This is a genomic window from Alteribacillus persepolensis (assembly GCF_900099605.1).
GTDB classification, from domain to species: domain Bacteria; phylum Bacillota; class Bacilli; order Bacillales; family Marinococcaceae; genus Alteribacillus; species Alteribacillus persepolensis.
Genome location: NZ_FNDK01000011.1, coordinates 57,672 through 111,623, shown reverse-complemented (window position 1 = coordinate 111,623; position 53,952 = coordinate 57,672). Strand labels below are relative to the sequence as shown.

Annotated in this window: 46 protein-coding genes, 1 pseudogene and 3 riboswitches (1 of these 50 cut by a window edge); of the genes and pseudogenes, 42 read left to right on the top strand and 5 right to left on the bottom strand. The window is 42.3% G+C overall.

Going from position 1 to position 53,952, the window contains the following annotated elements; genetic code table 11:
* The 10 genes and pseudogenes from BLT18_RS10340 to BLT18_RS10295 all read left to right on the top strand — a co-directional run.
* A pseudogene (locus tag BLT18_RS10340) lies at positions 1–225 on the top strand (hypothetical protein); the annotation flags it as partial.
* Positions 226–351: 126 nt separating this feature from the next.
* Positions 352–1,389: a TRAP transporter substrate-binding protein gene (locus BLT18_RS10335; RefSeq protein WP_091273692.1), complete on the top strand. Its 1,038-nt coding sequence runs from the start codon at positions 352–354 to the stop codon at positions 1,387–1,389.
* Positions 1,390–1,414: 25 nt separating this feature from the next.
* On the top strand, positions 1,415–1,972 hold the full coding sequence (locus BLT18_RS10330) for a TRAP transporter small permease (RefSeq protein WP_091273691.1): 558 nt from the start codon (positions 1,415–1,417) through the stop codon (positions 1,970–1,972).
* A complete protein-coding gene (locus BLT18_RS10325) occupies positions 1,972–3,261 on the top strand; it encodes a TRAP transporter large permease (protein WP_091273689.1) in 1,290 nt (429 codons plus the stop codon). The genes BLT18_RS10330 and BLT18_RS10325 overlap by 1 nt, the downstream gene beginning before the upstream one ends.
* A gap of 194 nt (positions 3,262–3,455) precedes the next feature.
* Positions 3,456–4,505 (top strand): TRAP transporter substrate-binding protein, encoded by a 1,050-nt coding sequence (gene dctP, locus BLT18_RS10320; RefSeq protein ID WP_091273687.1) that lies wholly within the window; start codon positions 3,456–3,458, stop codon positions 4,503–4,505.
* A gap of 19 nt (positions 4,506–4,524) precedes the next feature.
* Entirely contained in the window at positions 4,525–5,625 is a 1,101-nt protein-coding gene (locus tag BLT18_RS10315) for an NAD/NADP octopine/nopaline dehydrogenase family protein (RefSeq protein WP_091273686.1), read from the top strand.
* Positions 5,612–6,607 carry a 3-hydroxybutyryl-CoA dehydrogenase gene (locus tag BLT18_RS10310; RefSeq protein ID WP_091273684.1) on the top strand — a complete coding sequence of 332 codons (996 nt, stop codon included), beginning with the start codon at positions 5,612–5,614 and terminating at the stop codon, positions 6,605–6,607. Before BLT18_RS10315 ends, BLT18_RS10310 begins: the two co-directional genes overlap by 14 nt.
* A gap of 49 nt (positions 6,608–6,656) precedes the next feature.
* On the top strand, positions 6,657–7,421 hold the full coding sequence (locus tag BLT18_RS10305; protein WP_091273682.1) for a class II aldolase/adducin family protein: 765 nt from the start codon (positions 6,657–6,659) through the stop codon (positions 7,419–7,421).
* Between the two features lie 185 nt (positions 7,422–7,606).
* Complete coding sequence (locus BLT18_RS10300; protein ID WP_091273681.1) at positions 7,607–8,587, top strand: TauD/TfdA family dioxygenase; 981 nt, start codon at positions 7,607–7,609, stop codon at positions 8,585–8,587.
* 158 nt (positions 8,588–8,745) lie between these two features.
* Positions 8,746–9,771 (top strand): TRAP transporter substrate-binding protein, encoded by a 1,026-nt coding sequence (locus BLT18_RS10295; RefSeq protein WP_091273679.1) that lies wholly within the window; start codon positions 8,746–8,748, stop codon positions 9,769–9,771.
* Between the two features lie 246 nt (positions 9,772–10,017).
* On the opposite strand, the gene BLT18_RS10290 is transcribed toward BLT18_RS10295, so the two are convergent.
* The 3 genes from BLT18_RS10290 to BLT18_RS10280 form a co-directional block, all read right to left on the bottom strand.
* Positions 10,018–11,016, bottom strand: a complete 999-nt coding sequence (locus BLT18_RS10290; RefSeq protein ID WP_091273678.1) for a 3,4-dihydroxy-2-butanone-4-phosphate synthase — start codon at positions 11,014–11,016, stop codon at positions 10,018–10,020.
* An 805-nt stretch (positions 11,017–11,821) separates the two neighbouring features.
* Complete coding sequence (locus tag BLT18_RS10285) at positions 11,822–12,379, bottom strand: HD domain-containing protein (RefSeq protein WP_091273677.1); 558 nt, start codon at positions 12,377–12,379, stop codon at positions 11,822–11,824.
* A gap of 130 nt (positions 12,380–12,509) precedes the next feature.
* On the bottom strand, positions 12,510–14,453 hold the full coding sequence (locus BLT18_RS10280) for an EAL domain-containing protein (protein ID WP_175487466.1): 1,944 nt from the start codon (positions 14,451–14,453) through the stop codon (positions 12,510–12,512).
* A 125-nt stretch (positions 14,454–14,578) separates the two neighbouring features.
* Between BLT18_RS10280 and BLT18_RS10275 the strand changes: the two genes are divergently transcribed.
* The 8 genes from BLT18_RS10275 (at position 14,579) to BLT18_RS10240 (ending at position 26,096) form a co-directional block, all read left to right on the top strand.
* Positions 14,579–15,232: a hypothetical protein gene (locus BLT18_RS10275; protein WP_091273674.1), complete on the top strand. Its 654-nt coding sequence runs from the start codon at positions 14,579–14,581 to the stop codon at positions 15,230–15,232.
* A 246-nt stretch (positions 15,233–15,478) separates the two neighbouring features.
* A complete protein-coding gene (locus tag BLT18_RS10270) occupies positions 15,479–16,600 on the top strand; it encodes an NAD(P)/FAD-dependent oxidoreductase (RefSeq protein WP_091273672.1) in 1,122 nt (373 codons plus the stop codon).
* A 516-nt stretch (positions 16,601–17,116) separates the two neighbouring features.
* Positions 17,117–17,674 (top strand): thioredoxin family protein, encoded by a 558-nt coding sequence (locus tag BLT18_RS10265; RefSeq protein WP_091273671.1) that lies wholly within the window; start codon positions 17,117–17,119, stop codon positions 17,672–17,674.
* A gap of 632 nt (positions 17,675–18,306) precedes the next feature.
* Complete coding sequence (locus BLT18_RS10260; RefSeq protein WP_091273669.1) at positions 18,307–19,263, top strand: AAA family ATPase; 957 nt, start codon at positions 18,307–18,309, stop codon at positions 19,261–19,263.
* Between the two features lie 3 nt (positions 19,264–19,266).
* The gene (locus BLT18_RS10255) at positions 19,267–20,463 is read left to right on the top strand and encodes a DUF58 domain-containing protein (protein ID WP_091273668.1); all 1,197 of its coding nucleotides are present in this window, start codon (positions 19,267–19,269) and stop codon (positions 20,461–20,463) included.
* Between the two features lie 15 nt (positions 20,464–20,478).
* Positions 20,479–22,605, top strand: a complete 2,127-nt coding sequence (locus tag BLT18_RS10250) for a DUF4129 domain-containing transglutaminase family protein (RefSeq protein WP_091273666.1) — start codon at positions 20,479–20,481, stop codon at positions 22,603–22,605.
* A 35-nt stretch (positions 22,606–22,640) separates the two neighbouring features.
* Positions 22,641–22,741, top strand: a riboswitch (purine riboswitch).
* A 171-nt stretch (positions 22,742–22,912) separates the two neighbouring features.
* The gene (gene guaA, locus BLT18_RS10245) at positions 22,913–24,451 is read left to right on the top strand and encodes a glutamine-hydrolyzing GMP synthase (protein ID WP_091273664.1); all 1,539 of its coding nucleotides are present in this window, start codon (positions 22,913–22,915) and stop codon (positions 24,449–24,451) included.
* Between the two features lie 93 nt (positions 24,452–24,544).
* Positions 24,545–24,645: riboswitch (purine riboswitch) on the top strand.
* A 137-nt stretch (positions 24,646–24,782) separates the two neighbouring features.
* Positions 24,783–26,096 (top strand): NCS2 family permease, encoded by a 1,314-nt coding sequence (locus tag BLT18_RS10240; RefSeq protein ID WP_175487465.1) that lies wholly within the window; start codon positions 24,783–24,785, stop codon positions 26,094–26,096.
* A 290-nt stretch (positions 26,097–26,386) separates the two neighbouring features.
* Here the strand turns inward: BLT18_RS10240 and BLT18_RS10235 are convergent, their stop codons facing one another.
* On the bottom strand, positions 26,387–27,262 hold the full coding sequence (locus BLT18_RS10235; RefSeq protein ID WP_245705238.1) for a YitT family protein: 876 nt from the start codon (positions 27,260–27,262) through the stop codon (positions 26,387–26,389).
* A 188-nt stretch (positions 27,263–27,450) separates the two neighbouring features.
* On the opposite strand from BLT18_RS10235, the gene BLT18_RS10230 reads away from it, so the two are divergent.
* The 18 genes from BLT18_RS10230 (at position 27,451) to purD (ending at position 45,416) form a co-directional block, all read left to right on the top strand.
* Positions 27,451–28,443 carry an NADPH:quinone oxidoreductase family protein gene (locus BLT18_RS10230; RefSeq protein ID WP_091273660.1) on the top strand — a complete coding sequence of 331 codons (993 nt, stop codon included), beginning with the start codon at positions 27,451–27,453 and terminating at the stop codon, positions 28,441–28,443.
* Positions 28,444–28,526: 83 nt separating this feature from the next.
* Positions 28,527–29,819 (top strand): Zn-dependent hydrolase, encoded by a 1,293-nt coding sequence (locus tag BLT18_RS10225; protein WP_091273658.1) that lies wholly within the window; start codon positions 28,527–28,529, stop codon positions 29,817–29,819.
* A gap of 83 nt (positions 29,820–29,902) precedes the next feature.
* On the top strand, positions 29,903–30,970 hold the full coding sequence (locus BLT18_RS10220; RefSeq protein ID WP_091273703.1) for a type III polyketide synthase: 1,068 nt from the start codon (positions 29,903–29,905) through the stop codon (positions 30,968–30,970).
* Positions 30,967–31,491, top strand: coding sequence for an isoprenylcysteine carboxyl methyltransferase family protein (locus BLT18_RS10215; RefSeq protein ID WP_091273656.1), 525 nt, complete (start codon positions 30,967–30,969; stop codon positions 31,489–31,491). Before BLT18_RS10220 ends, BLT18_RS10215 begins: the two co-directional genes overlap by 4 nt.
* A gap of 84 nt (positions 31,492–31,575) precedes the next feature.
* Entirely contained in the window at positions 31,576–32,115 is a 540-nt protein-coding gene (locus BLT18_RS10210) for a DUF2179 domain-containing protein (RefSeq protein ID WP_091273654.1), read from the top strand.
* Positions 32,116–32,142: 27 nt separating this feature from the next.
* Positions 32,143–32,343 carry an NETI motif-containing protein gene (locus BLT18_RS10205; protein WP_091273653.1) on the top strand — a complete coding sequence of 67 codons (201 nt, stop codon included), beginning with the start codon at positions 32,143–32,145 and terminating at the stop codon, positions 32,341–32,343.
* 84 nt (positions 32,344–32,427) lie between these two features.
* Positions 32,428–32,530: riboswitch (purine riboswitch) on the top strand.
* 136 nt (positions 32,531–32,666) lie between these two features.
* On the top strand, positions 32,667–33,152 hold the full coding sequence (gene purE, locus BLT18_RS10200; protein ID WP_091273651.1) for a 5-(carboxyamino)imidazole ribonucleotide mutase: 486 nt from the start codon (positions 32,667–32,669) through the stop codon (positions 33,150–33,152).
* The gene (gene purK, locus BLT18_RS10195; protein WP_091273649.1) at positions 33,149–34,294 is read left to right on the top strand and encodes a 5-(carboxyamino)imidazole ribonucleotide synthase; all 1,146 of its coding nucleotides are present in this window, start codon (positions 33,149–33,151) and stop codon (positions 34,292–34,294) included. The genes purE and purK overlap by 4 nt, the downstream gene beginning before the upstream one ends.
* Positions 34,295–34,316: 22 nt before the next feature.
* Positions 34,317–35,612 carry an adenylosuccinate lyase gene (gene purB / locus BLT18_RS10190; RefSeq protein ID WP_091273647.1) on the top strand — a complete coding sequence of 432 codons (1,296 nt, stop codon included), beginning with the start codon at positions 34,317–34,319 and terminating at the stop codon, positions 35,610–35,612.
* Between the two features lie 62 nt (positions 35,613–35,674).
* The gene (purC, locus tag BLT18_RS10185; protein ID WP_091273645.1) at positions 35,675–36,394 is read left to right on the top strand and encodes a phosphoribosylaminoimidazolesuccinocarboxamide synthase; all 720 of its coding nucleotides are present in this window, start codon (positions 35,675–35,677) and stop codon (positions 36,392–36,394) included.
* Positions 36,387–36,635, top strand: a complete 249-nt coding sequence (purS, locus tag BLT18_RS10180; RefSeq protein WP_091273644.1) for a phosphoribosylformylglycinamidine synthase subunit PurS — start codon at positions 36,387–36,389, stop codon at positions 36,633–36,635. The genes purC and purS overlap by 8 nt, the downstream gene beginning before the upstream one ends.
* Positions 36,635–37,318 (top strand): phosphoribosylformylglycinamidine synthase subunit PurQ, encoded by a 684-nt coding sequence (purQ, locus tag BLT18_RS10175; protein ID WP_091273643.1) that lies wholly within the window; start codon positions 36,635–36,637, stop codon positions 37,316–37,318. The genes purS and purQ overlap by 1 nt, the downstream gene beginning before the upstream one ends.
* Entirely contained in the window at positions 37,302–39,530 is a 2,229-nt protein-coding gene (gene purL / locus BLT18_RS10170; protein ID WP_091273641.1) for a phosphoribosylformylglycinamidine synthase subunit PurL, read from the top strand. The genes purQ and purL overlap by 17 nt, the downstream gene beginning before the upstream one ends.
* A complete protein-coding gene (gene purF / locus BLT18_RS10165) occupies positions 39,506–40,927 on the top strand; it encodes an amidophosphoribosyltransferase (RefSeq protein WP_091273640.1) in 1,422 nt (473 codons plus the stop codon). The genes purL and purF overlap by 25 nt, the downstream gene beginning before the upstream one ends.
* Positions 40,928–40,953: 26 nt before the next feature.
* Positions 40,954–41,994: a phosphoribosylformylglycinamidine cyclo-ligase gene (gene purM, locus BLT18_RS10160; protein WP_091273639.1), complete on the top strand. Its 1,041-nt coding sequence runs from the start codon at positions 40,954–40,956 to the stop codon at positions 41,992–41,994.
* The gene (gene purN / locus BLT18_RS10155) at positions 41,991–42,605 is read left to right on the top strand and encodes a phosphoribosylglycinamide formyltransferase (protein ID WP_091273637.1); all 615 of its coding nucleotides are present in this window, start codon (positions 41,991–41,993) and stop codon (positions 42,603–42,605) included. Before purM ends, purN begins: the two co-directional genes overlap by 4 nt.
* On the top strand, positions 42,580–44,118 hold the full coding sequence (gene purH, locus BLT18_RS10150; protein WP_091273635.1) for a bifunctional phosphoribosylaminoimidazolecarboxamide formyltransferase/IMP cyclohydrolase: 1,539 nt from the start codon (positions 42,580–42,582) through the stop codon (positions 44,116–44,118). Before purN ends, purH begins: the two co-directional genes overlap by 26 nt.
* 38 nt (positions 44,119–44,156) lie before the next feature.
* Positions 44,157–45,416 (top strand): phosphoribosylamine--glycine ligase, encoded by a 1,260-nt coding sequence (purD, locus tag BLT18_RS10145; protein WP_091273633.1) that lies wholly within the window; start codon positions 44,157–44,159, stop codon positions 45,414–45,416.
* 148 nt (positions 45,417–45,564) lie between these two features.
* Here the strand turns inward: purD and BLT18_RS10140 are convergent, their stop codons facing one another.
* Positions 45,565–45,819 carry a YgaP family membrane protein gene (locus tag BLT18_RS10140; RefSeq protein WP_091273631.1) on the bottom strand — a complete coding sequence of 85 codons (255 nt, stop codon included), beginning with the start codon at positions 45,817–45,819 and terminating at the stop codon, positions 45,565–45,567.
* Between the two features lie 152 nt (positions 45,820–45,971).
* Here BLT18_RS10140 and BLT18_RS10135 point away from each other — a divergent pair, with 152 nt between their 5' ends.
* The 6 genes from BLT18_RS10135 to ligA form a co-directional block, all read left to right on the top strand.
* Complete coding sequence (locus tag BLT18_RS10135; RefSeq protein WP_091273629.1) at positions 45,972–47,714, top strand: adenine deaminase C-terminal domain-containing protein; 1,743 nt, start codon at positions 45,972–45,974, stop codon at positions 47,712–47,714.
* 96 nt (positions 47,715–47,810) lie between these two features.
* Complete coding sequence (locus tag BLT18_RS10130) at positions 47,811–48,872, top strand: DUF3048 domain-containing protein (RefSeq protein ID WP_091273628.1); 1,062 nt, start codon at positions 47,811–47,813, stop codon at positions 48,870–48,872.
* Between the two features lie 28 nt (positions 48,873–48,900).
* The gene (locus BLT18_RS10125) at positions 48,901–49,215 is read left to right on the top strand and encodes a YerC/YecD family TrpR-related protein (RefSeq protein ID WP_091273626.1); all 315 of its coding nucleotides are present in this window, start codon (positions 48,901–48,903) and stop codon (positions 49,213–49,215) included.
* A gap of 169 nt (positions 49,216–49,384) precedes the next feature.
* Positions 49,385–50,098 (top strand): heptaprenylglyceryl phosphate synthase, encoded by a 714-nt coding sequence (gene pcrB / locus BLT18_RS10120; protein ID WP_091273625.1) that lies wholly within the window; start codon positions 49,385–49,387, stop codon positions 50,096–50,098.
* A gap of 36 nt (positions 50,099–50,134) precedes the next feature.
* Entirely contained in the window at positions 50,135–52,369 is a 2,235-nt protein-coding gene (gene pcrA, locus BLT18_RS10115) for a DNA helicase PcrA (protein ID WP_091273623.1), read from the top strand.
* Between the two features lie 26 nt (positions 52,370–52,395).
* Positions 52,396–53,952: the 5' portion of an NAD-dependent DNA ligase LigA gene (ligA, locus tag BLT18_RS10110; protein ID WP_091273622.1), read on the top strand. The gene runs 456 nt beyond the window's last position; the window shows 1,557 of its 2,013 coding nt (coding positions 1–1,557); the start codon lies at positions 52,396–52,398; its stop codon lies beyond the right edge, outside the window.

Here is a 53,952-nt window from a genome sequence, read left to right as displayed (position 1 = left end):
GAATGGAAGGGAAACGGCTCTGAACTGCTGGCGACATTTGACAGAGACATTATGACTGCCGGTCAAGCAGGACCTCATCAATGGCATGCTTGTTTTCTTTATAACATTCCAGATTTGCAAACGGTTACAGATATGCTGCACTCTTTCCGTGCTGCAGGATTAGACCGCTATTTTCGTCTGGATGCATCAATCGGCCGTCCGTTCTTTTTATTAGAAAAACAATAACCGCATTGTATGGAAGAGCATGTAACCACAATAGTTGGTGAATTGCATCTTGAGGTAGAACAGCACCCTCCAAGGTGCAATTCCACCTGTTATGGAGGAAGAACTCAATGACAAGGAGTGAACATCATGAAGAAAATGTTAAGTTTAAGTCTGTTGACTTTAATAACCGTTTGTCTGCTGGCAGCTTGTGGAGGTAATGACACAGATGCGGGAGGTCAGGATGGGGAGACAATAAAACTGACGTATGCATTTTTTGCCCCTGCAAATACATTTCCTGCTGTACAGATGGAAGAGTGGAAGAATCGTTTGGAGGAGAGAACAGATGGAAAAGTGGAAGTGGAACTGTTTCCGGGCGGTTCTCTATTAGAGGCCAATAACATGTATGATGGCGTAGAAAGCGGGACAGCAGACATTGGACTTACCTCGACTTCTTATGAGCCGGGGCGATTCCCGCTTCTATCTATATCAGATATGCCTTCTGGGTACAACAGTGCGTTGTCAGCTAGTAAAGTAGTAGCGGATCTCGTGAGTCAATATCCTCCAGAAGCTCTCAACGATTTCAAAATTATTACGTCTTTTGCTACAGAACCTGCATATATCCAAAGCAATAAGCCAATTACGTCATTAGAAGACCTGGATGGACAACAGCTCCGTATTGCCGGAGCACTAACACCTATTATGGAAGAATTAGGAGCAGCACCGGTAGGAATGAGTCAGGCGGAAGTTCCGGAAGCGCTGCAAACTGGTATTGTGGATGGATATGTATCTTCGCGAGAAATACTAAAAGATTCTAAGTTGGCCGAGATGGTTGGATATACTACTAATTATCCATTAGCGTTGAATACATTTGTAGCTGTTATGAACAAAGACAGATGGGAAAGTCTCCCAAGCGATGTACAAGAAGTTATTGATGAATTGAATCAAGAAATGACTGAATTTACCGGAAATTATTTAGATAATCATGTTCAGGAGTCGATTGAGTGGAGTAAGGAAAATCATGAACATGAAATTGTAGAGTTAACAGATAGAGAGAAGTGGGATGAGAAGCTCGGGGAGATGCAGCAAAACTATGTAGAAGAGGTAGCCAGTGAGGGTTATCCAGCAAAAGAATATTATGAGCAAATGAAATCATTGATTGAAAAATATAACGAAAAAGGCGAATAAAGATCATAAGAAGGGAGGGAAGGTGTTGGAAGAAAAATATAATGTTTCACTAGAGTCTCAAACGCCCCTGATAAGTGAGAAAAAGCAAGAAGTAAACAGAGAAAGGAACATTTTTTTCAAATTAGTAGACAAATTTAACCAATTATTAGCTTCCATAGCTGGGACGGCTCTAATTCTTATGATGCTGCTGGTTGTTTTCAACTCAGTGAAGCGGTTGTTTTCTGATCCTGTCGCTGGAACAGTAGAAATGGTAAGCTGGCTTGCTGCAATTACTGCTATTTTTTCCTTAGGTTTTGTCCAGCTTCATAAGGGTCACGTTTTCATTGATTTGCTGTTTAGCAAATTTCCACAGCTCCTCCAACGTATTACTCATACAGCTGTAAATGTAGTAAGTATTATATTCTTTATCATTGCTGGCTGGCAGTTGACTATATATGGATTGGAGTTAATGGAAAATGGGATTGTTTCTGAAACAATGCGCATACCTTTTTATCCTATAGTGGTCTGCTGCTCCATTGGATTTCTCGGTCTGCTGTTAGCTGTCGTGAAAGAAATATGGATGATCTGGAAAGGGGAGATCTGATGGATGCTAATGTCTTAGCTTTAGTAGGAGTAGGTGTTTTGTTTGTTTTGGTGTTTCTGAGAATGCCAATTAGTTTCGCCATGTTTGTTGTCGGCTTTGCCGGGGTGTGGATATTCTCTTCTTCTAGTGCTGCCTTGAATCTTTTAAGTGCTGATTTATGGAATCAATTCTCAAGTTATTCTTTGAGTGTCATTCCACTGTATATTTTAATGGGGGAAATTATTTTTCGTACGGGAGTGACAAAAAACCTTTTTGATGCAGCATACAAATGGATTGGACACTTGCGTGGAGGCATGGCGGGTACAACTATTTTAGCCAGTGCAGGTTTTGCATCGATTAGTGGTTCGAACTCAGCAACAGCTGCAACAATGGGGACAATGTCGTTACCTGAGTTAAAGAAATATAAATATAATGAAGCATTGAGTACAGGGAGTATAGCAACAGGAGGAACTCTTGGTATAATCATCCCGCCAAGTACCGTACTTATCATTATTGCGTTACAAATGGAGTTGTCAATTCGCGATTTGTTTATAGCAAGTATTATTCCAGGTGTATTTCTAACTGCTCTGCTTATCGCAACGATTATTTATTTGTGTCAGATACATCCGGACTATGGACCTTCGGGAGAACGCTCTACTATGGCGGAAAGGCTGCGTTCATTGAAAGGTATTATTCCGATTGCATTGCTTTTTATGTTCGTTATCGGTGGATTGTATTTGGGGTGGTTCACTCCAACAGAATCAGGAGCCTTTGGAGCATTTGGAGCCTTTCTTCTATCTTTTGCCATGAGGAAATTAACATGGGAACGATTTAAACAAGCGATGGTTGGAACTCTGAAAACCTCTGGAATGGTACTCATGTTAATGGTAGGCGCTATGGTCTTTGGGCGTTTTTTAACTATTACAAGATTGCCTTTTGCTGTAGCTGAATGGGTGAGTGCTTTAGCGGTGCCGTCTATTATCATTTTAATAGCTGTATTGGCTATTTATGTTATAGGTGGTGCTATCATGGATGCACTTGGGTTTCTAATCGTTTCTATCCCTATTTTTTATCCGACAGTCCTAGCGTTAGGTTATGACCCAGTATGGTTTGCTGTCATCATTTGCGTGGTTACCAGTTTAGGAGCTATTACGCCGCCGGTTGGCATCAATGCCTATATCGTTCAAGGCCTGACTCCGAGCACACCGATAACCACTGTATTTAAAGGAACGACTTATTTCTTTGTTACTTATGTCGTGTTTGTTGGGATATTAATCTTATTCCCTTCCATCGTTTTGGTATTGGTTTAATGCATTGTAATGCTGGTACACAAGCAGCACCTTGAAGCAGGGAACAGGTTGTAATGACATTCATTTTAGGTGAGGAGGTGGAGTGGTTTTCACCCTGCTGACTATAACTTAACTTTACAAGGTGTACAGAAAGTTTGCTGGACAGATACACGACAGGGATAATCATATAACTGAAGGAAGGTCGGTGAGGATTGATGGTAGCGAAAAAAATCTGGGTTTTGACTATGATGTTAGTTGTTGGAACCATCTTAGCTGCCTGCGGTGGAAATGAAGGAAAGCAACAGGAGACATCGGCCACAGAAACGACAGAAAAAGTAAATCTGACATATGCATTTTTTGCGCCCGATACAACATTTCCAGCTGTACAAATGAAAAAGTGGGCGGAAGAACTGGAAGAGCGAACAGCTGGACAAGTTGAAGTAGAAATGTTTTTTGGCGGTTCTCTTCTTGAAGCTAATAATATGTTTGAAGGTGTCAGCAATGGAACTGCAGATATCGGACTTACAGCTACTTCCTATGAACCGGGCCGATTTCCTTTAATGGAAATATCAGACTTGCCGTCTGGCTACCCCAGCTCAAAAGTAGCAAGTCAAGTTGTTCATGACTTAATAGAGGAGTATCCTCCAAAGGAACTGGAGAATTTTAAAATTATCACATCGTTTGCTACTGAACCATCCTATATTCAGAGCATTGATCCGATTGCCAGCTTGGAAGAACTTCAAGGAAAACAGTTAAGAATTTCTGGGGGCTTAACCCCAGTCATGGAAGCACTAGGGGCAGCACCAGTAGGAATGAGTCAGGCTGAAGTGACAGAAGCGTTACAAACAGGAGTGATAGAAGGTAACGTTTCCTCGCGTGAAGTATTAAAAGATTTCAAGGTATCCGAATCAGCAAAATATGTCACCGATTATCCGTTAACTATCACGTCATTTGTTGCCGTGATGAACAAAGAAAAATGGCAGAGTCTCCCTGATAACGTGAAGGAGGTTATTGACGAGCTTAATCAGGAAATGAGTGTTTTTACTGGTCAGTATTTAGATGAGCACGTTGAAGAGGCAATGGAATGGAGTAAAAAATCAGAAAATTTGGAAGTTGTAAAATTAAATGAAAAAGAGAAGGCGCGTTGGGATACCGCACTTGAAGAAATTCAGGATAAAAAAGTAGAAGAAGTAAATAAAGAGGGGTTGCCTGGTTCAGAGTATCAAGAACGATTATATGAGTTGATTGATAAATATTCTAAATAGCGATAATGGAGGGATACAAATGGAAATAGCAGTACTTGGTGGAGGTAATGGTTCTTATGCAGCTGCAGTAGATTTGACAGAAAAGGGACACAATGTACGAATGTGGCGAAGAAATGGTGACGCTTTTGCTGCTGTAATGAATAGAGGAGCCATTAGTGTCAAGGATTCAAAAGGAACAAGAGATGTTCCATTAACATTGGCAACGGCAAATTTGAAAGAAGCGGTTCAGGGAGTACAATTGATTGTCATCCCACTTCCAGCTTTTTCGCAGCAATCGCTCGCCCAACAACTTTCAACGGTACTTGAAGACGATCAAGTAATATTCCTCCCACCTGGAACGTTCGGCAGTTATACTATGTCCAAAGAATTGGCGAATCAGGGGTGCAGTGCCAATGTTATTTTTGCTGAGACGGGAACACTTCCTTATTTAGCCAGAAAGTATGATGAAGAAACGGTGTCATTGTCAGGAAGAGCTGCACGTTTACCAACTGGGGTTTTTCCAAGTGAACGTTCGGAATTTGCTTTTAAGATTTTGCAAAAAGCTTATCCTTCCATTGAACCGGTTCAGGATGCACTTGATGGAGCTTTAATGAATGCCGGGCCTATTATCCATCCTCCACTGATCCTCATGAATGCTGGTCCTATCGAACATTTTGACAGGTGGGATATACATGATGAAGGGACACATTCATCTATTAGAAAGGTGCATGATAGTTTAGATGCAGAGAGAATTCGCGTGAGGGAAGCACTTGGATACCACGCTCCTCATTTTCCGCTTGCTGATCATTATAATGAAGGCGGAGACGAATGGATGTATGGAAACGGCGCCCATGAAGAACTGGTAGATGGAGAAGACTGGTATGAACCGTTAGATCTACAAAACCACCGATATATGACGGAAGATATTGCTTGTGGACTGGCGTTTTTAGTATCGGTCGGAGAATGGTTAAATGTCAAGGTCCCGACGGCTGCGGGGTTATTAGCCATTGCATCGAGCATTACTGGGGAAGATTTGCGCAGAAATGGGAGAACAATGGAAAACTTGGGTTTAACTAATATATCGGTCGAACAATTGAAGGAAACTTTGGAAAAAGGGATTATACAGTATGAAGCAAAATAGAAAATGTATAGCAATAGCAGGTGCAGGACGGATGGGCAGAGGAATTGCCGTAACTTTCGTCTACCAAGGATACGATGTGACTATTTTAGATATTAAAGAAAGAAACAAAGAGCAATTTAACCAACTTAAAACAGAAACTATTCGAGAAATAAAGAGGCAATTGGAAATCTTGGCAGACGGAGGAGTTGTACCCCAACATTCTATACCAGCCGTTATGAATCGAGTGAAGGTAAGTCCAATCAGTGATCCGGGCGAAAACAGATGGAAACAGGCAGACATATTATTTGAAGCCGTACCTGAATTAATAGAGGTAAAAGAAAAAGTATTAAAACAGCTAACTTCCCAGTTGTCTGAAAAGTCACTTATTGCTTCTACAACTTCTTCTTTTTCAGTAAATGAATTATCAAATTTTGTTGTTAACAAAGAAAGGTTCATGAACACTCATTGGTTAAACCCAGCTTATTTAATCCCTCTAATAGAAGTTAGTCCAGGGGATGAGACGAGCGAAGAATCAATTACTGACATGTTTCAATTGCTAGAGAAAGTGGGGAAGATGCCTGTCCAATGTCAGCCTTCACCAGGATTTATTGTTCCGCGAATTCAAGCGCTCGCCATGAACGAGGCCTCTCGCCTGGTTGAAGAAGGAGTAGCATCTGTGGAAGATATTGATAAAGCTTCCCGCATAGGCTTTGGGCTGCGATTTGCCATACTGGGTTTACTAGAATTTATTGATTGGGGAGGAGCAGATACACTATATCATGCCAGCAACTACTTGCATGATTCTTTGAATGATGACCGTTTTATCCCTCCGGAGATTATTAATCATAAAATGGCTGACGGGGAAATTGGTATGAAAACCGGAAAAGGTTTTTACTCATTTGAAGGTAAGGATATAGATGAGTATCAAATGGAAACTCTTCGAAAATTTATGGATATCCTTAAGCACCTTGGGTTCATTGGACAACCAGTTAAGCAAAAATAAAACGATGATTGCAGTACAAAATATTTTAAATAAGGAAGGGAGATTACTGATGGGAAATGAGGAACTAGTAACAGCTCCTAAATTTAAGACTGTGGAAGAAGAGCGCCTGCATAGAAAAAATAGATTAGCTGGAGCTTTTCGTCTGTTTTCGAAATTTGGGTTTGATGAAGGGTTAGCAGGGCATATAACGGTGCGAGACCCTGAATACACAGATTATTTTTGGGTAAACCCGTTTGCCGTTCATTTTAGCTTGATCCAAACATCCGACTTAGTTCTTGTGAATGAAGAAGGGGAGGTTGTAGAAGGAAAAACAACGGCTGTAAATAAAGCAGCGTTAGCTATTCATACTCCTATTCATAAAGCGAGACCGGATGTTGATGCTGCAGCGCATACGCATGGCCTGTACGGAAAGACATGGTCAACCTTGGGCAGGTTATTAGATCCGATTAATCAGGATGCATGTGCCTTTTACGAGGATCATTCGATAATAGCTGATTATAATGGTGTTGTATACGAAGGTGAGGAAGGTCAGAAGATTGTTGAAACGTTAGGGAACCGTAAAGGAGTTATTCTTGGTAACCATGGTCTGCTTACCGTTGGTCAATCGGTAGAGGAAGCTGCCTGGTGGTACATTAGCATGGAAAGGTGCTGTCAATCTCAATTGATGGCTGAGTCTGTGGGGAAACCAAAACTTATTGATCATGAAAAAGCAAAACTTACTTCACAGCAAGTGGGAGCGCCGTGGGCTGGAGAGGCTCAGTTCAATTTATTATATGACCGGATTGTTAAGGAACAGCCAGATCTTTTAAATTAAGTCTAACTTTTAAAGTGCCGCTCTGTTGAAAGAGAAGAAGATGTAACACCGCGGAAGTGGTTATTAATATGAGAGAAGTTGTACGTAGGTTCAGATTCCCTAGGTAAGTACAGTATATATTGCTTATAAATATATACATTTAGAAAATATTTATAATTATTAATATTTTTAAAGGAGAGATTTTTATGGGGGTAATTAGAAAAGAAAAAATTGAAGGACCAGCAGCATGGAAAGGAAGCGAATTAGCAGGGAGTGATAGCTGGATTTATTACTTATCAGACAAGACGATTGTTGCACTCGAGAAAGCCCTTCACCACATTAAACAAAAGGGATTGAGAGCGCCTAATTTCACTAAAGAAGACTTTCCGATTGACAAGCTTTCTGATGAAGTTTCTTATTTTGTCAACGAATTAGAAAATGGTAGAGGTTTTTTATTGCTGCGCGGGCTGCCGATAGAAAGGTATACCGATGAAGAAGCAAGTATCATCTATTATGGTCTGGGTCTACACATGGGCAGACCGGTGACACAGAATCCAAAAGGTGATCTGTTGGGAAATGTTGTTGCTGCAGGTGATGCTAATGACAAGAATACTAGAGTATATCAAACAAACTCATATCTTCCATATCACACAGATTTGTCCGACGTCGTTGGCTTGCTTTCCCTTCGAAAAGCAAAAGCTGGTGGGCTAAGCAGTTTGGTAAGTGCGGTTCATTTGTACAATGAAATTTTGGAAAATTATCCGGAATACCTAGGTATTCTTTATCGCCCAGTCTACTTTGCTCACTTAGGTGAAGAATTGCCAAGTTTATCGCCGATTTTTAGTTATTACAAGGGGAAGTTAAGTTGTCGTTATATGCGAAAATATATTGAGCTCGGCCAGGAGATAAGGGGGATTCAACTATCAAATGTAGAATTAGAAGCTTTCAATATTATTGATTCCTTGCTTCATGATGAAAGAAACCGTTTAGATATGATGTTAGAACCTGGGGATATTCAATTTGCAAACAATTATACGGTTTTGCACTCACGCACTCATTTTGAAGATTATGATGATCCAGCACTTAAACGTCACCTATTAAGACTTTGGCTTAAAATGCCAAATGCTCGAGAGCTTGCTCCTGAATTTCCAGGTCGTAACGGTATACCTACAAGGGAAACAGTATAGTAACTTGATCTGAAAAGAGGGAAGGGAATTCCTGAAATTGCTGTCAGGATATTCCCTTTAAAAAATTGACCAGCGTCACTGAATTTGTCTGATATAGAAAAGTTACGGAATGTTATCTCTTGCTGGAAACATTTATAACGAGTGTAAGGAGTGTGCAGATGAAAAAAATATTATTATTAACGTTTTTTATTCTCATATTAGCAGCCTGTAGTGAAAACACTACTGATACCGAAGCGGGTCAAGAGGAGACAATTACTTTATCCTATGCTTTCTTTGCCCCTGAATCCACATTCCCGGCCGTACAGATGAAGGAGTGGAAAGAACGTTTAGAAGAAAGAACGGAAGGAAAAGTTGAAGTGGAACTTTTTCCTGGAGGGACATTGTTAGAAGCGAACAATACATTTGAAGGAGTGGAAAATGGTACAGCGGATATTGGTCTGACGACTACAGCTTATGAACCTGGACGCTTCCCTATGCTTTCTATGTCCTATTTTTCCTCTGATTTTACAGATGCTGAGTTAGCTAGTAAGGTAATTGCGGATCTTACGCAAGAGTATCCTCCAGAAACATTGGAGGATTTTAAAATCATCACAACTTTCGCTACAGAGCCTTCCTTTATTCAAAGTACGGAGCCAATTACCTCTTTGGATGATATAAATGGCAAACAACTGCGCGTGGGAGGAGAAATGATACCGGTATTAGAGGCTCTAGGTGCGTCGCCAGTTGGAATGACACAAGCAGAGGTTCCAGAAGCCCTTCAAACTGGTGTTGTTGATGGGACAGTGTCATCCAGAGAAGTCCTAAAAGATACTAAATTAGCTGAAATGGTAGGTTACACAACCGATTACCCTCTTGGTGTGTATACTTTCTTTGCGGTGATGTCAAAAGATAAATGGGAAAACCTTCCTGAGGATGTTCAGAATGTAATTGATGAATTGAATAGTGAAATGACAGAATTTACTGGTCAATATTTGGATCAACATGTTCAGGATGCTGTAGAGTGGAGCGAAGATAATCATAATCATGAAATTGTTGAATTAACGGATAGTGAGAAAGAGGTGTGGGATAAACAATTGCAAGAAGTGCAGCAGAATCATATAGAAGAGTTGAACAGTGAAGGTTATCCTGCAGACGAGTATTATGAAAAAATGCAGAACTTGATAGAAAAATACAGTAATGAATAACTAGGAAGGATAGTTGAAAGTTTGAAACGTAATGGATAATCTAATATTGAAAAGCAAATGAATGAAAAACCAGCTGAAACGAATAATGATCACAGCTGGTTTTTCCTGTTATTCGATTAAGGACGGTGGAATCTTCGGCTGTCTAATTAAGCCGTGGACAAAAGGTACTAACCCAAATAGAGGCAGTCTTTGTCGACCCCCTCTTGTGTTGTCTTTTGGTTCTGGTAAGCAGTCGAGTTGTGAGTATTAGACAGTCATCGATTGTTCAAGAGAATGGAGCTTTCTTTCTTGTTGAATGAGATGTTTCATTTGTTGTTTGATAACAATTTCATAATGTGCAGGAATTGATGCCTTGTCGGTTGTGTGTCGTTGATAAACGACACAATCCTCTTTCTCATGAACTAAGTTGACTAAATGCTCCTTTAAATGGCAAAGACAGCTGCATTTATCTTTTATGTCCAGCACGTCCCCCCACAGGCACTCTTTATGAAAGGAGAAATGGTGAAGTTGTTTTACTGTAGAGTCAACATATACATTGAATTGGGAAGGGTAAAGAAGGTTGTCAACTTTGTATATATCTAATGTCCGGTTGTTCATTTGTATGGTGGTCGTATCGATAATTTTCAGCCACTTACGCTTTTGGAGATAAAGATTTATAATTTCGCTCACAGTGATAATCGTTAACTTGTGTTGAGATGCTAACTGTTGAACTTCTCTAGAGCTTGCGATATGACCATGGGTGTTTAATATCTCGCATAGAACAGGCGTGGTGTTTGTATTTAAGTGACTGGTTATCATTTGGGTTAATTCATACGCTGCCTCTGCTATACCGGTATTTTCCAATAAACCATCCTGCTTATATACTAAAGGGAAAACGTGACCAGGTCGTTTGAAATCATCAGGTGTTGCCTCCACACTTAGATGCTTAATCGTGGTTGCACGTTCAGCAGCAGATATGCCGGTTGTTGTTGTTTTATAATCAATAGAAATAGAGGAGTTTTTCAGCGAATCTTTTGCACCACCGAATCTGTCCATGTAAGGTAATTTTAAGATCTTTGCAGTTTTTTCCGAAATACACGCATATACGAGCCCTTTGCCATGTTTAATCATAAAATTAATGTCATCAGGAGTGATTGCACTGCCGTTCCCCATAAGATAACTTGTTTTTGTATGAACATCGTCTTCTACAATAATTAGGTGATCGGACATGACGTCGGATTGTGTCCTCTTATAGTGAAATTCCATGATGATTTTCCCTCCTATCGTTTTATCTCCTTAGGATGAGAAGAATTCTATTTTTGTTTTGTGAAGAGCAAGCCTTAGAAATGGAGCTATCTTTTGGATAGAAAAACGTCCATTCATTTAGGTTTTTACCATCAAGGCAAATAGATGAATAATTTTGAAATATCTTGATTTAATACTATACAAGATATTTAGATAAAACAACGCACGAATCGGTTTGAATGTTCAAATGAATGAGTGTGAATCAGCTAGTTATGCTATGCAACAGGTGTAAGGGTAAGATAAGAAGCCCGCTCCATCAAAATGGTAAATAGCCATAGAGTAAAAGGAGTGTTTATTCATACACCCTGCCCCGCTCTTTCCCATGAGAGGAACCAGCTGGAGAAGAAGTTCTTACCGAAAGTCATGTACCATTTACCGCTTAAATACATAGGTGGATGATCGTGGAGAGGAATTTGGATTATAAAAGTCTGAAGCATAAGGGATAAGTATTTTTGTGAGATATTAGAGTAAATACATTATGATAGATAGGAGGGCGTTGTGAAATTTAATAGTTATTGTCGGTCCGTCGCCGTACTAGAGTGGTTGGTATTTTTGTAGGGAGAAGTAGAGGGATGGTCATCATGGCTAAGCAGGAGAAACGAGAAGGAGGAGTGTCTTCGCTGATGTGATAGAAAGTCTGTATACGGCGCCTATAGTAAAACAGGGCATATCACTGCGTGTCCAATCAATCGTTTGCGAAGACATATACTTGGTGTGTTCGATAAGAAACCAGTTCTCCTCCCTCCATACTCCGTTTGGTGTTGATTTAAGACGTATGGAAGAGCTTGTCCACCTCTTCTGCGAGCAAAGGGTACAACGGAAATGTCTCGAGACGCTCACCTAAAACATCGACAAGATTTTCATAATACCATTTCTGCTTCCCTTTTCCTCTGTTAAATTGGTTCCAGATCTCTTCACCAACCTGCTCAAAATCTCTAACGGTTTCTCTGATGTTATGTAATTTGTCTGCACATATAACCATACAGACTTCAAGTGAAGCTGTACGCAAAAAATCAAGTGTGTGTTGTTTTCTCTCTTCCCACGTCAATGATTTATCCTCTGTACACCCATCGACAATAGCAGTCACATGCTTGCCAAATTCTGTTCGTAAATCACTTTTCGTAATAGGAGTATCTTCTATCGTATCGTGCAAAATGCCTGCTGCGATAACATCTTTGCTGCAGCCTGATTGACTAAGAAGTAAACCGACAGCGTATGAGTGGGTAATATATGGTAATTGATTTCCTTTTCGGACTTGGCTGCGATGAGCTTTCGCAGCCAAGTGAATAGCTGCATTTATTGTATCAACTTGTAATAAATCCATCGTGACCACAACCTATCGTTTTTATTAAAAGATAAGACAATATAAAAGTCAGCGTGTTTCATGTCTAAGTCCCATCTGTTTGAGGCTTTTTCCTTTTCGACTCAGGGGCGCAGGCTGCCCTGCGCTTTTCTTATGATGTTGACGGTATTAACTTTGAATAAAAACCTTCCAGCCATTCTTCCACAGGCACCTCATCAATCAAACAAGGACGCGAAAAATAGTAACCTTGTCCATACTGCATACCTGCGTTTACAGCTTGTTTAATGTGATCGGCGTGTTCGATTTTTTCCACAACAAACTCGAGCTGTTCAAAAGGATATGAACTGCTTTCTTTGTGTTGTTCCATGTAATGTTTTATTGCTGCTGGGCCATATGTATTAATATCGTCTATGACCACTTTAATATAATCAGGTTTCATTGTTGAAACTTCTTCCATTGAAGATTGCTTTCTTCCAAAGTCATCAATGGCGATGGAAAAACCCTCTTCATCCGCCATACCACGCCAAACGTAGGCCAGTGCTTTACGTTCATACTCGGTAACTTCAATGACCACTTGCTCTTTGCTGCTTAATAACTTTTTGATGGACTGTTCTAATACGGGTAATGTTAAATCTGCCTCTAGATTGACAAATATTCCTTTATGAATAAAAGGTTTCACAGCATCCACTTTTGTGACTAACTTCTCACACCCCAGTATGGTTAGAGAAGATAGTTTATGCTGATTTCTAGCTATTTGAAAAATCTCATCAGGCATCAGTATTTCCTTTGGATCACGGCATAAAAACTCCACCGCCTCGACTTTACCTGTTTGTAAATGAACAATAGGCTGAACGGCGAAGGTAAGGTCGCGATTGTTGATTATATCGAACAGGCGATTCACTTTTTTGCTGTATATATCTTCTTCTAAAAGATAATCACTTGCTGATAACGGTTTCGGCCAGTGCAGCGGTGTTCCCTGTTCATTCGGCAAGTCTAAGTCAACCTCTTCATGCGTAATGGCAGCTTGTAAATTATAAGCGGTATAAATAAACGCGGCGAATTTTTTCAAGGGATCAGGCGTTTTGCGAACGACATTTAAACCAGCAGCCACACCTGCTAAATAGTAAGACGGTTCACATAAAGACAAGAAGTGTTCATCGGCAAACTCATCACGAAGTGCTCGACGGATGGCGGTAAAAAATGTTCGTAGAATAAGGCTTCCTTTCATGTTTGGGATATAGGGGTCTTCATGTAGTTTTCCGGTTAATCCAGAACATAATTGGTGCCAAAACTGTCTTTCTCCTTCCGTCTGAAAGGATAAAGAATCCATTAGTACGTGCAGCTCTAAATATCTTTCATCATAAAAGATATTAGTGTCAGTCTGATATTCTGCAAAATCAATAACGGAAAACGACTGTTCATTTAAAACAATAATATTATTGCCGTGAAAGTCACCGTGACTATCAGCAATGGTGCATTCAATCCAGGTATCTTGCCATAAGGATTCGTGTGTAAAAAATTTAGCAGGATTTGGAAAGATCATACCTGACTCATGAAATGTAATGAAGTTATCATCCGTGCTGACGTTCAATTCAGAAAAGGCATTTAATAGTTTGTCGTCCATAAAACGATAACCCATTGTTTGTTTTACTAAATGAAAAGGTTTCATGCTCTTGTCATCGTGTTCCTCGTTCCAATTATAGATGAACTTTGAAAGCAGTGGCATGACGGATTCAAGATATTCATCATTCTCTTCCATTAAAGCACTATTGATTGTGTAACTTTTGCTGTTTCCCGCAAATTGATATAACACACCATGCCAATCATCTACTGTTTTATAATCAATAATTTCTGGAATGAATGATGCTAAATTATTTCTATTAGCGATCACATTTCTAGCTTTATTATGTATTTCAGCTTCTATGGCTTCATTGTTTTTTTGTTTTTCTATTTTCACAACAGCGGTACTTCTTTTCATTCGTACGATATAGACTTGAGCGGCTGATTTACCGTCCGTTAAGGGGGAAATAACTCTCCTCGGTTTCGGATCAAAATGAAAGCGGTCTAAAAATTCTTGTTCTTTTTCATACGGCATGCCATTCACCTCCACATGAATAAGTGTCATTCAAAAAAAGTTGCAGTTAAAAATGTCTGCTTCTTCCTATATAATACATGAAGAGACCGAAAAAATAATACAGAAGACGCATAGGAGGGAAGAGAATGGCAAAAACAACGACGATGTTTATCGAACATATTATTAATGGCTTTCATTTTTTTCTATCTTTACTCTTGTTTGTCCTTATCATTACAGGATTTCAACTTATTGATCTTAACACTATCCAGTCTTTTATTATGAATGGGGGGCTTATTTCTCATTTCATTTTTCTTTTGCCAACCATTTATACGTTAGGTCTTTTAATTGATAATGTAGTAGACGACAAAATTTTTGATAGGCAAGAGAAAAAGTTGAGAAATAAATATATTACCGATCAATCCCAATCAGGCAGAAAGTTAATTATGTTGACCAAAGATGATAACCAAAGGCGGCAATTAGATTATATCAGAACGAAAATTAGAATCACTAGAACAGCCAGCTTTAACTTTGGTGTGCTTACATCCCTGTCGGTTTTATTTACAATTATTCATTTGAGGGGCTTTTTAGATGGGCAAGTCTTATTAGTTGTCGTGTTAGAAGTCATCGTAGGCGGTTTACTGACATATTTAGCATATTGGTCATGGAAAAGCAATACAAAAACATATTGTAAACGGGTTGTTGATGGCTTTAAGCTGTTAGAATTGAAACATCATCAACAAGAACCTGCACAAATAGCGGCAGAAGACGAGACAGACAATTATAATTTCTTTAATGCATAATACTACATAACAAGCACGACAACACGTCATTTGTATGATGAAACAAGGAATTTAATAGGGTAGTATCAAAGTTTCTCGTGATTTTTTTACTTGTGAGAAGCTTTATTTTTTTACTTGCATGGATAGGAACGTATAGCGGCTTTGATAGAAATTCGAAGTTCTTATAATAATTATAAAATTATAGAGTTGTATAAACTTTTGTTCTGTCGTTATTTTTTAGTCATTATGGGAAAAGGGAGTGTGTTTATGAAAGTTATCGTCATTGGCAGCGGGATTGTTGGAGCTAGTGCAGCCTATCATTTAGCCAAAAGAAATATTGATGTTATCGTGATTGATAAAGAACACCAAGGTAATGCTACAGCTGCTGGTGCAGGCATTGTATGTCCATGGGCGTCTTCTAAAGCGGAAGATGAAAAGTGGTACGAAATGGCAAAAAGAGGGGCGGCGTTTTATCCGGAACTTATATCTCAGCTGCAAGAAGATGGAGAACAGAATGTTGGATATAAAAAGGTTGGTGCTTTGTGTGTCCGTTCCAACCCTGAAGAACTTGACCAAATCGAACATAAAATAAGAGATAAAAAGAAGAAGGCACCTGAAATAGGAGACATAACAAGGCTGGATTCTACCCAGTCACGTGAACGGTTTCCTCTGTTAAATGAGAGGCTGGAATCTATTTTTATTTCAGGAGGTGCACGTGTCGATGGAAAGCAGCTGAGAGATGCGATAAATCGTGCTGCACAAAAACATGGGGCAGTATTCGTCCAAGGGGAAGCAGAGTTACTCGTGAAAAAGGAGCAGCTGACAGGTGCGTCGGTTAATGGGCAGGAATTCTCTGCTGATTCTGTTCTTATTGCGGCAGGCGCATGGGCTCCTTCATTATTAAAGCCTCTTGGACTCGAATGTAAGCTCGAGCCGCAGCGCGGGCAGATTGCTCATATCAAGCTGCAAGATGAAGATACTTCTAATTGGCCGATCATCTTGCCTCCAACGAGTCATTATATGTTAGCTTTTGATGACTCAAGAGTAGTAGCTGGAGCCACAAGAGAAACAGGTTCTGGTTTTGATTATCGTTTAACAGCAGGAGGAGTTTCGGAAGTGGTGAATGAGGCATTAGAGGTTGCCCCTGGTCTTGGTGAAGGTACATTGCAGGAGGTAAGAATTGGCTTTAGACCAATGGGAGTTGATCAATCACCGCTTCTTGGAACGGTGCAGCCGTTTCGTAATATGGTTATGGCAAATGGGTTAGGTGCTTCCGGCTTAACGATGGGTCCGTATGTTGGCTGTCTAGCAGCTTCATTGATAACAGGAGAAAACATGGAGATAGATATATCTCCGTATGAACCAATGCGAGCAGTGAAAATAAAATAAAGGCATGAAAGAAGCGGGAGCTTGTTTTCATAAGCATTACTTTTCAGGGGATGTATCAAGGGGTCATAAAAAAATGCCCCTTTGACAGCCCCTCTTCATCTATAAGTCTTACACCATCTTCTATCATCCTGAATGGTTCTTCAGGTTCGCTTGCCGCGGGCAAGGATTCAGCTAACCGATACACATCAACGTGCTGCAAGATATGATTGGCTCTTTAAAAAGAGTTATCTAAATAGCTTATCCAGACGATATTTAAAAGATTTGTCTACATAAATAACTGTCACTTATTATAAGAATGAATGTTTCATACAAATAATTTGTAAGCGTTTTATATTTGTGTGAAGTGATTAGATAATGAAAAAGCTTCTCATGAGCTATTAGAACTTATGGGGAGCTGTTTTGCTTCTTTAATTCGGATATGCTGCTTGAACGACTAAAAATGAAAGAGGCAGTTAAGTTTTTGTCAAAACGGGTAAATATATAATTACTATAATTGTAAAAGAAAAGAGGGAGCAGATGAAAACCGAAGAACAATACTTTTTAGAGGGGCAGACGGTTCAGGGTTATATGGAGAACATGAGCACATTAAAAGAAGAAAGCTTCTATGTGTATCAACAGTTTGTGCTGCCAAAAGATGGATTTATGGCAGAGTTCAAACAGCATTCTTTGCATTTTTTAGCTGTGACAGAAGACTGGTGCGGCGATGCGATGATGATTATCCCAGTGATTCGCAAAATAGCGGAAGCAGCTGATATAGATATGCGTGTCGTACTGCGAGATGAAAACACGGAGCTGATTGACCGTCATTTAACAAACGGCGGGCGGGCGATACCTATCATTTTTGTATTAAATGACCAAGGGGAGTTGATTGGCAAGTGGGGACCGCGTGCACCGGAAGTGCAGCAGCTAGTAAATGATATGCGTCACTCCCTGCCGCCAAAGGATGATCCTTCTTTTGAAGAGAAACAAAAGCAGGTGTATTCGACCTTGAAAAAACGGTATGCCGAAGATGATTCGCTGTGGAATTACGTGTACAACAGCTTTAAGAAAACAGTGTTAGCGGCTCTTTCATAAGGCAGCGTTTCCTTTGTTCAGAATTGTTGAAACGGCGGCTGTAAAGAATGGAGAAATTATCGAGGTGAAATGGAAGGCAAGGCAATGGTACAAGACTTATAGAAAAGAAAGGCAAGTACTCGTAACACTAGTGGGTTGTCAGACAGAAGTGCCTTATCCTTAGCCGAATTTCCTTTTTTAGAAGAGTTCTGCTTTTTTTCATCGCTGTTTTAAAAGTGAACAGCATCAATGAAACAAGACGAAGAGAAACTATTCTTTTGCACAGACCAACCGTGCCATATGTTTCACGGTTGGTCTGTGTTTTGCTTTTTTCAGGGTGGTACACGGCCGATTGTTTTCTGGTACATACGTGAGCTGAGTCATTGCAGTGAAGGTGTTTCTGTTTGACGTTTCTATAAGCAGCACATGCATGGAATCCATCATTATTTAACAACATGTTTGTTGTTATGTTCATTGTGGTTCATTATCTTGTCGTGTTTATAAATAAAGGGGTGTTTTTGTCTGTTTTCTTTATGATGAAAACAAAATATGCCAAGCTAGCGATTGCCTTGAGCTTTACCAAAAGCGCATGCAGATATGATAATATGAAAACATGAAGACATGATGCAGCAGGTTATTGGAGGAATTCGATTGTGAGTGAAGGTCGTTCGGCATTAAAAGCGGTGATAGAGAATGTAGAACGTGTTGTGGTAGGAAAACGCGAAGAAATAGAGTTGAGTTTGACAGCCCTTTTAGCCAGGGGACATGTGCTGCTAGAAGATGTTCCAGGAGTGGGGAAAACAATGATGGTAAAAGCCATTGCCCGCTCGGTTGGCGCTGAATTTAATAGAATCCAGTTCACACCTGATTTATTGCCTTCGGATGTAACAGGTGTGTCTATTTTCAACCAGAAATCGTTAGAGTTTGAATTTCGTCCAGGGCCGATTATGGGAAATATTATTCTAGCTGATGAAATTAATCGAACATCGCCAAAGACCCAATCTGCGTTGTTAGAGGCGTTAGAAGAGAACCATGTAACCGTTGATGGAAAAACACGTGCGCTGCAAGACCTGTTTTTTGTGATGGCAACCCAAAACCCCGTTGAATACAGCGGGACGTATCCTCTTCCGGAAGCACAGCTGGATCGTTTTTTATTAAAACTGAAAATGGGCTACCCAAGCTACGAGGAAGAGTTAGAAATACTAAATCGTACAGCAAAACATCACCCTATCGATGATTTACAAGCAGTTCTTGCCTTGGAAGATATTTATTTGATGCATAAAGAAGTTCATCATGTACACGTAGAAGATACGATACAACAATATATTTTATCTGTCGTAACAGAAACGAGAACACACCGGGATATTCATTTAGGGGTAAGTCCACGCGGGACGATTGCATTAATGAAGGCAGCACAAGCGTATGCTTATGTGAAGGAACGTGATTATGTCATCCCTGATGATGTGAAATACTTAGCCCCATTTGTCCTTTCTCACCGGCTTCTTCTGCGTTCGGATATACAAATGACCGAAAAGTCTGGAGAGACGATTATTAAAGAAATTCTACAGACATTGCGTGTTCCGTTATCAAAAAAGGAAGCGGTGCGTTAATGCATGCAAAAGTGGATGCTGTTAAAAACCATCAGTAAAGTTATTTTTATTGGATTTCTTGCAGCGGTTTTGTTTGTATATGCGATGTTTCAAGGCGGGTTTGTCAGCTGGTTTCTGTTTTATGCTGTGCTTACTGTCGTGGCAGGCAACGCAGTTTTTTTATTATACCCGCTGCGTTCGATTCAAATGGAGCGGCGTATCCCTAGAACGCTGCTGACGCATAATGACACGATGACCGTAGAGATTTTTATTACAAAGAAAACGCGATTTCCATTTTTGTTTTTAACGGTCTATGATGAAGTCCCGCGCGGTTTAGAAATCCGTCGTCAGCAAGACTTGGGCCGCATGTTTTTTTTCTCTTGGCAAAAACAGCTGCGTTACACGTATGAATTAAAAGGAGCGCAGCGCGGAGCGTATGCTTTTTCTGAGCTTCACGTGCAAACAGGGGATTTATTTGGTTTTTTCGAAAAAGAACGGCTGGTCGCAGAACGTGATACCGTGACGGTGCTTCCAGTACTTCGGCCGCTTGTATGGCGGCAAATAGATAAAAAGCAGAACATGCTTGAAAATGCCTCGTCAGCAGCAAAATCAGAAGAAGAAACTTTTTCAGCGGCCGGGGTAAGAGAGTATGTTCCGGGTGATAAAATGACGAGTATTGATTGGAAAGTATCTGCACGAACGGCCGCATTAGTAACGAAAGAGTTTGAGTGGCAAGCAGGGAAAAAATATGCTGTCATGTTTGAAAATGACATGACAGCTCATCACACGCCGCCGTTTGAAGAAGCGGTTGAGTTTACGTCTGCATTTCTTCACGCGTGTTATAAGGAAGGAGTCCCCGTCGATTTTACAACCACAGCCAGACCAGATACAGTACTGGGGTCAGATGGACGGAAAAGTGATGTGCAACGGATGTACATGGAGTTGGCGCAGATGGAAAAGGCGGAAAGAGAAAGTGATCACTTATATTTGTCCAGCCGGTTTGCTCGTCACACTGTTGTTTATGTATGTCCGCAGTTGACTCTCGAGCGGGTAGAAGAGCTAAAACGCTTGGTGCCGTTTTGTCAGAGGCTTGTGGTGGCTTCGCGTTCATTGGAGGCAAACCGCGCCATCAGTGAAGAGCAGATATCGCAGTTGAAAAGAACGAGGGTGGAGTGGGCTGTATGGAAAAAGCAAGGAGAAGCGCTTTATATTACGCTTTAATACAGGGGGGATGATATGAATACAACGCATCGCACACCCCGGCTCTTTCTGTTATATATGCTTGCGTACTTATTGTTAATGGAGTGGCTCATTCCGCTTCCAGAAGTGTCTAAAACAGCGTTTGTTCCTGTTTTTATGGCTGGGGCTGCTTTTTTCTTTCTTGTTGTATTTTTAGGATTTTCTTGGTGGATGACGTTGTTTCTTATGACGGCTGGGACATTATTTAGTCTGCACCTAATCTTTTTGGACTCTGTATTTTTCAGCCCGGCATGGTGGGACGTGTTGATTGGCAATGTTACGCAAAACGTTCATTTCATTGTTAACGGACAATGGCATATGCTGACGGATTTTTTTCGCAGCATGTTGTTCTTTTGTTTGCTAGCGATTATGAGTTATCTTATCTACTTTTGGATCGTGCAGGCGCGGCGAATTTTATTCTTTTTTATTTTTACAGTTATCTACATAGCAGTGATGGATACATTTCTTCCCTATGATGGTGCGCAAGCGATAGTTCGTATTTTTGTGCTTGGATTTGTCTTAATGGCTTTGCTGCAGTGGGACAGACTGACACTGTTCTTTCCAGAAGGACGAAAAAAGGGAATGTGGCTGCGGTGGCTGCTAGCTTCTGCTGCACTCTTAATTATTGCGGCAGGGGTTGGTATTGCTGCTCCAAAATCTGCACCGCAGTGGCCGGATCCTGTTCCGTTTTTAGAGTCACAGACAGGATTAGGGAATGAAAATGGGTATGGAGCAAACAACGTGCGAAAAATTGGCTATGGTGATGATGACGAGCGTCTTGGCGGTGGATTTGAGATGGATGACTCTCCCGTTTTTGTCGCAACCGGTGATAGTGACGGTTATTTTCGCGGAGAGGCTAAAAATATCTATACAGGTCATGGCTGGGTATCAGATGTGCCAAACGATACAGCGCACGAAAGCATGCTTTATGCAGAAGAGGTAAAAACGGAAGAAAAAACAATCGAGATTGATATGGCTCAAAATAGAGCCTATGATTTTGTGTTTTATCCTGGTTCCCTCAAATCCGTGCGCATTCCCGGCCAGGAAGAAGCTGATGTTCAAGTGGGGGTTCATTCCGGCCGGGCTAACATCGTTGTGAACGAAGCGTCTTATGAGCCAGCGGTGTACACCGTGACATACGAAGAGCCGCAATTCTCAGAAGACATGCTGCAAGCGTCTGGAAGTCAAGATCCTGTCGAAATTACAAGTCATTATTTACAGCTGCCAGATGACCTTCCGACGGCTATCGGAGAACTTGCGGAAGCATTAACGAGTGACGCTGACAATCGTTATGACAAAGTGCGCGCGATTGAAGAATATTTTCATGGTCCTGATTTTGTCTATGATACAGTGAATATTGCTGTTCCATCAGAGGAAGAAGATTATGTGGAGCAATTTTTGTTTGAAACACAGCGCGGTTATTGTGATAATTTCTCCACCAGCATGGCGGTTATGTTACGGACGCTGGATATACCAACTCGCTGGGTGAAAGGTTTTACAAAAGGAGATTCTTTAGAGCAAAATGGAGATCGGCAGGTGCAAGAAGTTACGAATGCACACGCCCATTCCTGGGTGGAAGTGTATTTTCCTGACGTAGGCTGGGTTCCATTTGAACCGACGCGTGGTTTTGGTTCTCACGCTGATTATGTGAATGAAACAAATGAAGCAGAGAGTGACACACAAGAAGAAGAGGAAGAAGAGGAAACAGAAGAAAGTACCGACACAGAACAAGAAGAGGCAGCTGCAGCCAGTTCTAACTACACGGTATGGCCTTATATCGTTGGTGGCATACTGCTTATTGGCGGTTTGGTACTGTTTTATTACCGTTTTCGTTTCCTTAAAGCTTTTTTGCTTGTTCGCTTTAAACAGATGAATAATGCTGCCGCTTTCACACGTGCTTTTCATGCGTTGTTATGGTTGTTAGAGGCTGCCGGCTACAAACGAAAACAAAGTGAAACATTAAGAGAGTATGCGCATCGGCTGGATGGGGACTTTAATACAACAGATATGATAAACCTTACTATCATATATGAAAAAATTCATTATGGGAAGCAGACGAACCAAGCAGATTGGCCGGCAGTCTTCTCTGTTTGGGAAAACATGGTGAATCGTATAAACGCTTGACCGCCCATTTTGCGACTGCTAGAATGGTAGGCATGTTTTAAAGGTGAATATCTCTTCGTATATACCCGGGAATCGGCCCGGAAGTCTCTACCCGGTCACCGTAAATGACTGGACTACGAAGGCAGTTCCATGATCTTTAATACGGATGAAGTATGAAGCCGGGTCTGCCTTCGTAAGTGCCTATACATATGCGAAGCAGATGCGGATTTTTTTATGACGGTTAACTTGTCCGTTTATGACCGATTGATTTTTATGAAGGCAGTGAAATCTTTTTAAGTATCTTGATATGAACCGAGGTGGAATGAGCATGGAACAAGAACATGAAATGATTGTAGTGCTTGACTTTGGAGGTCAGTATAACCAGCTTATTACTCGAAGAATTAGGGATTTGGGGGTTTATAGTGAACTTCATCCCAATACGATTAATGCCGAGCAAATCAAAGCATTAAATCCAGCAGGTATTATTTTTTCCGGGGGGCCAAACAGTGCTTACGCGGATGGAGCGCCTGCTTGTGATCCAGAGATTTTTGACTTGGGCATTCCAATTTTAGGCATTTGCTATGGGATGCAGCTTCTTACGCATCATTTCGGTGGGAAGGTAGAAGCGGCTAACCACCGAGAGTACGGAAAAGCAATCATTACCGTAGAAAATGACTCAAAACTTTACCGTGATCTTCCTAAAGAGCAATCTGTCTGGATGAGCCACGGTGATTTAATTGTTGCCCCGCCAGAGGGCTTTGAGGTAGATGCAACAAATCCATCTTGTCCAGTGGCAGCAATGAGTGACAGCGCTCGTCGTATGTACGGTGTTCAATTTCATCCGGAAGTACGTCATACGCAGCATGGAGATGCTTTGTTGAAAAACTTTGCATTTGAGATTTGTGGATGTGCTGGAGACTGGACAATGAGTAATTTCATCGATGAACAGGTGGAAGTTATTCGGGAACAAGTAGGAGATAGAAATGTACTTTGCGCGTTAAGCGGCGGGGTAGATTCGTCGGTTGTTGCGGCGTTAATTCATAAAGCGATTGGCGATCAGCTCACGTGTATGTTTATTGATCATGGACTTCTTCGCAAAAATGAAGGCGAAACAGTGATGCAAACATTTGGTGAAGATTTTAACATGAATATTATTAAAATCGATGCGCAAGACCGTTTCCTTCGTAAACTTGATGGTATTTCAGATCCTGAAGAGAAACGCAAAATTATTGGGAATGAATTTATTTACTTATTTGAAGAAGAAGCCGGTAAATTAACAAATATGGACTTTTTAGCACAAGGCACGCTCTATACCGATATTATTGAAAGCGGCACGGACACAGCTCAGACAATTAAGTCCCACCATAACGTCGGCGGACTTCCTGAAGATATGCAGTTTGACTTAATTGAACCGCTCAACACCTTGTTTAAAGATGAAGTGCGAAAGCTTGGCACAGAACTTGGTGTTCCTGATGAAATTGTTTGGCGTCAGCCTTTTCCAGGACCTGGACTTGGCATACGAGTACTTGGCGAAATTACAGACGAGAAACTCGAAATTGTTCGGGAATCAGATGCAATATTGCGTGAAGAAATTAAAAATGCCGGATTGGAAACGGAGATTTGGCAGTATTTCACCGCTCTTCCTGACATGCGAAGCGTTGGAGTGATGGGGGATGCACGGACATATGATTACACGGTCGGCATCCGCGCAGTCACGTCTGTTGACGGTATGACATCGGACTGGGCGCGGATTCCTTATGACGTGTTAGAAAAAATTTCAACCCGTATCGTAAACGAGGTCCAGCATGTCAATCGCGTTGTCTATGATATTACCTCCAAACCGCCAGCGACTATTGAATGGGAATAAGCGAAAAACGAACAAAATTAAAATATTTTATTTCAATGTTCGGTTATTGCTTGACTTCTGTTTGTGCACTTGGTACACTGCTAAATAGTTACAAAGTAATGCATAAGCTTTTTTCGTATAATCACGGAAATACGGTCCGTGAGTCTCTACAGGCTACCGTAAATAGCTTGACTACGAAAAATCTGCAGTTTGGAATAATCATGTTGTGATATTCTAAAAGGAGATTTTTTGTATATAAAGCTCTAGGTAGTAGTTGCTGCCTAGAGCTTTTTTATTTTCTTCTGCAAGCTGCTAATCGTATTACGGAGACTACTAAGAGGAGGAGCTTATCGTGAAGGGCTATTTTCAATTTGACAGGTGGAAGACAAGTTATAAACAGGAGAGTATCGCTGGTCTCACTACGTTTTTATCGATGGCATATATATTGTTTGTTAATCCGCTCATCTTAGCTGATGCTGGTATGGATGAGGGGGCTGTATTTACAGCAACTGCGCTTTCTGCTGCGATTGGTACGCTGATTATGGGGATTATTGCAAGGTATCCGATTGCGCTTGCTCCAGGGATGGGGTTAAATGCTTTCTTTGCTTACACCGTTGTGTTAGGGATTGGTGTAGAGTGGCAGCTGGCGTTATTTGGTGTGCTTTTGTCCGGTATTATCTTTATTTTTATTACGTTGTTAGGTATTCGTGAGAAAATCATTAACGCTATCCCCGCGCAGCTGAAATATGCGGTTGCAGCCGGTATTGGACTGTTTATTGCTTTTGTCGGTCTGCTTAATGCCGGAATTGTTGTGCCAGACGAATCTACAGCAGTGACACTTGGGAATATGACTTCGCCAACGACGCTGCTGGCATGCTTTGGACTGATTGTGACAGCGGTATTAATGGTTTTAGGTTTGAAAGGCGGTATTTTCTACGGTTTGGTCATTACAGCCATTGCTGGTGTTGTGACTGGTTTGATTGGTTTGCCGGATGCTGTTGTAGGGTCTGTTCCAAGTTTAGCGCCAACGTTTGGTTCTGCATTTACTATTCTAGGCGAAGTGGAATGGACAAGCCAATTAATTGTGCAAATGATTATTGTCGTTTTAACGTTTTTGTTTGTTGACTTTTTTGACACAGCTGGTACGCTCTTTGCCGTTGCCAATCAAGCTGGTTATGTAAAAGACAACAAACTGCCGCGTGCAGGCAGAGCGTTGTTATCTGATTCGACAGCCACCTCTATTGGTGCGGTATTGGGTACGTCGACCACGACAGCATTTATCGAATCGTCTTCAGGTGTTGCAGCTGGTGGAAGAACTGGTTTTACTTCGGTAGTGACAGCTGGTTTGTTTTTGCTCTCTATGTTCTTTTCGCCGCTGTTGGTTGTTGTCACCGAACAAGTGACGGCTCCTGCTCTCATTATTGTAGGGGTGCTCATGGCTTCCTCGTTACGATTGATTGAGTGGGATAAGCTAGAGGTTGCGATTCCAGCATTTTTAACGGTTATTGCCATGCCATTAACCTACAGTATTGCTACAGGTATTGCCTTAGGTTTTATTTTCTATCCAATTACGATGATTTTAAAAGGAAAATCCAAAGAAGTACACCCGGTTATGTATGTTTTGTTTATTGTTTTCATTCTGTATTTCGGTTTTCTAGGAGAATAACAGGATGAAAAGAGACACACAGCCTCCTCTCTGCTGTGTGTCTCTTTTTTAGTTCTGTAACGATCCCGCCATCTCTTCTTTCTGGCTGGCTCTTCAGGCACGCTTGCTGGGAACAATGCTTGAAGCTCATAAGGGGGGCTTCCAGAACGTTAGCTGCTGTTTTTCTTGTCTTTGGCACCTTGTACTAAAGGGGGGAGACTCCTGCCATGCAAAATACATCTGTGCACTCCAGCATTTGTATGAGAACCTTTTTGATAAGGTCAAGGCATGCTCTTTTTTATGCCGCTGGATTACGAGGGAGGGCTGTTTTTTTCAAATGTGAAGCCTTCTCCTGCAACTTCTTTAACGTCATGAACCGTCACGAATGCATACGGGTCTACATCGTGAATGATATTTTTTAGTTGGATTAATTGGTTTTTGTTTACCACACAATACAAAACATTGCGTTCATCCCGGGTGAAGCTGCCTCTTCCTGTTAAAACCGTGGACCCTCGGTGCATCCGTTTGATGATTGCATCTGAAATGGCATCGGTGTGGTTAGAAATAATCATAGCCGACTTACCGGCATTTGCACCTTCGATAATAAAGTCAATAACGCGGCTGGCGATAAACACGGCGACCAGCGTATACATAGCTTCTGGTAATGTTAATAAAATGAGCGAAAACATAATCACAAAAGCATCGAACGAAAACATAAAAGTACCTATGGCTAATCCGAGATACTTTTCAGCGAGGCGAGCTAAAATATCAACGCCGCCTGTTGTTCCACCTGCTCGAAAAATAATTCCTAATCCAGTTCCGGCAAAGACACCGGCAAATAAAGAAACAAGAATCATGTCGTTTTCAAGATTGACATTCATGTGCCAGTAGTTTTCAAAGAAGTGAAGTGACAGCGACAGCATCAAAGTTCCAAATATACTGTAAAGAAATAGTTTGCGCCCTAAAAGCTTGTACCCGATAAAAAACAACGGAACATTAAGCAGGATGTTCGAGACAGAAGGAGGCATACCCATCAGATAATAAATAATTAAAGTAAGGCCGGTGAAACCTCCATGGGCCAAGCCATTTTGTAGGTTGAAGTGAATTAATCCAAAACCAAATATGATGGTTCCCAATGTAATAATGAGTAAGTTTATTGGCCTGATACCTTCGAAGAAATGCCTCAAGCTTGAACCACCCGCTCTCTTGTGTTGTATGATAGAAATAGATGTCATTTTCAGTATGGCCAAATATCAACAATCCACCCGTATGTTGATGGAAAAAAGGATATAAATAAATATTTGTCGAAGAATGGTTTTGTTGAAGAACAATCATGAAAAATGGACAAACTGTTTAAAGTGAAGGAGGCGCAAGAATGACAGATTTTAAAGCACTTATGGTAGAGAAAAAACAAGATCATACAGTGAACAAACAGATTCGCACGTTATCTCTGGATGACTTGCCAGATGGAGAGGTGCTTGTTAATGTTCACTATTCCAGCGTGAATTATAAGGATGGAATGGCTGTATTGGATAACAGTCCTGTAGTAGGAGAGTACCCAATGGTTCCTGGCATTGACTTGTCTGGTGTAGTCGAAGAGTCGAATGATGCGCGTTTTACTAAAGGAGATTATGTCATTGTAACAAGTTATGAACTTGGCACTTCTCATTTTGGCGGTTTTGCTGAATATGCGAGAGTGCCAGCTGACTGGGTCGTTCCGCTGCCTGAGAACTTAGGCCTTAAAGAGGCAATGATTTATGGCACGGCAGGTTTTACAGCTGCATTATCTGTGATTCGTTTAGAAGAAGAGGGGGTTATGCCTGAAAAAGGAACCGTGCTGGTTACCGGAGCAACAGGCGGGGTAGGAAGCATGGCGGTTGCAATGCTGGATCAATTAGGGTACACAGTAGCTGCGAGTACAGGAAAGCAGGCAGAACATGATTATTTAAAACGTATTGGAGCTGACCAAGTGTTGCCGCGAGAAGAATTGCAGCCAGAAAAGATTCGGCCAATCGATAAACGGCGCTGGGCTGGTGTGGTGGATCCGGTCGGTGGAGAAACGCTGGCGTATGCATTAAGTACATTAGAGTACGGCGGCACAGCTGCAGTCAGCGGCTTAACCGGTGGTACCAAAGTTCCTACAACAGTCTATCCGTTTATCATTCGGGGAGCTAATTTAGTAGGTATTGATTCTGTATATTGTCCAATGGAGCGAAGAAAGCAAGTGTGGGATCGGCTGTCAAAAGATCTGAATGTAACGGATATGCTCGAGACCATTGCGAGTGAAGTCACATTAGATGAGCTTCCGGATACCTTAGAACAAATTCTTCAGGCCAAAGTGCGTGGAAGAAAAATCGTTCGCCTGTAAAAACGGCAAAGGGGAAGGTACCGCGATATATACGGTCTTCTCCTTTCTGTCTTATAATCTTTATGAAAAAGGAGTTTGCTGGCATGAATATTTTCTCCTTAGAGGCGTTTAAACAAACATCTATACCGAAGGAGCTCAGCACATTGATTAATCCAGACGTGCTGGCAGAAAGGGTAGATCAATTGGCGAGTATCGGAAGAACGGAGGATGGCGGTGTCACTCGTTTTGTATATACAGATGAAGAAGCCGAGGCTAAAGCACTTTTTCGTTCATGGATGGAGCAAGCGGGCCTTGAGGTGAGAGAAGATGCCGTTGGTAATATGTACGGCAGATTAGAGGGGGAGAATCCGTCCAAGAGTGCCGTATTAACTGGGTCTCATTTGGATTCTGTACCAAACGGCGGTGTGTTTGATGGAGTATTAGGATGCATTAGTTCATTAATGGCGATAGAGGCAATTGTGAAGGAACAAGGGAAATTAGACCGGACACTTGAGCTGGTTGTATTTGTCGACGAAGAGGGGGCCCGGTTTGGCAGTGGTCTTTACGGAAGCCGGACAGCGATGGGCGAAGTAGACAAAGAAGAAATGTTTCAATTGCGAGATGAAAATGGCATGAGCATGGCCGAAGCAATGAAGATACAAGGCTATGCACCAAATAAAATAAAGGAATGTACATATCCAAAAGAAGATGTTTGTGCTTTTTTGGAGTTACATATTGAGCAGGGAAAACAATTAGAAAGAAATCAGCATAATATTGGAGTTGTGAATGGTATTGCCGGTCCTTGTTGGCTGGATATTATATTTACCGGAGATACAGATCATGCAGGAAATACACCTATGACGATGCGTCATGACGCAGCAGCGGGGGCGGCAGAGCTGATCGTGTCGATAGAAGGTATTCCCCGGGAAATAAGCTCGACTGCTGTCGCTACAGTGGGGAAATTGCAGCTTTATCCAAACGGAGCAAATGTGATTGCTGGAAAAGCGGAGATGACTGTTGACGTGCGTGATATTGATGAGTCTGTTCGAGATGATGTATTACATAAAGTCAAGGAGGAAGCGGAGCGCATTGCGAAAAAACGAGGCTTGCAAACGGAGTATCATACTCAGTTGCAAATTGCTCCTGTTCCTGTGCCGAAGTGGATTCAAACGAGTATTAAAAAAGGAGCAGACAAGCATCAATTATCCTATCAATCTTTGCCGAGCGGTGCGAGTCATGATGCCATGATTCTTGGGAAATATGTTCCCAGCGGTTTAATTTTTGTCCCGAGCCGTGATGGAAAAAGCCACACGCCTGAAGAGCTGACATCTTTAGCGGACTGCCTAAGAGGAGTCATTGTTTTAAAAGAGGTATTAATGGACATTGGAAACAGCTGAAGCTTTTTTCTGACTGCATGAAAGAGTAAAATTTTACAAAAACGGAAAAACTAAGGGAGATGAATAAAGGAGAAGGTGAAATGATGCCCTTTATACAACATATTGAAACAGAAAATGCTCCTTATTCTGTCTCCCAGGAGGAAACGGTTAGTGTCGTTCGTGAATTGTTTAATGACCATTTTGCTGATATTAACCGGCTTTTAAAAGTGTTTGGCAATGCTAATATTGAAAACCGCTACTTTTCAGCACCGCTGACGTGGTTTCGTCAATCTCATGATTTTGAAGAAAAGAATGACCGGTATATCCAAGAAGCAGTCCGAATGGGAAGTCAAGCTGTGGAGCGTTGTTTAGAAAAGACCGGCACACCAAAAACGGACATTGATGCTCTTTTTTTTATTTCTAGTTCGGGGATTGCTACTCCTACCATTGATGCCCGTATTATTAACGAATTGGATCTGCCGCCGCATATAAAACGAATTCCGATTTGGGGGTTAGGATGTGCTGGGGGAGCAGCTGGTTTGAGCCGGGCTCATGAATTTCTGCTTGCATATCCTTCAGCCAGGGTGCTTGTGTTGTGTCTTGAGTTGTGCAGTCTAACGTTTCAGCACAATGACACATCAAAGAGCAATTTGGTTGGAACCTCGCTGTTTGCTGACGGTGCCGCTTGTGTGCTCATGACCGGAGAAGGTAAAAGCCACGATAGTCTGCTTCCGCGAACAGTAGATACGATGTCTATGCTGATGCCTCATTCTGAAGACGTAATGGGCTGGGATGTCAAAAATGAGGGGCTGCATGTCGTGTTTTCCCGGGACATTCCAACAATTATTGAAAACTGGTTAAAGCCAAACGTCAGTACGTTTTTAGATAGGCTCGACAAAAAACTGCTTGATATTACACATTTTGTTGCGCATCCTGGCGGCAAAAAAGTGCTTGAGGCATATGAAAGAGCTCTTGGATTTACCAAAGACAAGACGCGGCCGGCTAGAGATGTGTTAGCTCAGCAAGGAAACATGTCTTCTCCGACGGTTTTATATGTGTTGAAAAAGGTGATGGAAGAGGGTCCTCAACCTGGTGAAAGCGGGCTTGTTACAGCGCTTGGTCCGGGGTTTAGTTCGGAAATGGTGTGGATTGAGTGGGAGGATCTGACATGACACTTTTTCTTTTGTTAGTAAGTGTCGTTATTGTACAGCGGATAGCTGAGGTCATTTATGCCCGCCGCAATGAAAAAATGATGAAAGCAAACGGAGCATTTGAAGCAGGGGCGGAGCATTATAAATGGATTGTGTTGCTTCACGTGTGTTTTTTTATTTCACTATTTATGGAGAACGTATGGCGGGAGATGGAACTTATTGCAATCTGGCCAGTGTTTTTGCTGTTATTTGTTATTGTTCAGATGCTTCGCGTATGGACACTTCGCTCTCTTGGTGTGTACTGGAACACAAAAATCATCGTTCTTCCAGGTGCTGAAAAAGTTCGCTCCGGCCCTTATCGGTATATTCCCCATCCCAACTATGTGATTGTAGCACTTGAAATTATTATTCTGCCGCTTTTATTCGAGGCGTTTATTACCGCGATATTGTTTACGGTATTAAACGCTTTGCTGTTGTTGTTTGTACGTATTCCAGCGGAAAATAAAGCACTCGACATGCTACAAAAAATGACGAATGATTAGTACTTCTCACGTGCATAAAATCATGGTATATTTTTCCCGAATTCACCATGAATGCGCTTTTAGCGGGGAAGGAAGCGGTGTGATATGCTCGATGTTCTCCTTGGTAATGCGTGGACAATGCTGCTCGTTATTTTTTCGGTCAACATTGTCTACGTCACTCTATTTACGCTGCGGATGATTTTTACATTAAAAGGGCAGCACTATGCTGCTGGAGCGGTGGGCATGATTGAAATTGTGGTGTACGTATTAGGATTGGGGCTGGTGCTGGACAATCTGGATCATGTCCTTAATTTGGTAGCGTATGCGATTGGTTATGGAACGGGTGTTGTTGTAGGAATGAAAATTGAAGAGAAACTTGCCTTGGGTTATATCACAGTAAACGTAATTACAAAGGAATATGAGCCGGACATTCCTAATGCTTTGCGTAATAGAGGCTATGGAGTAACTAACTGGGTAGCGTATGGAAGAGAAGGAGAACGACTGATGATGCAAATTCTAACCTCGAGGCGTTCAGAACCCGACTTATATAATGTTATCAAAAGTTTAGATCCTAAAGCTTTCATTATATCCCATGAACCAAAAGCTTTTTTTGGAGGGTTCTGGGTAAAAGGGGTAAGACGATAATTATCACGATAGAAAGGATGCACACGTGTGACGAAGAAGCCAAAGAAAAAGAGGTTTGAAGTAAAAGAAGATGAGACCATTGATGCATGTCTCTCTCGTATATTTGAAGAAGGGTATATGCCTGTTCGCCGGATGGAAAAACCTGTTTTTCAAGAAGTGAATAAAAACGGAAAAATAGAAAAAATACCAGTGAAACAACAAATAATATTTGAGACGAAGCTTAAATAACCGAACATTAAACTTTTTATAAGTTTTAATGTTCGATTTTTGTTTGACAGATTTCATAACAACTTGTTAAGCTATACATGTAATAAACGAAATCAATACATACCTCATATAATCTCAGGAATATGGCCTGAAAAGTTTCTACCCGGCAACCGTAAATTGCTGGACTATGAGGGAAAGAGAAGTGAGCACCGGTATCAAGACAAGCGATCAGCTTGCTTGACGTGTTAGCGACGATTCAGCAGGACCCCGGCGGCTGACAGCTTTCCCTCATAGGAAACTGTCGACCGGGGTTTTCTATTGCGCAAATAAAAGGAGAGGAAGTCATGCAACCACAAGTAGGAGTTATCATGGGAAGCACTTCTGACTGGGAAACGATGAAACATGCTTGTGACGTGCTCGACGAATTAGATGTAACGTATGAGAAACAAGTTGTTTCAGCGCACCGTACCCCAGATCTCATGTTTGAGTATGCTGAAAGTGCCAGGAATAAAGGTTTGAAAGCAATTATAGCTGGAGCAGGCGGTGCTGCACATCTTCCGGGTATGATTGCTGCAAAGACGACACTTCCTGTTATTGGTGTGCCGGTACAATCGAAAGCGTTAAACGGTATGGATTCACTGTTATCGATTGTTCAAATGCCAGGAGGCGTACCTGTCGCTACTGTCGCGATCGGAAAAGCCGGAGCAACGAATGCAGGGCTGTTAGCAGCACAAATGATCAGCGCATTTGATGATAGTGTCAGAGACAAACTGGAACAGCGAAGAGAAATGCTTCGTCAAAAAGTGATGGAAACGGGGGATTTGTCATGAGCAGATTGCTTTCACCTGGAAAAACGATTGGTATTTTAGGAGGCGGACAGCTTGGCCGTATGATGGCAATAGCAGCCAAAACGATGGGATTTCGAATCGCTGTTTTGGAACCAAAGCTGAATTCTCCAACTGGCCAAGTGGCGGATGTAGAAGTAGAAGCTGCTTATGACGATCGTGAAGGTGCAAAAGAGCTGGCAAAACATTGTGATGTCTTGACGTATGAATTTGAAAATATTGACGCAAAAACGGCTCGTTTTCTTGAAGAGACGCTCTACCTTCCGCAAGGTGGCAGCTTACTGTACACCACTCAGCACCGTGTGCGGGAGAAAACGGCGATTGAACAAGCTGGTGTGCGTGTGTCCCCTTACAAACCAGTTGATTCAGTGGATTCGCTGCAGCAAGCGTTAGAAGAACTGGGCAGGCCTGCTGTATTAAAAACGTGCCAAGGTGGTTATGACGGAAAAGGACAAGTGGTCATTCAAGAGCAGACAAGCGCGGAAGAAGCTTTTCAAACATTAAACGGCAGTGAAAACGATTTGGTGTTAGAGGCATGGGTTCCGTTTGAAAAAGAAATTTCAGTTATTGTGACACGAAGCACAAATGGAGAAACATCCACGTTTCCAGTTGGCGAAAATATTCATGTGAACAATATATTACACCAAACGATTGTCCCGGCAAGAATCCAAACAGAGACTGAAGAGAAAGCACGCCAAATTGCTGATACATTAGCGGAAGAATTGGATCTCGTTGGAACATTGGCGGTCGAAATGTTTGTCTTGGAGAATGGCGATATTTTTGTGAATGAACTGGCGCCGCGACCGCATAATTCTGGTCATTACACGATTGAAGCGTGCGAAACATCTCAATTTGAACAACATGTTCGTGCTGTGTGCGGCTGGCCATTAGGTTCTACCGGCCTTTTAAAGCCTGTTGTGATGACCAATATTCTCGGACAGCACATCCCTTATGTTATGGAAAACATCACGCGTTTCAGCGAACGCGGGCATGTCCATATTTACGGTAAGGATGAAGCAAAACAAGGACGGAAGATGGGGCACTGGACGGTACTGGCAGACAATACCGAAGAGGCACTTGCAAAAATAAACGATATTTGGGAACAACAAGCTTCTTATCAGAAATAATCGATAGAGTGGAGGAACTGTGATGATCGAACGCTACACCCGCCCAGAGATGGGAGCAATATGGACAGAGGAAAATCGTTTTCAAGCATGGCTTGAAGTAGAAGTTTCTGCTTGTGAAGCATGGGCAGAACTTGGTGATATACCAAAAGAAGATGTAAAAAAGATCCGGGAAAACGCTGGCTTTGATGTAGAGCGTATTAAAGAAATCGAAGCCGAAACGAAACACGATGTTGTTGCTTTTACTAGAGCCGTTTCAGAGACCCTCGGCGAAGAGAGAAAATGGGTGCATTATGGGCTGACGTCAACGGATGTTGTAGACACCGCCCTTTCATATTTGCTCAAACAAGCTAATGATATTTTAGAAAAAGATTTAGAACGTTTCCTCTCTATTTTAAAGGAAAAAGCACAAGAACATAAGTACACGGTGATGATGGGACGAACACATGGTGTGCACGCAGAACCAACGACATTTGGATTGAAGTTAGCGCTTTGGTACCAGGAAATGCAGCGCAACCTTGAGAGATTTAAAGCAGCAAAAGAAAATGTGCGTTTCGGAAAGTTATCTGGTGCTGTTGGGACGTTTGCTAATATTCCTCCCTATATAGAATCATACGTTTGTGAAAAGCTAGGGCTTGAACCTGCCCCTGTTTCCACGCAGACTTTGCAAAGAGACCGCCATGCTCAGTATATGAGCACAATTGCTTTAATTGCGACCTCGATTGAAAAGATGGCCGTTGAAATCAGAGGACTGCAAAAAAGTGAAACGCGCGAAGTGGAAGAGTTTTTCGCCAAAGGACAAAAGGGTTCTTCGGCCATGCCGCACAAGCGCAACCCAGTCGGGTCAGAAAACATGACCGGTATTTCACGGGTGATTCGCGGCCATATGCTGACCGCTTATGAAAACGTGCCGCTCTGGCATGAGCGTGACATCTCTCATTCCTCTGCTGAGCGTATTATCTTCCCTGATGCGACGATTGCGTTGAATTATATGCTCAACCGTTTCGGCAGCATTGTAAAAAATTTGACTGTGTTTGAAGAAAATATGAAAGCGAATATGGAGCGGACTTACGGCCTCATCTACTCGCAGCGTGTGCTGCTGACGTTGATTAACAAAGGCATGGTCCGAGAAGAAGCATATGATTTGGTTCAGCCAAAAGCAATGGAAGCGTGGGAGAAAGGAATTCCGTTCCGTACACTCATCGAACAAGAATCTCGCATTACTGAAACATTAAGCTCTCGCGAAATTGATGATTGCTTTGATTATAATCACCACCTAAAACGTGTGGATGAAATTTTTCAAAGAGCGGGCTTGGAATAAATAGTAAGGGGGCCGCCACGCCCCTTTATACCCAATTGTATTTCATAAAGGAGGCTTTGCGAGTGCAAAAAGAAAAGCTGCTGTACGAAGGAAAAGCAAAAAAGTTATACAAAACGGATGAGCCGCGCGTTTTATGGGTGGAATACAAAGATGACGCCACGGCGTTTAACGGTGAAAAAAAAGAAGTGATAACAGGGAAAGGGCAGCTGAATAATGAAATATCGTCATTATTATTTCAAAAGTTAGAGGATTCTGGCATCAACAGCCACTTTCTGAAAAAACTATCAAGTACCGAACAGCTTGTTCAAGAAACGGAGATTATTCCGCTTGAAGTGGTTGTCAGAAATATTGTGGCGGGCAGCCTTCAAAAACGCACAGGGCTCAAAGAAGGAACCGTGTTAGATCAAGCCATCGTAGAGTTTTACTATAAAGATGATGAGTTAGGCGATCCGCTGATTAATAATGACCATATTCGTATTCTTAAGGCAGCGCAGCCGCAAGAAGTAGAACAGTTGAAAAAGCAAGCACTTGCAGTCAATGAAACATTGAAAGAACATTTTGACAGCTGTGGTTTGCTGCTTGTTGATTTCAAATTAGAATTTGGTAGAACAGCGGATAAGCAAGTACTTTTAGCTGATGAAATTTCTCCGGATACGTGCCGTTTGTGGGACAAAGCCACCAAAGAAAAGTTTGATAAAGACGTCTTTCGGTTTGGATTAGGTTCGTTAGAAGAAGGTTATACCGAAATTTTAAAAAGACTGGGAGGGGCTGTACATGGTTAAAGTGCAAGTGTATGTCACATTAAAAGCAGGGGTGCTTGACCCGCAAGGCAGTGCTATCACTCACTCGCTCCATACAATGAATTACAACGAGGTGAAAAGCGTACAAACAGGCAAATACATCGAGCTGGAGGTAGAGGAGACAGAAAACCTTGAAGAGCGTGTGAAAGAGATGTGTGAAAAATTGCTCTCTAACCCAGTGATTGAAGATTACACATACACCATTGGGGAGGCTGTTTCCTAATGAAGTTTGCAGTCATTGTTTTTCCCGGATCCAATTGTGACGATGATATGGTTTACGCTATCCAAGAAGGCCTGAAAGAAGAAGTTGACAAAGTGTGGTACACCGAAGAAAGTGTCGCTGATTATGATGCTGTCTTGCTCCCCGGAGGCTTTTCTTATGGAGACTACTTACGCTCCGGTGCTATCGCACGTTTTGCTCCAGTCATGGAAAGTGTTATCGAAGAAGCTGAGAAAGGCAAGCCGGTACTTGGTGTGTGTAATGGCTTTCAAGTGCTGCTTGAGGCAGGGCTTCTGCCAGGAGCCATGCAGCGAAACAAAAACCTGAAATTTATCTGCCGCCCGGTTCAATTACGTGTTGAAAACAATAGCACCGGTTTTACGAAAGCTTACGAAAGCAGCGAGACAATCACAGTTCCCGTCGCTCATGGGGAAGGCAACTATTTTTGTGATGAGAAAACGCTTGAGCAGTTAAAAGCAAATGACCAGATTGTGTTCACCTATCAAGATGACATAAATGGGTCTGTGGCAGGGATTGCCGGCATCATAAATGAAAAAGGAAACGTATTGGGGATGATGCCGCATCCAGAGCGTGCGACAGCGAATCTATTAGGAAGCGACGACGGATTAAAGCTTTTCCAATCGATACTGAATCACTGGAGGGAATCTCATGTCCTTACTTCTTGAACCGTCCCCGGAGAAAATTAAATCTGACAAAATATACCAAGAGATGGGATTAACAGACGAAGAATTTACGATGGCTGAGCAGATATTAGGCCGGACACCAAACTATACTGAAACAGGTTTGTTTTCGGTCATGTGGTCAGAGCATTGCAGCTACAAACATTCAAAAGTATTACTGAAAAAATTCCCGGTTCATGGTGAGAAGGTTCTGCAAGGGCCAGGTGAAGGAGCCGGTATTATTGATATTGGCGATGAGCAGGCAGTTGTGTTTAAAATTGAAAGCCACAACCATCCATCAGCGATTGAGCCGTACCAAGGAGCTGCAACCGGTGTGGGCGGCATTTTGCGTGACGTGTTTTCCATGGGGGCCAAACCAGTCGCTTTATTAAACTCGCTTCGCTTCGGGGAGCTGACATCCCCTCGGGTGCGATATCTGTTTGAAGAAGTAGTAGCTGGTATTGCCGGATACGGGAACTGCGTCGGCGTTCCTACCGTCGGAGGTGAAGTGCAATTTGACCCGTGTTATGAAGGGAACCCGCTTGTTAATGCCATGTGTGTTGGATTAATTGACCATAAAGATATTCAAAAAGGCCAGGCTAAAGGAGCCGGAAATACGGTTATGTATGTTGGTGCAAGCACCGGGAAAGACGGTATTCACGGAGCAACATTTGCTTCGGAAGAGTTAAGCGAAGAGTCAGAATCGAAGCGTCCGTCTGTTCAAGTGGGTGACCCTTTCATGGAGAAACTGCTGCTTGAAGCATGTCTTGAACTCGTTCAGTCTGATGCATTAGTTGGAATTCAGGATATGGGAGCGGCCGGCTTAACATCATCATCTGCAGAAATGGCTAGTAAAGCAGGTTCAGGTATTGAAATGGATTTAGATAAAGTACCGCAGCGCGAAAAAAATATGACTCCTTATGAAATGATGCTGTCTGAATCACAAGAGAGAATGCTGCTTGTTGTTGAAAAAGGACGCGAACAAGAAATAAAAGATATTTGTGACAAGTGGGGACTGATTTGTGCAGAAGTAGGACATGTCACAGAGGAGAAACGCCTTCGTTTAAACCATAAAGGAGAAATGGTTGCTGATGTACCTGTTGATGCGCTGGCAGAAGAAGCTCCTGTGTATCATCCGCCTTCTACAGAACATGCTGCATATAAAGTGAATCAACAAATTGAAGAGACGATTTTTCATCTAGATGATATGAAGAAGACGCTGCTTGATCTGCTGCAGCAGCCAACCATTGCAAGCAAAGAATGGGTGTACGATCAATACGACTATATGGTACAAACCAACACGGTTGTGCATCCAGGTTCCGATGCGGCTGTGCTGCGGGTACGCGGCAAAAACAAAGCGTTGGCAATGTCTACGGATTCAAATAGCCGCTACATCTATTTAGATCCTGAAGCTGGAGGGAAAATCGCGGTTGCAGAAGCAGCGCGAAACATCGTTTGCTCAGGCGGTGTTCCGCTTGGTCTTACCGATTGTCTGAATTATGGCAGCCCTGAAAATCCAGAAATCTACTGGCAGCTTGAAAAGTCAACGGATGGAATGAGCACGGCATGTGAAGAATTGAATACACCTGTTATTGGCGGAAATGTTTCGCTTTATAACGAGACAAAAGATGGAGCTGTCTATCCAACTCCTGTTGTAGGAATGGTAGGGCTTATCGAAAACTTAGATCACATCACCACACAGGAATTTAAGCATGCTGGCGATATTATTTATGTTATCGGAGAAGCAAAACCTGAGTTTGGCGGCAGTGAACTGCAGAAAATGCTAGAGGGAGACATTTCAGGAAGAGCACCGTTCATTGATTTAGAAACGGAAAAATTGCGGCAAACGCAGCTTCTGCAAGCCATTCAGCAACGTTCAGTAGCTTCTGCTCATGATATAGCGGAAGGTGGTTTGGCAGTAGCAGCAGCTGAAAGTCTAATCGGATCAGGTGTTGGTGCACAAATGACAGTGGATGAAGATGCTGTCGCAGAGCTGTTTTCAGAAACTCAATCACGTTTTCTTGTAACGGTGCCAAAAGACAAGCAAAAAGCATTTGAAGAAATCGTGCCAGAAGCACGTGAACTAGGAATCGTGACAGAGGAAGAAGCATTGACGATTTACAGTCCAGCCGGAAAAATTGTGCTTCAGGCGGAAGCGGAAGAACTAGAAAGCGCCTGGAAAGGAGCTATTCCATGTTTGGTGAAATCAAAGGATTAAATGAAGAATGTGGTGTTTTTGCAGTGTGGGGCCATAAAGATGCCGCTCAAATTACGTACTATGGTTTGCACAGTTTGCAGCACCGCGGCCAAGAAGGGGCAGGAATTGTCGTAAGTGACGGTGAGCAATTGTCTATACACAAAGGACTCGGCTTGGTTACAGAAGCGTTTAAAGAAGGTGAATTGGACGAGCTGCATGGTAATGCTTCTATTGGACACGTGCGCTATGCAACGGCTGGCGGCGGGGGTATCGACAATTGCCAGCCGCTGTTGTTCCGCTCTCAAATGGATAGTCTTGCGGTTGCTCACAATGGAAACCTCGTGAATGCACACGGTGTGAAGCATCAGCTTGAAAGCCAAGGAAGTATTTTTCAATCGACTTCGGATACAGAAGTGCTTGCGCATTTAATTAAACGCAGTGTGTATCCTCGTTTGGAAGATAAAGTAACCAATGCTTTATCGATGCTAAAGGGAGCCTATGCATTTGCGGTTATGACGGAAGAGAAACTGATGGTCGCCCAAGATCCAAATGGGCTGCGCCCTTTGTCGATTGGACGATTAGGTGATGCATATGTGGTAGCGTCCGAAACATGTGCATTTGACGTGGTTGGTGCCGTGTATGAAAGAGAAGTGCAGCCTGGAGAAATTATCACATTTGACGAAAATGGCATGCATTCGCAATTATTTGCCAACGCTGCTCCGCGTCGGTTGTGCAGCATGGAGTATGTCTATTTTTCTCGTCCTGATTCGAACCTTGACCAAATTAATGTACACACGGCCCGGAAAAATTTGGGCAAGCAGCTGGCAGAGGAAGCGCCAATCGAGGCCGATGTCGTTACGGGTGTCCCCGATTCTTCGATTTCTGCTGCAATCGGATATGCGGAACAAGCAGGTATTCCTTATGAATTAGGGATGATTAAAAACAGATACGTAGGGCGCACTTTTATTCAGCCATCCCAAGAGCTGCGTGAACAAGGGGTGAAAATGAAACTTTCTCCAGTGCGCGGTGTAGTGGAAGGAAAGCGTGTAGTGATGGTGGACGATTCGATCGTACGAGGGACAACGAGCCGGCGCATTGTGCGGATGTTAAAAGAAGCAGGCGCTCTTGAAGTGCATGTGCGTATTAGCTCTCCGCCTATTACACACCCTTGTTTTTATGGCATTGATACATCCACAAAATCAGAATTGATTGCTGCTAATCATTCGATAGAAGAAATGCGTGAAAAAATGGGAGCGGACTCGTTAGCATTTCTTAGTATTGATGGTATGTTAAGCGGGATCGGCAGAAAGTATCAAGATGCCAATTGCGGGCAATGTTTGGCTTGTTTTACGGGGAACTACCCGACCGAAATCTATGAAGATACGCTTCATCCCCACGATAAAGTGACGAACCATTAAAGCAAAAATGAGGAGGCTCATGTTGGATGTCTGAGGCATACAAAAAAGCCGGGGTCAACGTTGAAGCCGGCTATGAAGCGGTAGATCGAATGAAAAAGCATACAAACCGCACAATGAGACCAGAAGTGTTGGGGGGATTGGGAGGATTTGGCGCAATGTTTGATATATCCTCGCTTCCTTATAAAGAACCCGTACTTATTTCGGGAACCGATGGTGTTGGTACAAAGCTGATGCTGGCATTTGCGGTGAACAAGCATGATACAATTGGTACTGACGCGGTAGCCATGTGTGTGAATGACATTGCAGTGCAAGGGGCAGAACCTTTATATTTTCTGGACTATTTGGCACTTGGAAAAGCCAAACCAGAAAAAATCGAAGCCATTGTAAAAGGAGTTGCTTCTGGTTGTGAAGAAGCAGGATGTGCATTAATTGGCGGAGAAACTGCCGAGATGCCGGGTATGTATGGTGAAGACGAGTATGACTTGGCAGGATTTACAGTTGGTGCGTGTGAAAAACATGATATTATCACTGGGGAAAATATTAAGCCCGGCGATATTATTATCGGTGTTTCTTCTTCTGGTATTCACAGCAACGGGTTCTCCTTAGTACGTAAAGTACTGTTAGAACAAGCAGGCCTGGATTTACAAGAGACGTATGCTCCATTTGATTCCCCTTTAGGAGAAGTGTTGTTGGAGCCGACGCGTATCTATGTAAAAGCTATTGAAACATTAAAGAAGAGCGTAAAGATAAAGGGGATGGCACATATTACCGGAGGCGGATTTTATGAAAATATTCCACGTATGCTCCCGAAAGGTTTAGGAGCGGAAGTGGCCCCGGCACAGTGGGATTGTCCTCCTGTCTTTTCATTTATTAAAGAGCATGGCCGCCTTTCTGAAGAAGATATGTACGGCACGTTTAACATGGGAATTGGTTTGGCAGCTGCTGTTGATGCCAGTGAAGCAGAAACGGCTGTAAAAAGACTCAAAGAACAAGGTGAAGCGGCGTATATCATAGGGACGGTGACAACTGCAGGCGGGTTGACAATAAAGAGGGGGAGTCTCTCATGAAACTAGCTGTTTTTGCATCAGGCAGCGGATCTAATTTCCAAGCGATAGCAGATGCCATCGAAGAAGACCGCCTGCAAGCTGAAATCTCCCTGCTTGTCTCGGATAAACCGGAAGCATATGCTGTTGAGCGAGCGAAAACGCTTGGGATCTCCGTATTCACTTTTCGGCCGAAAGAATATCAAAACAAACGCGCATTTGAAAATGAAATCGTAAAGCATCTTCACGAAAAAGAAATTGATATAATTATATTAGCCGGGTACATGCGGTTGATTGGCCCGATACTGCTTCAGACATATGAGGGTTGTATATTTAATATCCATCCTTCTCTATTGCCTGCTTTCCCTGGAAAAAATGCCATTGAACAAGCTTGGCACGCAAATGTTAAAGTGACAGGTGTGACCGTTCATATGGTAGATGAGGGAATGGATACGGGACCGATTATTGCCCAAGAGTCTGTAGACATAAAAGATACCGATTCGCTGGCATCGCTCACAAAGGCAATACAAGCTGTGGAGCACCGTTTATACCCTGATACTATCCAGCGTTTAATCGAGAAACGAACATCGGAAGGGAGTCAAAATCGACATGAGCATCAAACGAGCATTAATTAGTGTCTCCAATAAGGAAGGTATTCTTCCTTTTGCCAAAAAGCTAGAAGAAAAAGGAGTAGAAATTATTTCGACAGGCGGTACGAGTCGAGTATTACAAGAAGGTGGAGTCCGTGTTACAGGCATTTCCGAGGTAACTGGTTTTCCGGAAATTCTTGATGGCCGGGTGAAAACTCTCCACCCTAACATACATAGCGGCCTGCTTGCGATGCGTGATAAAGAAGAGCATACACAACAGTTAGAAGAACAAGGAATTGCACCAATCGACCTTGTTGTGGTGAACCTTTACCCTTTTAAACAGACAATTGAAAAGCCGGAGACAACATTTGAAGAGGCTATTGAAAACATTGATATCGGCGGGCCGAGCATGCTGCGGGCTGCAGCCAAAAACCATAAACATGTAACGGTTATTACAGACCCAGGTGATTATGAGACAGTGTTAGAGGAATGGCAGGAAAATGGGGATGTGACGTTAGAGACGAAACAACGGCTGGCAGCGAAAGTGTTCCGCCACACAGCGTCGTATGACGCATTAATTGCTAATTATCTTACGGAACAAACAGGCGAATTGTACCCTGAAACATATACCGTGACGTATGAAAAGAAACAAGATCTCCGCTACGGAGAAAATCCTCACCAGCAGGCAGCTTTTTACCGTGAGCCAATTGGACCAGTAAGCTCGATTGCCAATGCGATGCAGCTTCACGGCAAAGAATTGTCTTATAACAATATCAATGACGCCGAAGCAGCTTTATCTATTGTCAAAGAATTCAATGAGCCGGCAGCTGTTGCCATTAAACATATGAACCCTTGTGGTGTTGGCGTCGGAGAGAATATTCTTGAAGCATACGAAAAAGCATTTGAAGCTGATTCAGTGTCTATTTTTGGCGGAATCATTGCTTTAAATAAAGAAGTGGATTCAGAAACAGCACGAAAAATGAAGGAAATTTTTCTAGAAATTATTATTGCACCTGCTTTTTCAGCAGAAGCATTGGATATCTTAACAGAAAAGAAAAACTTGCGTTTGCTTACGGTATCGCTGGATGAAGAACCACAAGAACGTTCAAAAATCACATCGGTACACGGAGGGGCTTTGTTTCAAGAAGAGGACCGAAAAGGCTTTTTGGATGCGGATGTACGCGTAGTAACAGAACGCGAACCAACGGAACAAGAGTGGCAGGATTTAAAGCTTGCTTGGAAGGTAGTAAAGCACGTAAAGTCCAATGCCATTTTACTGGCAAAAGACGACATGACGGTTGGTGTTGGAGCTGGTCAAATGAACCGCGTTGGATCGGCTAAAATTGCAATCGAACAAGCGGGTGAGAAAGCCGATGGTGCAGCAATGGGTTCCGATGCTTTCTTTCCTATGAAAGACACTGTAGAAGAAGCCGGAAAAGCTGGTATCAGTGCAATTATCCAGCCAGGTGGGTCTATCCGTGATGAAGAGTCGATTGAAAAAGCAAACGAGCTTGGAATAGCGATGGTCTTTACAGGAATGCGCCATTTTAAACATTAATGCCATTTGTTGTGAGGGGAAAAGGAGGACGTAAACAAATGAAAGTGCTTGTTATTGGAAGCGGGGGCAGAGAGCATGCTATTGCGGCAAAGTTAGCAGAAAGTAAACAGGTCACAAACGTGTACGCGGCGCCAGGAAATCCGGGTATCAAACCATCAGCAGAGTGTGTGGACATAAAAGAAACTGACCATGACCAGCTGATTCATTTCGCCAAAGAAAACAATATTGCTCTTACCGTTGTTGGCCCAGAAGCTCCTCTGTTAGAGGGAATTGTGGATAAATTCCAGCAAGCCGGTTTAAACGTGTTTGGTCCGACAAAAGCTGCAGCATTAATTGAAGGCAGTAAGTCGTATGCTAAAGCATTTATGCAGCGTCATCACATTCCAACTGGTTCTTATGCAGTGTTTTCGAACTATGATGAGGCGAAGGAGTATGTAGAGAGAAAAGGCACGCCGATTGTTATTAAAGCAGATGGGCTGGCAGCAGGAAAAGGTGTAACGGTTGCATTCACTACAGAAGAAGCGTTCGATGCACTTTTTGACGTGCTAAAAGATAATAAATTTGGCGAGGCTGGCTCAGAGGTAGTATTAGAAGAGTATTTAGAAGGAGAAGAGTTATCACTGATGGCTTTTGTGCACGGAGACACGGTTGTTCCGATGGTCGGTGCCCAAGATCACAAGCGTGCTTATGATAACGATAAAGGGCCAAATACGGGGGGGATGGGAGCATACAGCCCAGTCCCGCAGTTTACAGACGATGATATCCGCCGTGCTGTTATAGAAGTATTGCAGCCGGCAGCTTCTGGACTAAAAGAAGAGGAGCGTTCCTTTACAGGTATTTTGTATGCGGGCTTGATGATGACAAACGAAGGGCCGAAAGTAATTGAATTTAATGCACGCTTCGGTGATCCAGAAGCACAGGTTGTGCTGCCGCGGCTTCAATCAGATCTTTTTCAAGTGATATCTGATCTGCTGCACGGAGAAAAGCCGCATTTAGAATGGTCAGATGAAGCAGTACTAGGCGTTGTAGCAGCATCAAAAGGGTATCCGGGATCCTATGAAAAGTACCAGCCAATAAAAAAGATGCCGCAAGCTGATTATTTGTATTTTGCCGGAGTGAGCGAGCAGGATAAACATCTTGTCACAGCTGGCGGACGCGTGCTGCTCTTGGCTGAAAAAGCTGAGACATTACAACAAGCACAAGCAGCTGTATATGAAAAGCTGGCACAGTTAGACACAACAAACTTGTTTTACCGAAAAGATATTGGCGACAAGGCCATGAAACGTGAAACGTTATAACGTGACGATGTGAAATGAACCGGTTCGAGTTAAGGTCGGTCACCTTAACGAACCGGTTTTTTTATAAAAAAATAAAATTGTTTGTAAGAAAAATATACATAAACCATCGTATGATGAAGGAAGACTTGTTACAATACAGAATTAGATATTAAAGCTCATTCATAGATGGATCTTCTTGCGACTCTTTATTTGCAGTGTTGGAAACACTGTCGGTAACCATTTTTGTAAGCGGGCAGAAGCGAGTAATTCCTTCAGCCACTTTCATTGCTCCCATTGCAGCAATAAACAACTGTCTGCCGCTGTTTTTGCGGAAATCGGTTAATTCGGCTGTAGACCAAGCCAACATCGTTAAACCACAAGTAATTCGGACTAAAGCATTTAACGTGCCGATATTTTGTTTCATGCTGTGCCTCCTTTAAAAAAACTTAACAATCTTGTCATTTACTTTCATGGAGTAATGGATGAAAATATGATAAGATAGGAAAACATTGACAAACAATATTACGGATAAAGCACAATTTAATCAGGCAAAGGACTAGAAAGCAGGTGACGACTATGGGAACTCAGCTTTTCCGTTGGAATAAACAAACATTAAGACGCCAGCTTTCCGTTATTCGCGGTCAGGTGGCACCAACGATTGTCTTAAAAGATGCAACATACTTAAGCAGCGCGAGGAAAGCGTGGCTTCGTGGTCATATTTGGATATATAATGATAGGATTGTCTATACAGGAACGGAATGGCCGCAAAAAACGGAAGGGACTGAGATTATTGATTGTACGGGAAAATACATTGTACCCGGTTACATCGAACCTCATGCTCATCCGTTCTTCTTATATAATCCCCATACATTAGCGGAATATGCATCCGTTCGGGGAACAACCACACTGATTAACGACAACATGTTCTTTTATTTAAATATTAATAAAAAGAAAGCGCTTACACTTATTGAGGAAATGAACACATTACCAACATCGATGTTTTGGTGGGGGCGTTATGATGCACAAACCGAGTTAGAAGATGAAGATTCCTTGTTTGTGCCGTCTAATATGAAAGCATGGCTTGAACATCCGCTTGTTGTGCAAGGCGGGGAGTTGACCGCTTGGCCAAAAGTAATGACAGGTGATGAAACCTTGCTGCATTGGATGCAGTATACAAAAGAATTAAACAAACCGATTGAAGGGCACTTTCCTGGGTCTTCTTACCGAACGCTGACTCAGATGGCTCTGTTAGGTGTCACTGGAGATCACGAGGCCATGAACGGAGAAGAAGCATTACGCCGGTTAGATGCAGGTATGACGACATCTCTTCGTTATTCATCCATTCGGCCGGATTTACCTCGTATTCTTGATGATCTGCTAGAAGCTGGTATTACAGATTTTCGCCGTTTTAATTTTAATACAGACGGTTCGACACCAATGTTTTACAAACAAGGTGTGATTGATAAAACAATAGCCATCGCGTTAGAACGAGGCGTTCCTGTCATTGATGCTTATGAAATGGGAAGCTACAATGCTGCCAAGCATTATGGTTTAGATGACTATATTGGTTTGATAGCACCAGGGCGTATTGCTCATTTAAATATTTTAAACGATATATATCAGCCTGTGCCTGAAGCTGTGTTAGCAAACGGTCAATGGGTGTATAAAGATGGAGAAAGCGACTACCCGGAAAAAACATTTGAGTGGGAAGACTATGGCGTAGAGCCGTTTGAAATCAATTGGGATTTAACAGAAGACGATTTGCACTTTTCAATGCCGATGGGGATTGAATTAGCAAACTCCGTTATTTTAAAGCCATATCAAATTAATGTAGATGTTACCAATGAGCATCTTTCCACTAATCACGATGAATGCTTTTTTGTTATGCTGGACCGTCATGGGAAATGGCGAATTAATACCGTAATAAAAGGGTTTGCAACAACGCTCGGCGGTTTAGCCACCACGTTTTCTAATACAGGTGACATCGTATTAATTGGCAAAAATAAACGTGATATGAAGCGGGCTTTTGAAGAAGTTAAAAAGCATAGTGGCGGTATTTTTATCGTGGAAGACGGTAATGTGATAGAAAGTATGCCGCTGCAATTATTTGGAGCGATGTCTCTGGATTCAATGGAAGATGTCATACAAAAGCATGAGCGCATTGATGCCGCGTTAAAAGAGCGAGGTTATCCTCATGATGATCCTATTTACAGTATGTTATTCTTCTCCTCGACACACCTTCCGTACATTCGAGTAACACAAAAAGGAATTTTTGATGTTCACAAGAAAACGGTACTCTTTCCTTCAATTATGCGTTAAACTGTAAAAGTAATTCATGTTAAACTATAATAAACGTACCAGCACGAAAATGCAGGGAGTGCTGGTACAGATTACGTTTAAAAAGGTTTGGGGAAAATGAAGAATTGGAGATTATTGACCTTTGTTGGTGTGATGTTATTGGCTGCTTGTGCTGAAAATGAAGAAAATACAGCGGAACCAGTAGATGACCCCGGTCATACAGAGGAAACAGAAGTGGCAGAACAGGAGCCAGAACGAAAGGAAGACGCAGAAGAATCTCAAGCTTATGAAGACATTCATCCACTCACAGGTGAGCCAACGAATGATGTATCGCCATACAAGCCTATTGCAGTGATGGTTAACAATCATTGGGATGCTCGTCCACAGAGTGGATTGAGTAAAGCAGACATTGTCTATGAGATTTTAACAGAAGGCGATCTGACACGTTTTTTGGCAATTTATCATAGTGAACAGCCAGAGAAGATTGGTCCTGTTCGCAGTGCACGTGGATATTTTGTTGATATAGCAGAAGCACACGATGCATTTTTTGTGACACATGGATGGAGCCCGGAAGCAGAACAAATGCTGCAAAACGGCAGGGTGGAGTTTTTGAATGGATTGTATCACGATGGTACATTGTTTGAACGTTCAGCTGAACGTAATCGACCGCACAATTCTTATATTACGTTTAGAAACATGTTAGAAGGATTAAATAACAAAGGATACGAATTAAAAGATGAAGTCGACCCATTAACTTTCAACGACACCAATGAACATCCTGCTTTTACAAAGCAGGAGGGAGACATAGACATATCGTATCGCGATAAGTATTTTGTCTCTTTTACTTATAACGATGAAAAACAAGCATACGAGCGTTCAAGCGATCAAGAACCGACAATGGATGAGCTGGAAAATGAACGAGTATCTCCGGAAAATGTATTAGTGATACAAGCCTCCCACCGGGTTATTGATGATAAGGGACGCCGCTACATCGATTTACAAAGCGGCGGAGATGGTGTCCTTTTTCAACACGGAGAGCGTCTGGCAGTGACGTGGGTGAATGACGATGGTCGTATTGTTCCAAAAAAAGATGGCGAAGAAATTCCACTCATCCCAGGACAAACGTGGGTTAATGTCGTTCCATCTGCCACGGTGCTGGAAGACGTTGGCATAGACTAAAAATGGATGGAAATGAGGTGTGGCATCATTGCAAATTGATAAGTTAAGAGGAAAAGAGTTAGATCAATTGTTTAAAGCTATTTTATCTCTTCGTGATGTAGAAGAATGTTATGAGTTTTTTGATGATCTTTGCACGATAAACGAAATACAATCCTTGGCGCAGCGGCTTGAAGTGGCAAGGATGCTTCAGCACGGTTATACGTATCATAAGATTGAAACAGAAACTGGAGCAAGTACCGCGACGATATCAAGAGTGAAACGTTGTTTGAATTACGGCAATGACAGTTATCAAATGACGTTAGATCGTGTGTATGAACAAGAGAAACAGGAACCTCAAAAATAATGCGAAGCTACTCTTTTGGTGCTTGTTGCCGAGAGAGTAGTTTTTGTATGCTTATTACTGGTGGGGAAAATACGTCCTTTATCTTTTTTGAGGCAGATGGAATATGTCTGCTATAATCTAACGTTGAAGAAGAATCGCAAGGTGATTTTATGGATGTTGGAGGATAACAATGCAAGCATATACAGAGTGGGAACACGTATTTAAACTTGATCCAGCGAAAGAATTAAGCGATGAAGATTTGGAAGCTGTCTGTGAATCGGGAACAGATGCAGTAATTGTTGGAGGAAGTGATGATGTAACATTAGACAATACATTATCGCTCTTGGCACGGATACGTCGTTACTCCGTCGCGTGTACTCTTGAAGTTTCCAACTTAGAAAGTATTACACCTGGATTTGACTACTTTTTTATTCCGACTGTATTGAACGCAGAAGATTCCCGGTGGATTACAGGCCTGCATCGTCAAGCATTGAAAGAATTTGGGCCAATTATGAATGCAGACGAGATTATAACGGAAGGTTACTGTATATTAAACAGTGAATCAAAGGCAGCCAAATTGACGAACGCAGACACGAACTTAGACAAAGATGATGTCGAAGCAGCCGCGATGCTAGCAGATACATTGTTTCATCTGCCTATCTTTTATCTCGAATACAGCGGTATGTATGGCGATAAAGAATTTGTTAAAGCAGCGAAACTGACATTGCAGCATGCTCAGTTATTTTACGGCGGCGGCATCGAGACGCCGGAACAAGCTGAAGAAATGGCGGCTTATGCAGATACTGTTGTTGTAGGGAATGTGGTTTACACGGACATAAAAAAAGCGCTGCAAACGGTAGATGCGGTAAAAAACAATGGAAGAAATAGTAGAAAAAACGTATAATATATTCGAACATATGTTTTGGGTGGTGTTTCCTATATGCAACGACAAATTATTGAAAAAATGCTTCAAGGCATGAATGAAGAGCAAAAAGAAGCTGTCCAGCATACAGAAGGTCCCTTGTTAGTCATGGCGGGTGCTGGCAGTGGCAAAACACGTGTTTTAACACATCGGATTGCGTATTTAATCCGCGAAAAAGGTATTCCGCCTTATTCGATTTTAGCCATTACGTTTACAAATAAAGCGGCTCGTGAAATGAAAGAGCGTGTGTCTGGATTAGTTGGTCCGGTCGCTGAAGATATTTGGATGTCCACATTTCATTCTATGTGTGTACGAATTTTACGGCGGGACATTGACCGGATAGGGTTAAACCGTAACTTTTCGATTCTTGATGCGACAGACCAGCTCTCTGTGATTAAACAAATTTTAAAAGATCAAAACATCGATTCTAAAAAATTTGATGCACGAACGATGCTCGGCATGATTTCATCTGCCAAAAATGTGTTGGAGACACCAAAAAAGTTTGCAGAAAGAGCATATGGTCCGGTAGAAGAAACAGCGGCAGACGTGTATAAGGAATACCAGCGCCGGCTGCGAACAAACCATGCCTTAGATTTCGATGACTTAATTATGATGACGATCACATTGTTTAGGCAGGTTCCGGAAGTTTTAGAATTTTATCAGCGGAAATTTCAATATATTCATGTGGATGAGTACCAAGATACAAACAGAGCGCAGTACGTACTGGTCAATTTGCTTGCAGAGTCTCACCGAAACTTATGCGTGGTGGGAGATTCAGATCAGTCAATCTATAAATGGCGCGGTGCAGATATACAAAACATCCTTTCTTTTGAAAAAGATTATGAAGAATGCCGAACGATTCTTTTGGAACAAAATTATCGTTCGACAAAGAAAATATTACAAGCAGCAAACGAAGTTATTAAAAACAACAGCGGCCGTAAGCCGAAAAAGTTATGGACAGATAATAATGAGGGAAGCAATATTCATTACTTTCAGGCTGCTGATGAGCGGGACGAGTCGGTGTATGTTGTGGAGAAAATCAAAGAAGCAGTCGACAAAAACGGGTACGATTATTCCAACATTGCCGTGTTGTATAGAACGAATGCCCAGTCCCGTGTGATAGAGGAAATGTTTCTAAAATCAAACATTCAATATAATATGATCGGCGGTACAAAGTTCTATGATCGAAAAGAAATTAAAGATGTCCTGGCTTATTTACGGGTGGTTGCCAATCCAGATGATGATATCAGCCTTGACCGTATTATTAACGTACCAAAGCGTGGTATTGGAGCGACAACGGTCGATAAAATCGCAGCATATGCGAATAATCACGGCATTTCCATGTTTAGGGCTCTGCAGGAAGCAGACCAAATAGGGCTGAGTGCAAGACCTACTAAAAAACTTATCGAATTCTCCGAACAGCTTGGCCGTTGGATTGCACTGCAAGAGTATTTGTCTGTGACCGAATTAGTGGAAGAGCTGCTTGAAAAAACAGGTTACCGCGATGCCTTAAAAGAAGATAAGTCGCTTGAATCGCAAAGCAGACTGGAAAATATTGACGAGTTTATATCCGTTACAAAAGACTTCGAAAAAAGAAATGAAGATAAATCATTGATTGCGTTTTTGACTGACCTTGCCTTAGTGTCGGATATCAATCAAGAGGAAGACGACAATACGAGTGCAGTAACCATGATGACACTGCATGCTGCCAAAGGTCTCGAGTTTCCTATTGTTTTTTTGATTGGTATGGAAGAAGGTGTTTTCCCACACAGCCGTTCTCTATTTGAAAACGAAGAAATGGAAGAAGAGAGGCGCCTGGCTTATGTCGGAATTACAAGAGCCGAGCAGGAGTTATACCTTACCCATGCGCATATGCGCCAGCTGTACGGGCGGACGCAAGCCAATCCGAAGTCCCGGTTTATTCAAGAATTACCAGAAGGTGTGCTGGATGGCGCAGAAGAGGAAGACAGTAAGCCGGACTGGATGAAAACGAGCCTTGATAAGAAGATGTCACCGTTTGAGAGAAAGCGAAAAGCTGCTGCTGCGCCTTCACGCGGGCGAACGATTGCTGCCAACACAGGCGGAAGCAGCTTTGAGTGGCAAGTTGGAGACAAAGCAGAGCACAAAAAATGGGGGATTGGCACCGTAGTCAGCACGAAAGGAGAAGGAGAAGACGTTGAATTAGACGTAGCTTTTCCAACAGAAGGTGTGAAACGGCTGTATGCCAAATTTGCTCCAATTACAAAGGTTTAAGAAGATGGCAGAAAGGAAGACGGGCGATGAATCAAAACGATGCGACAAAGCGGGTTGAAGAGTTACGGCAACTGTTAGAAAAGTACGGGTATCATTATTACGTACTTGACGACCCGCTCGTCCCTGATGCTGAGTATGATGAAAAAATGCAGGAGCTCATTTGGCTGGAAGAGGAGTTTCCAGAGTTAAAACAAAGTGATTCTCCTACGGTTCGTATTGGCGGTAAGCCGCTGGATGCATTTGAAAAAGTACAGCATACTATACCGATGATGAGTCTTGGAAATGCATTTAATGAGCAGGATATATATGATTTTGACCGCCGTGTTCGTCAAGCAGCAGGAGATGATGTGCAGTATACGTGCGAGTTGAAAATCGATGGGCTGGCTGTATCGCTTACATATGAAAATGGGCGTTTTGTTCGAGGGGCCACGCGCGGAGACGGTACAACAGGAGAAGATATTACAAAGAACTTGCAGACGGTTGGCTCTATTCCTCTGCGTCTTTCACAACCGGTGGATATTGAAGTGCGCGGAGAAGTGTTTATGCCAAAACGTTCGTTTGAAAAGCTGAACGCCGCAAAAGAAGACGCCGGTGAAGCTTTGTTTGCCAACCCTAGAAATGCAGCGGCAGGGTCATTAAGACAGCTTGATCCTAAAGTAGCTGCGAAAAGAAACCTTGATATTTTCTTATACTCGATAGCTGATGTGGACGGAGCAGACATTCAAACCCATTACGGGGCGATTTCATACATGAAAGAGTTAGGGTTTAAAACAAATCCAAACACACAACATTGTCCGGGCGCAGAAGAGGTTATAGAATATATAAACAGTTGGATTGATCGCCGAAACGATCTTTCGTATGAGATTGACGGGATCGTTATTAAAGTTGATCGGCTTCATCAGCAAGAAGAGCTGGGCTTTACGGCTAAAAGTCCGCGCTGGGCGATAGCGTATAAGTTTCCGGCAGAAGAAAAAGTAACGACATTAACCGGCATTACGCTTTCTGTTGGAAGGACAGGTGTTGTTACTCCTACAGCTCAACTAGAAGCCGTGCAAGTTGCGGGAACGACTGTAAAGCGTGCATCGCTGCATAATGAGGATTTAATTCGAGAGAAGGATCTTAAAATTGGTGATAAAGTTGTCATAAAAAAAGCAGGAGACATTATTCCAGAAGTAGTAAGAGTGCTTGATGAGCTGCGTGAAGGCGATGAAAAAGACTTTGAGATGCCAACCATATGTCCGGCCTGTGACAGCGAACTAGTCCGGCTGGAAGAAGAAGTCGCACTTCGCTGCATTAACCCTCAGTGTCCAGCGCAAATACAAGAAGGGTTAATTCATTTTGTTTCCCGGGATGCCATGAATATTGACGGGCTGGGGGAAAAAGTCATTCAACAGTTATTTGCCCACCGTCTTGTCGCTGGTATTGCAGATTTATACAAGCTGGAAAGAGAAGAACTTTTAACATTAGAACGGATGGGAGAAAAATCTGTTCAAAACTTGCTGCAAGCGATTGAAGCTTCAAAAGAAAATTCTTTGGAGAAACTGATTTTCGGACTGGGAATTCGTTTTGTCGGAGCAAAAGCA

What these genes read in the sequence shown, in the direction of transcription:
- BLT18_RS10335 (WP_091273692.1), top strand. Translation starts at nt 352, where the DNA reads ATGAAGAAAATGTTAAGTTTAAGTCTGTTGACTTTAATAACCGTTTGT.
- BLT18_RS10325 (WP_091273689.1), top strand. Translation starts at nt 1,972, where the DNA reads ATGGATGCTAATGTCTTAGCTTTAGTAGGAGTAGGTGTTTTGTTTGTT.
- dctP (WP_091273687.1), top strand. Translation starts at nt 3,456, where the DNA reads ATGGTAGCGAAAAAAATCTGGGTTTTGACTATGATGTTAGTTGTTGGA.
- BLT18_RS10315 (WP_091273686.1), top strand. Translation starts at nt 4,525, where the DNA reads ATGGAAATAGCAGTACTTGGTGGAGGTAATGGTTCTTATGCAGCTGCA.
- BLT18_RS10310 (WP_091273684.1), top strand. Translation starts at nt 5,612, where the DNA reads ATGAAGCAAAATAGAAAATGTATAGCAATAGCAGGTGCAGGACGGATG.
- BLT18_RS10305 (WP_091273682.1), top strand. Translation starts at nt 6,657, where the DNA reads ATGGGAAATGAGGAACTAGTAACAGCTCCTAAATTTAAGACTGTGGAA.
- BLT18_RS10300 (WP_091273681.1), top strand. Translation starts at nt 7,607, where the DNA reads ATGGGGGTAATTAGAAAAGAAAAAATTGAAGGACCAGCAGCATGGAAA.
- BLT18_RS10295 (WP_091273679.1), top strand. Translation starts at nt 8,746, where the DNA reads ATGAAAAAAATATTATTATTAACGTTTTTTATTCTCATATTAGCAGCC.
- BLT18_RS10290 (WP_091273678.1), bottom strand. Translation starts at nt 11,016, where the DNA reads ATGGAATTTCACTATAAGAGGACACAATCCGACGTCATGTCCGATCAC.
- BLT18_RS10285 (WP_091273677.1), bottom strand. Translation starts at nt 12,379, where the DNA reads ATGGATTTATTACAAGTTGATACAATAAATGCAGCTATTCACTTGGCT.
- BLT18_RS10280 (WP_175487466.1), bottom strand. Translation starts at nt 14,453, where the DNA reads ATGCCGTATGAAAAAGAACAAGAATTTTTAGACCGCTTTCATTTTGAT.
- BLT18_RS10275 (WP_091273674.1), top strand. Translation starts at nt 14,579, where the DNA reads ATGGCAAAAACAACGACGATGTTTATCGAACATATTATTAATGGCTTT.
- BLT18_RS10270 (WP_091273672.1), top strand. Translation starts at nt 15,479, where the DNA reads ATGAAAGTTATCGTCATTGGCAGCGGGATTGTTGGAGCTAGTGCAGCC.
- BLT18_RS10265 (WP_091273671.1), top strand. Translation starts at nt 17,117, where the DNA reads ATGAAAACCGAAGAACAATACTTTTTAGAGGGGCAGACGGTTCAGGGT.
- BLT18_RS10255 (WP_091273668.1), top strand. Translation starts at nt 19,267, where the DNA reads ATGCAAAAGTGGATGCTGTTAAAAACCATCAGTAAAGTTATTTTTATT.
- BLT18_RS10250 (WP_091273666.1), top strand. Translation starts at nt 20,479, where the DNA reads ATGAATACAACGCATCGCACACCCCGGCTCTTTCTGTTATATATGCTT.
- guaA (WP_091273664.1), top strand. Translation starts at nt 22,913, where the DNA reads ATGGAACAAGAACATGAAATGATTGTAGTGCTTGACTTTGGAGGTCAG.
- BLT18_RS10230 (WP_091273660.1), top strand. Translation starts at nt 27,451, where the DNA reads ATGACAGATTTTAAAGCACTTATGGTAGAGAAAAAACAAGATCATACA.
- BLT18_RS10225 (WP_091273658.1), top strand. Translation starts at nt 28,527, where the DNA reads ATGAATATTTTCTCCTTAGAGGCGTTTAAACAAACATCTATACCGAAG.
- BLT18_RS10220 (WP_091273703.1), top strand. Translation starts at nt 29,903, where the DNA reads ATGCCCTTTATACAACATATTGAAACAGAAAATGCTCCTTATTCTGTC.
- BLT18_RS10215 (WP_091273656.1), top strand. Translation starts at nt 30,967, where the DNA reads ATGACACTTTTTCTTTTGTTAGTAAGTGTCGTTATTGTACAGCGGATA.
- BLT18_RS10210 (WP_091273654.1), top strand. Translation starts at nt 31,576, where the DNA reads ATGCTCGATGTTCTCCTTGGTAATGCGTGGACAATGCTGCTCGTTATT.
- purE (WP_091273651.1), top strand. Translation starts at nt 32,667, where the DNA reads ATGCAACCACAAGTAGGAGTTATCATGGGAAGCACTTCTGACTGGGAA.
- purK (WP_091273649.1), top strand. Translation starts at nt 33,149, where the DNA reads ATGAGCAGATTGCTTTCACCTGGAAAAACGATTGGTATTTTAGGAGGC.
- purB (WP_091273647.1), top strand. Translation starts at nt 34,317, where the DNA reads ATGATCGAACGCTACACCCGCCCAGAGATGGGAGCAATATGGACAGAG.
- purS (WP_091273644.1), top strand. Translation starts at nt 36,387, where the DNA reads ATGGTTAAAGTGCAAGTGTATGTCACATTAAAAGCAGGGGTGCTTGAC.
- purQ (WP_091273643.1), top strand. Translation starts at nt 36,635, where the DNA reads ATGAAGTTTGCAGTCATTGTTTTTCCCGGATCCAATTGTGACGATGAT.
- purL (WP_091273641.1), top strand. Translation starts at nt 37,302, where the DNA reads ATGTCCTTACTTCTTGAACCGTCCCCGGAGAAAATTAAATCTGACAAA.
- purF (WP_091273640.1), top strand. Translation starts at nt 39,506, where the DNA reads ATGTTTGGTGAAATCAAAGGATTAAATGAAGAATGTGGTGTTTTTGCA.
- purM (WP_091273639.1), top strand. Translation starts at nt 40,954, where the DNA reads ATGTCTGAGGCATACAAAAAAGCCGGGGTCAACGTTGAAGCCGGCTAT.
- purN (WP_091273637.1), top strand. Translation starts at nt 41,991, where the DNA reads ATGAAACTAGCTGTTTTTGCATCAGGCAGCGGATCTAATTTCCAAGCG.
- purH (WP_091273635.1), top strand. Translation starts at nt 42,580, where the DNA reads ATGAGCATCAAACGAGCATTAATTAGTGTCTCCAATAAGGAAGGTATT.
- purD (WP_091273633.1), top strand. Translation starts at nt 44,157, where the DNA reads ATGAAAGTGCTTGTTATTGGAAGCGGGGGCAGAGAGCATGCTATTGCG.
- BLT18_RS10140 (WP_091273631.1), bottom strand. Translation starts at nt 45,819, where the DNA reads ATGAAACAAAATATCGGCACGTTAAATGCTTTAGTCCGAATTACTTGT.
- BLT18_RS10135 (WP_091273629.1), top strand. Translation starts at nt 45,972, where the DNA reads ATGGGAACTCAGCTTTTCCGTTGGAATAAACAAACATTAAGACGCCAG.
- BLT18_RS10130 (WP_091273628.1), top strand. Translation starts at nt 47,811, where the DNA reads ATGAAGAATTGGAGATTATTGACCTTTGTTGGTGTGATGTTATTGGCT.
- pcrB (WP_091273625.1), top strand. Translation starts at nt 49,385, where the DNA reads ATGCAAGCATATACAGAGTGGGAACACGTATTTAAACTTGATCCAGCG.
- pcrA (WP_091273623.1), top strand. Translation starts at nt 50,135, where the DNA reads ATGCAACGACAAATTATTGAAAAAATGCTTCAAGGCATGAATGAAGAG.